The 54,569-nt window shown below is 70.8% G+C and carries 58 protein-coding genes and 1 pseudogene (2 of these 59 cut by a window edge); 35 read left to right on the top strand and 24 right to left on the bottom strand.

Annotated features, from left to right (window positions below):
- Window positions 1–1,063 carry the 5' portion of a sensor histidine kinase gene (locus tag ACZ418_RS19480; protein WP_468364130.1) on the bottom strand. The gene continues 167 nt to the left of window position 1, outside the view, so the window shows 1,063 of its 1,230 coding nt (coding positions 1–1,063); it begins with the start codon at window positions 1,061–1,063; its stop codon lies off the left edge, out of view.
- A gap of 87 nt (window positions 1,064–1,150) precedes the next feature.
- Window positions 1,151–1,285, bottom strand: a complete 135-nt coding sequence (locus ACZ418_RS19475) for a hypothetical protein (RefSeq protein ID WP_468364127.1) — start codon at window positions 1,283–1,285, stop codon at window positions 1,151–1,153.
- 39 nt (window positions 1,286–1,324) lie between these two features.
- Here ACZ418_RS19475 and ACZ418_RS19470 point away from each other — a divergent pair, with 39 nt between their 5' ends.
- From ACZ418_RS19470 to ACZ418_RS19455, 4 genes are all read left to right on the top strand, one after another.
- Window positions 1,325–2,080, top strand: a complete 756-nt coding sequence (locus ACZ418_RS19470) for an ABC transporter ATP-binding protein (RefSeq protein ID WP_468364125.1) — start codon at window positions 1,325–1,327, stop codon at window positions 2,078–2,080.
- Between the two features lie 18 nt (window positions 2,081–2,098).
- Complete coding sequence (locus tag ACZ418_RS19465; protein ID WP_468364122.1) at window positions 2,099–2,839, top strand: ABC transporter permease; 741 nt, start codon at window positions 2,099–2,101, stop codon at window positions 2,837–2,839.
- A gap of 263 nt (window positions 2,840–3,102) precedes the next feature.
- A complete protein-coding gene (tsaA, locus tag ACZ418_RS19460) occupies window positions 3,103–3,507 on the top strand; it encodes a tRNA (N6-threonylcarbamoyladenosine(37)-N6)-methyltransferase TrmO (protein ID WP_468364119.1) in 405 nt (134 codons plus the stop codon).
- 53 nt (window positions 3,508–3,560) lie between these two features.
- Window positions 3,561–3,881, top strand: coding sequence for a hypothetical protein (locus tag ACZ418_RS19455; protein ID WP_468364117.1), 321 nt, complete (start codon window positions 3,561–3,563; stop codon window positions 3,879–3,881).
- Between the two features lie 13 nt (window positions 3,882–3,894).
- On the opposite strand, the gene ACZ418_RS19450 is transcribed toward ACZ418_RS19455, so the two are convergent.
- Entirely contained in the window at window positions 3,895–4,140 is a 246-nt protein-coding gene (locus ACZ418_RS19450; protein ID WP_468364115.1) for a hypothetical protein, read from the bottom strand.
- 996 nt (window positions 4,141–5,136) lie between these two features.
- On the opposite strand from ACZ418_RS19450, the gene ACZ418_RS19445 reads away from it, so the two are divergent.
- Together ACZ418_RS19445 and ACZ418_RS19440 are read left to right on the top strand one after the other, a co-directional pair.
- On the top strand, window positions 5,137–5,553 hold the full coding sequence (locus ACZ418_RS19445; RefSeq protein WP_468364112.1) for a hypothetical protein: 417 nt from the start codon (window positions 5,137–5,139) through the stop codon (window positions 5,551–5,553).
- Window positions 5,554–5,633: 80 nt separating this feature from the next.
- Window positions 5,634–7,538 carry a sialidase family protein gene (locus ACZ418_RS19440; RefSeq protein ID WP_468364109.1) on the top strand — a complete coding sequence of 635 codons (1,905 nt, stop codon included), beginning with the start codon at window positions 5,634–5,636 and terminating at the stop codon, window positions 7,536–7,538.
- A 237-nt stretch (window positions 7,539–7,775) separates the two neighbouring features.
- On the opposite strand, the gene ACZ418_RS19435 is transcribed toward ACZ418_RS19440, so the two are convergent.
- The 5 genes from ACZ418_RS19435 to ACZ418_RS19415 all read right to left on the bottom strand — a co-directional run bounded on the left by ACZ418_RS19435 (window position 7,776) and on the right by ACZ418_RS19415 (window position 10,860).
- Window positions 7,776–8,204, bottom strand: a complete 429-nt coding sequence (locus tag ACZ418_RS19435) for a hypothetical protein (RefSeq protein ID WP_468364106.1) — start codon at window positions 8,202–8,204, stop codon at window positions 7,776–7,778.
- 52 nt (window positions 8,205–8,256) lie between these two features.
- Window positions 8,257–8,799 carry a DUF2231 domain-containing protein gene (locus tag ACZ418_RS19430; RefSeq protein ID WP_468364104.1) on the bottom strand — a complete coding sequence of 181 codons (543 nt, stop codon included), beginning with the start codon at window positions 8,797–8,799 and terminating at the stop codon, window positions 8,257–8,259.
- A gap of 40 nt (window positions 8,800–8,839) precedes the next feature.
- Complete coding sequence (locus ACZ418_RS19425) at window positions 8,840–9,340, bottom strand: hypothetical protein (RefSeq protein ID WP_468364102.1); 501 nt, start codon at window positions 9,338–9,340, stop codon at window positions 8,840–8,842.
- A gap of 78 nt (window positions 9,341–9,418) precedes the next feature.
- On the bottom strand, window positions 9,419–9,886 hold the full coding sequence (locus ACZ418_RS19420; protein WP_468364099.1) for a helix-turn-helix domain-containing protein: 468 nt from the start codon (window positions 9,884–9,886) through the stop codon (window positions 9,419–9,421).
- Between the two features lie 254 nt (window positions 9,887–10,140).
- Window positions 10,141–10,860 carry an FAD binding domain-containing protein gene (locus tag ACZ418_RS19415; protein WP_468364097.1) on the bottom strand — a complete coding sequence of 240 codons (720 nt, stop codon included), beginning with the start codon at window positions 10,858–10,860 and terminating at the stop codon, window positions 10,141–10,143.
- Window positions 10,861–11,071: 211 nt separating this feature from the next.
- Here ACZ418_RS19415 and ACZ418_RS19410 point away from each other — a divergent pair, with 211 nt between their 5' ends.
- From ACZ418_RS19410 to ACZ418_RS19350, 13 genes are all read left to right on the top strand, one after another.
- Window positions 11,072–12,019, top strand: coding sequence for a DMT family transporter (locus ACZ418_RS19410; RefSeq protein ID WP_468364095.1), 948 nt, complete (start codon window positions 11,072–11,074; stop codon window positions 12,017–12,019).
- An 87-nt stretch (window positions 12,020–12,106) separates the two neighbouring features.
- Window positions 12,107–13,174 carry a glucose-1-phosphate thymidylyltransferase gene (locus ACZ418_RS19405; protein WP_468364092.1) on the top strand — a complete coding sequence of 356 codons (1,068 nt, stop codon included), beginning with the start codon at window positions 12,107–12,109 and terminating at the stop codon, window positions 13,172–13,174.
- Window positions 13,171–14,205 (top strand): dTDP-glucose 4,6-dehydratase, encoded by a 1,035-nt coding sequence (gene rfbB, locus ACZ418_RS19400; RefSeq protein ID WP_468364089.1) that lies wholly within the window; start codon window positions 13,171–13,173, stop codon window positions 14,203–14,205. Before ACZ418_RS19405 ends, rfbB begins: the two co-directional genes overlap by 4 nt.
- A gap of 16 nt (window positions 14,206–14,221) precedes the next feature.
- Entirely contained in the window at window positions 14,222–15,115 is an 894-nt protein-coding gene (gene rfbD, locus ACZ418_RS19395) for a dTDP-4-dehydrorhamnose reductase (protein WP_468364086.1), read from the top strand.
- Window positions 15,112–15,711 carry an acyltransferase gene (locus tag ACZ418_RS19390; protein WP_468364084.1) on the top strand — a complete coding sequence of 200 codons (600 nt, stop codon included), beginning with the start codon at window positions 15,112–15,114 and terminating at the stop codon, window positions 15,709–15,711. The genes rfbD and ACZ418_RS19390 overlap by 4 nt, the downstream gene beginning before the upstream one ends.
- 284 nt (window positions 15,712–15,995) lie before the next feature.
- Complete coding sequence (locus ACZ418_RS19385; RefSeq protein ID WP_468364081.1) at window positions 15,996–17,162, top strand: hypothetical protein; 1,167 nt, start codon at window positions 15,996–15,998, stop codon at window positions 17,160–17,162.
- Window positions 17,159–17,929: a WecB/TagA/CpsF family glycosyltransferase gene (locus tag ACZ418_RS19380; RefSeq protein ID WP_468364078.1), complete on the top strand. Its 771-nt coding sequence runs from the start codon at window positions 17,159–17,161 to the stop codon at window positions 17,927–17,929. Before ACZ418_RS19385 ends, ACZ418_RS19380 begins: the two co-directional genes overlap by 4 nt.
- The gene (locus ACZ418_RS19375; RefSeq protein WP_468364076.1) at window positions 17,929–19,188 is read left to right on the top strand and encodes a nucleotide sugar dehydrogenase; all 1,260 of its coding nucleotides are present in this window, start codon (window positions 17,929–17,931) and stop codon (window positions 19,186–19,188) included. Before ACZ418_RS19380 ends, ACZ418_RS19375 begins: the two co-directional genes overlap by 1 nt.
- 3 nt (window positions 19,189–19,191) lie before the next feature.
- The gene (gene wecB, locus ACZ418_RS19370) at window positions 19,192–20,307 is read left to right on the top strand and encodes a non-hydrolyzing UDP-N-acetylglucosamine 2-epimerase (protein WP_468364074.1); all 1,116 of its coding nucleotides are present in this window, start codon (window positions 19,192–19,194) and stop codon (window positions 20,305–20,307) included.
- A 51-nt stretch (window positions 20,308–20,358) separates the two neighbouring features.
- Window positions 20,359–21,186 carry a YveK family protein gene (locus ACZ418_RS19365; protein ID WP_468364072.1) on the top strand — a complete coding sequence of 276 codons (828 nt, stop codon included), beginning with the start codon at window positions 20,359–20,361 and terminating at the stop codon, window positions 21,184–21,186.
- On the top strand, window positions 21,149–22,636 hold the full coding sequence (locus ACZ418_RS19360; RefSeq protein WP_468364069.1) for an oligosaccharide flippase family protein: 1,488 nt from the start codon (window positions 21,149–21,151) through the stop codon (window positions 22,634–22,636). The genes ACZ418_RS19365 and ACZ418_RS19360 overlap by 38 nt, the downstream gene beginning before the upstream one ends.
- Window positions 22,633–23,580: a hypothetical protein gene (locus tag ACZ418_RS19355; protein ID WP_468364066.1), complete on the top strand. Its 948-nt coding sequence runs from the start codon at window positions 22,633–22,635 to the stop codon at window positions 23,578–23,580. Before ACZ418_RS19360 ends, ACZ418_RS19355 begins: the two co-directional genes overlap by 4 nt.
- Before the next feature lie 11 nt (window positions 23,581–23,591).
- Window positions 23,592–24,383, top strand: a complete 792-nt coding sequence (locus ACZ418_RS19350) for a glycosyltransferase family 2 protein (RefSeq protein WP_468364063.1) — start codon at window positions 23,592–23,594, stop codon at window positions 24,381–24,383.
- 18 nt (window positions 24,384–24,401) lie between these two features.
- Here ACZ418_RS19350 and ACZ418_RS19345 read toward each other — a convergent pair whose 3' ends face one another.
- Entirely contained in the window at window positions 24,402–25,301 is a 900-nt protein-coding gene (locus ACZ418_RS19345) for a glycosyltransferase family 2 protein (protein WP_468364061.1), read from the bottom strand.
- Entirely contained in the window at window positions 25,298–27,265 is a 1,968-nt protein-coding gene (locus ACZ418_RS19340) for an O-antigen ligase family protein (protein WP_468364059.1), read from the bottom strand. The genes ACZ418_RS19345 and ACZ418_RS19340 overlap by 4 nt, the downstream gene beginning before the upstream one ends.
- A gap of 119 nt (window positions 27,266–27,384) precedes the next feature.
- On the opposite strand from ACZ418_RS19340, the gene ACZ418_RS19335 reads away from it, so the two are divergent.
- Window positions 27,385–28,041, top strand: a complete 657-nt coding sequence (locus tag ACZ418_RS19335) for a hypothetical protein (protein ID WP_468364056.1) — start codon at window positions 27,385–27,387, stop codon at window positions 28,039–28,041.
- A 17-nt stretch (window positions 28,042–28,058) separates the two neighbouring features.
- On the opposite strand, the gene ACZ418_RS19330 is transcribed toward ACZ418_RS19335, so the two are convergent.
- The 8 genes from ACZ418_RS19330 to ACZ418_RS19295 all read right to left on the bottom strand — a co-directional run bounded on the left by ACZ418_RS19330 (window position 28,059) and on the right by ACZ418_RS19295 (window position 39,359).
- Window positions 28,059–29,105, bottom strand: a complete 1,047-nt coding sequence (locus tag ACZ418_RS19330; protein ID WP_468364053.1) for a glycosyltransferase family 2 protein — start codon at window positions 29,103–29,105, stop codon at window positions 28,059–28,061.
- Between the two features lie 70 nt (window positions 29,106–29,175).
- Window positions 29,176–32,778, bottom strand: a complete 3,603-nt coding sequence (locus ACZ418_RS19325) for a DUF4082 domain-containing protein (RefSeq protein ID WP_468364050.1) — start codon at window positions 32,776–32,778, stop codon at window positions 29,176–29,178.
- A gap of 71 nt (window positions 32,779–32,849) precedes the next feature.
- Window positions 32,850–33,968, bottom strand: a complete 1,119-nt coding sequence (locus ACZ418_RS19320; RefSeq protein WP_468364047.1) for a DegT/DnrJ/EryC1/StrS family aminotransferase — start codon at window positions 33,966–33,968, stop codon at window positions 32,850–32,852.
- The gene (locus tag ACZ418_RS19315) at window positions 33,965–34,672 is read right to left on the bottom strand and encodes an acetyltransferase (protein WP_468364045.1); all 708 of its coding nucleotides are present in this window, start codon (window positions 34,670–34,672) and stop codon (window positions 33,965–33,967) included. The genes ACZ418_RS19320 and ACZ418_RS19315 overlap by 4 nt, the downstream gene beginning before the upstream one ends.
- On the bottom strand, window positions 34,669–35,808 hold the full coding sequence (locus ACZ418_RS19310) for a DegT/DnrJ/EryC1/StrS family aminotransferase (protein ID WP_468364042.1): 1,140 nt from the start codon (window positions 35,806–35,808) through the stop codon (window positions 34,669–34,671). The genes ACZ418_RS19315 and ACZ418_RS19310 overlap by 4 nt, the downstream gene beginning before the upstream one ends.
- Window positions 35,805–36,779 (bottom strand): SDR family NAD(P)-dependent oxidoreductase, encoded by a 975-nt coding sequence (locus ACZ418_RS19305; protein ID WP_468364040.1) that lies wholly within the window; start codon window positions 36,777–36,779, stop codon window positions 35,805–35,807. Before ACZ418_RS19305 ends, ACZ418_RS19310 begins: the two co-directional genes overlap by 4 nt.
- A 31-nt stretch (window positions 36,780–36,810) precedes the next feature.
- Window positions 36,811–37,866 carry a Gfo/Idh/MocA family protein gene (locus ACZ418_RS19300; RefSeq protein WP_468364038.1) on the bottom strand — a complete coding sequence of 352 codons (1,056 nt, stop codon included), beginning with the start codon at window positions 37,864–37,866 and terminating at the stop codon, window positions 36,811–36,813.
- A 53-nt stretch (window positions 37,867–37,919) separates the two neighbouring features.
- Window positions 37,920–39,359: an exopolysaccharide biosynthesis polyprenyl glycosylphosphotransferase gene (locus ACZ418_RS19295; protein ID WP_468364036.1), complete on the bottom strand. Its 1,440-nt coding sequence runs from the start codon at window positions 39,357–39,359 to the stop codon at window positions 37,920–37,922.
- 360 nt (window positions 39,360–39,719) lie between these two features.
- Here ACZ418_RS19295 and ACZ418_RS19290 point away from each other — a divergent pair, with 360 nt between their 5' ends.
- From ACZ418_RS19290 to ACZ418_RS19280, 3 genes are read left to right on the top strand one after another with little or no spacing between them, the layout of a single operon-like run.
- Window positions 39,720–40,568, top strand: a complete 849-nt coding sequence (locus ACZ418_RS19290) for a glycosyltransferase family 2 protein (protein ID WP_468364033.1) — start codon at window positions 39,720–39,722, stop codon at window positions 40,566–40,568.
- A 24-nt stretch (window positions 40,569–40,592) separates the two neighbouring features.
- Window positions 40,593–41,852, top strand: coding sequence for an MFS transporter (locus tag ACZ418_RS19285; RefSeq protein ID WP_468364030.1), 1,260 nt, complete (start codon window positions 40,593–40,595; stop codon window positions 41,850–41,852).
- Window positions 41,853–41,875: 23 nt separating this feature from the next.
- Window positions 41,876–42,898 carry a TolB-like translocation protein gene (locus tag ACZ418_RS19280; RefSeq protein WP_468364028.1) on the top strand — a complete coding sequence of 341 codons (1,023 nt, stop codon included), beginning with the start codon at window positions 41,876–41,878 and terminating at the stop codon, window positions 42,896–42,898.
- Between the two features lie 12 nt (window positions 42,899–42,910).
- Here ACZ418_RS19280 and ACZ418_RS19275 read toward each other — a convergent pair whose 3' ends face one another.
- Complete coding sequence (locus tag ACZ418_RS19275) at window positions 42,911–43,156, bottom strand: Smr/MutS family protein (protein ID WP_468364026.1); 246 nt, start codon at window positions 43,154–43,156, stop codon at window positions 42,911–42,913.
- A gap of 49 nt (window positions 43,157–43,205) precedes the next feature.
- On the opposite strand from ACZ418_RS19275, the gene ACZ418_RS19270 reads away from it, so the two are divergent.
- The 3 genes and pseudogenes from ACZ418_RS19270 (at window position 43,206) to ACZ418_RS19260 (ending at window position 43,839) form a co-directional block, all read left to right on the top strand.
- Window positions 43,206–43,382 (top strand): hypothetical protein, encoded by a 177-nt coding sequence (locus tag ACZ418_RS19270; RefSeq protein ID WP_468364023.1) that lies wholly within the window; start codon window positions 43,206–43,208, stop codon window positions 43,380–43,382.
- 69 nt (window positions 43,383–43,451) lie between these two features.
- Window positions 43,452–43,658: pseudogene (locus ACZ418_RS19265) on the top strand (MFS transporter); the annotation flags it as partial.
- A gap of 28 nt (window positions 43,659–43,686) precedes the next feature.
- Window positions 43,687–43,839, top strand: coding sequence for a hypothetical protein (locus tag ACZ418_RS19260; protein WP_468364412.1), 153 nt, complete (start codon window positions 43,687–43,689; stop codon window positions 43,837–43,839).
- 155 nt (window positions 43,840–43,994) lie between these two features.
- Here ACZ418_RS19260 and ACZ418_RS19255 read toward each other — a convergent pair whose 3' ends face one another.
- Complete coding sequence (locus ACZ418_RS19255; protein WP_468364020.1) at window positions 43,995–44,741, bottom strand: hypothetical protein; 747 nt, start codon at window positions 44,739–44,741, stop codon at window positions 43,995–43,997.
- Window positions 44,742–44,808: 67 nt separating this feature from the next.
- Between ACZ418_RS19255 and ACZ418_RS19250 the strand changes: the two genes are divergently transcribed.
- On the top strand, window positions 44,809–45,951 hold the full coding sequence (locus tag ACZ418_RS19250; RefSeq protein ID WP_468364017.1) for a baeRF2 domain-containing protein: 1,143 nt from the start codon (window positions 44,809–44,811) through the stop codon (window positions 45,949–45,951).
- Between the two features lie 225 nt (window positions 45,952–46,176).
- Window positions 46,177–46,563: a DUF2267 domain-containing protein gene (locus tag ACZ418_RS19245; RefSeq protein WP_468364014.1), complete on the top strand. Its 387-nt coding sequence runs from the start codon at window positions 46,177–46,179 to the stop codon at window positions 46,561–46,563.
- A 292-nt stretch (window positions 46,564–46,855) separates the two neighbouring features.
- Here the strand turns inward: ACZ418_RS19245 and ACZ418_RS19240 are convergent, their stop codons facing one another.
- Window positions 46,856–48,187, bottom strand: a complete 1,332-nt coding sequence (locus ACZ418_RS19240) for an erythromycin esterase family protein (protein ID WP_468364011.1) — start codon at window positions 48,185–48,187, stop codon at window positions 46,856–46,858.
- Between the two features lie 200 nt (window positions 48,188–48,387).
- Between ACZ418_RS19240 and ACZ418_RS19235 the strand changes: the two genes are divergently transcribed.
- A complete protein-coding gene (locus ACZ418_RS19235) occupies window positions 48,388–49,407 on the top strand; it encodes a sigma-70 family RNA polymerase sigma factor (protein WP_468364009.1) in 1,020 nt (339 codons plus the stop codon).
- Window positions 49,408–49,423: 16 nt separating this feature from the next.
- Here ACZ418_RS19235 and ACZ418_RS19230 read toward each other — a convergent pair whose 3' ends face one another.
- Complete coding sequence (locus tag ACZ418_RS19230; protein WP_468364006.1) at window positions 49,424–49,720, bottom strand: hypothetical protein; 297 nt, start codon at window positions 49,718–49,720, stop codon at window positions 49,424–49,426.
- A 113-nt stretch (window positions 49,721–49,833) separates the two neighbouring features.
- Between ACZ418_RS19230 and ACZ418_RS19225 the strand changes: the two genes are divergently transcribed.
- The 3 genes from ACZ418_RS19225 to ACZ418_RS19215 all read left to right on the top strand — a co-directional run bounded on the left by ACZ418_RS19225 (window position 49,834) and on the right by ACZ418_RS19215 (window position 51,138).
- On the top strand, window positions 49,834–50,286 hold the full coding sequence (locus ACZ418_RS19225) for a YbhB/YbcL family Raf kinase inhibitor-like protein (protein ID WP_468364004.1): 453 nt from the start codon (window positions 49,834–49,836) through the stop codon (window positions 50,284–50,286).
- 187 nt (window positions 50,287–50,473) lie between these two features.
- Complete coding sequence (locus ACZ418_RS19220; RefSeq protein WP_468364001.1) at window positions 50,474–50,971, top strand: alpha/beta fold hydrolase; 498 nt, start codon at window positions 50,474–50,476, stop codon at window positions 50,969–50,971.
- Complete coding sequence (locus tag ACZ418_RS19215; protein WP_468363999.1) at window positions 50,911–51,138, top strand: alpha/beta fold hydrolase; 228 nt, start codon at window positions 50,911–50,913, stop codon at window positions 51,136–51,138. The genes ACZ418_RS19220 and ACZ418_RS19215 overlap by 61 nt, the downstream gene beginning before the upstream one ends.
- A gap of 30 nt (window positions 51,139–51,168) precedes the next feature.
- Here ACZ418_RS19215 and ACZ418_RS19210 read toward each other — a convergent pair whose 3' ends face one another.
- Together ACZ418_RS19210 and ACZ418_RS19205 are read right to left on the bottom strand one after the other, a co-directional pair.
- Complete coding sequence (locus ACZ418_RS19210; RefSeq protein ID WP_468363996.1) at window positions 51,169–51,435, bottom strand: 4a-hydroxytetrahydrobiopterin dehydratase; 267 nt, start codon at window positions 51,433–51,435, stop codon at window positions 51,169–51,171.
- Between the two features lie 14 nt (window positions 51,436–51,449).
- Window positions 51,450–51,890 carry a DUF2267 domain-containing protein gene (locus ACZ418_RS19205; RefSeq protein WP_468363994.1) on the bottom strand — a complete coding sequence of 147 codons (441 nt, stop codon included), beginning with the start codon at window positions 51,888–51,890 and terminating at the stop codon, window positions 51,450–51,452.
- Window positions 51,891–52,078: 188 nt separating this feature from the next.
- On the opposite strand from ACZ418_RS19205, the gene ACZ418_RS19200 reads away from it, so the two are divergent.
- From ACZ418_RS19200 to ACZ418_RS19190, 3 genes are all read left to right on the top strand, one after another.
- Window positions 52,079–52,870, top strand: a complete 792-nt coding sequence (locus ACZ418_RS19200; RefSeq protein WP_468363991.1) for an alpha/beta fold hydrolase — start codon at window positions 52,079–52,081, stop codon at window positions 52,868–52,870.
- Window positions 52,867–54,261 (top strand): hypothetical protein, encoded by a 1,395-nt coding sequence (locus ACZ418_RS19195; RefSeq protein WP_468363988.1) that lies wholly within the window; start codon window positions 52,867–52,869, stop codon window positions 54,259–54,261. The genes ACZ418_RS19200 and ACZ418_RS19195 overlap by 4 nt, the downstream gene beginning before the upstream one ends.
- Window positions 54,262–54,378: 117 nt before the next feature.
- Window positions 54,379–54,569 carry the 5' portion of a hypothetical protein gene (locus ACZ418_RS19190; RefSeq protein ID WP_468363986.1) on the top strand. The gene runs 37 nt beyond the window's last position, so only the first 191 of its 228 coding nucleotides appear in the window; the start codon lies at window positions 54,379–54,381; the stop codon falls past the right edge of the window.

Here is a 54,569-nt window from a genome sequence, read left to right as displayed (position 1 = left end):
CGGCTCCGTGCGCGTCGGTCCCCGTGCTCCCGCCCGCGAGGTCCTCGACGGTGATGCGCAGTTCATGGGCGTCGTAGCTCAGTGTCAGGCGTGCCTGCCGCCGGCTGGAGTGCTTGTATACGTTGGTCAGCGACTCCTGGATCACGCGGTATGCGGTGAGGTCGGCCGCGGGGGCCAGGGGAACGACACTTCCGGCGACTCGGCAGTCGATGTCCAGGCCGGAAGCGCGCAGCGAGGCGAGCAGCTCATCGAGTCCGTCGAGGCCGGGCGCAGGGATCGCGGTGGGGGCGACGGGGTCTCCGGGCTGTCGGAGCAGACTGACGGTGTCACGCAGTTCCCCGAGGGCCTTGCGGCTGGCGGACTTCACATGGGCGATGGCCTCACGGGCTCCCGCGACATCGCGGTCGAGGGCCTGCCCGGCGACGTTGGACTGCACGCTGATGAGCGCGAGTTGGTGTCCCACGCAGTCGTGCAGATCGCGGGCGATGCGCAGTCGCTCCTCGGCGATCCGGCGCCGCGTGTCCTGCTCGCGTTCGCGTTCGGCCCGTTCGGCACGCTGCTCGACCTCGGCGAGGTAGGCGCGGCGGTTGCGCGAGGAGTCCCCGGCGGCGATCGCCAGACCGCCCAGCGCGATGAACGCCAGGTTCTGCGGGCCGAGCAGCGCCGGTTTGTGCACCGCGTGGATGAGGGCGAGCGCGGCCACCGCCGCAGCGCCGAGGACCAGGCCGCGTCGGCGTTCGACCAGGTCGGCAACCGTGTAGAGGGCGATCAACGGGGCGAGCAGGACCAGTACCCCGCCGGTGCCGCCGGTTTCGGCGAGGAACACCTCCGCGGCCGCGGCGCTGACCGCCAGGGTCGCCAACGGCCGACGACGCCGTCCGGCCAGCACCCCACAGGCGAGCACGGCGGCCACGAGCGCCCCGGTGCTGTTACGGCCGGCGGTTCCGCTGTGTCCGGCGAACGCGGTCAGCAGAGTGGCGGCGAAAACGGCCGCGGCGATCGTCGCGTCCGCCAGATGCGCATGGCGGCGAGCGGCGCGACGCAAGTGGCCGAACATGTCCATCCCTCAACGATAGGCAGGCAGGTCAGCGGTGCCGTCGGCCCCGCGCGGTAACCCGGCCTACCGCGGGCGCGGTAGGCGGCCGTGCGGTCACCGTGCGCGCGGTAGCCGGGGTTGCCGCGCCAGGGCGACGACACCCCGTGGCCGGACCAGGAGGGTGATGACAGCGCCCGCGGGCCGGGCGTCGGCACATCCCTCGACCACACGGAAACGGAGAGTCTCCATGCACCCCACCTTTCGGCCGGTCCTCAGCCGGAGGACGCGATGAACGGCGGCATCACGATCGACGGCCTCACCAAGCGGTACGGCGGCATGACCGCGGTCGACGACCTGACGTTCACCGTGGAGCCCGGAGTGGTGACCGGGTTCCTCGGCCCGAACGGCGCCGGCAAGACCACCACGCTGCGCATGCTGCTGGGCCTGATCACGCCCACCGCGGGCCGCGCGCTGATCGACGGCCGCCGCTACGCCGATCTGCAGGAACCGAGGCGGCTCGTCGGCGCCGTGCTGGAGGCGACCGGCTTCCATCCCGGCCGGCGCGGCCGCGACCACCTGCGGATCCTCGCCCAGGCCGGTGGCCTTCCGGCCGCGCGCGTCGACGAGGTGCTGGACCGGGTCGGCCTGGCCGACGCGGCGCAGCGGCGGGTGGGCGGCTACTCGCTCGGCATGCGCCAGCGGCTGGGCCTCGCCTCCGCCCTGCTCGGTGACCCGGAGGTGCTCGTCCTGGACGAACCCGCCAACGGACTCGACCCGGCCGGCATGGCGGACCTGCGGGACCTGCTGCGCGGACTGGCCGACGAAGGCCGTACGGTCCTGATGTCCAGCCATGTGCTGAGCGAGGTGGCGCAGACCGTGGACCGCGTGGTCATCGTCGCCGGTGGGGCGCTGCGCCACGCGGGCCCGCTGGCCGAGCTGACCGCCGCCAAGGGAGAGACGCTCGAAGCCGCGGTCCTCCGGCTCACCTCCGTCCCCGGCACCGACCCGGCGGCCGGCGCCACGACAGCGCCGGCCCGCGGCTGAACGCAAGGAGCCAACGCCATGCACACCCTCCTCCGTACCGAGGTGCTGAAACTGCGCACCGTCCGCAGCCCGTGGCTGCTCCTGGCCGCGTCCCCCGTGCTGGTGACCGCCGGCGTCAGCGGTCTGGTGGTCTCGGGCGACAAGCCGCTCGACACGGCCGCGCAGAGCGGCGCGCTCGCGCATGTGGGCCTGACCTCGATCCTCACACTGGTCTTCGGGATCCTCGCGGTCGCCGGGGAGTACCGGCACAAGACGATCACCGACACCTACCTCAGCACTCCCGCCCGCGGCCGTGTCATCGGCGCGAAGCTTGTGGTCCACGCGGTCTTCGGCGCGCTGTCCGGCGTGGTGAGCAGCCTCGTCGGCCTCGGCGTCGCCGCTGCCTGGTGGGCCGACAAGGGCGTTTCCTTCGCGTGGTCGGACTCGTCGATGTGGGCGACGATCGGCGGCGGCATCGCCTGGAACGCCGCCTTCGCCGCCATCGGCGTGGGGGTCGGCGCGCTCATCCGCAGCCTCGTCGGCGCGATCGCCGTCGCCCTGGCATGGGTCGCCCTCATCGAGGGCATCGTCGGCCAGTTGGTCGGCGACCTCGCCCGCTGGCTGCCGTTCAACGCCGGCCAGGCCCTCGGCGCCGGCGCCAAGGCCATGACGACCGGAGACCTGCTGCCCCGCTGGGGCGGGGGCGCCGTCCTCGCCGTGTACACGCTCATCTTCGCGGCGCTCGCCGTCACCACCTCCGTGCGGCGCGACGTGTCCTGACACCGCGCCGGGCCCAGTGGGGAGCGCTTGCCCGACGCCAAGGCGGCTATCTCGCCGTCGGCCCGGACAGCTCGCTGAACAGCTCAGCGACGGTATGGGGGCCGACGGCGGGGTAGCCCGGCGTGGGTTCGCTGCGCATAGGATCGCTCGGTTGATCAGAGACGCCATGAACTCACGACCCCGCAGACCCCGTCGGTATGTCAAGTGACGGGCACATGGCGGCCGTTCCCTGCATCTGCGCGGCCAGGAAAGGACTGAGACCGTTGACGGCATACACACTGCGCCCGATCGGGCACGTCGAATCACCGTTGACCGATCGGGCGGCGGCTCCCCGACAGCCCGACGAGGGAGCCCCCGACGCCTGGCTCGTCTTCGAGGACCGGTACGCCCGCGCCCTGGACGGACTGACCCCGGGCACCGACGTGCTGCTGCTCACCTGGCTCGACCGCGCCGACCGCGACACGCTCAGCGTCCGCCCGCGCGGCGACACCAGCCGCCCGCTCACCGGCGTCTTCTCGACCCGCGCGCCCGACCGCCCCAACCCGATCGGCCTGCACACCGTCCGCATCCTCGCCGTCGCCGGAACGCGCGTCCACGTCCGCAGCCTCGAAGCGCTCGACTCGACCCCGATCCTGGACGTCAAACCCCTCCTGACTCCGGATCGTTGACGGCCGGGCCCTGGCCTTCGTGGAACGGAGGTCCACCGGCTAGCGTTCGTGACGTGGCTGACCACGAGGCAAGGCAGGTGTACGTAGTCCACCGTCCCGGGGATCCGCCGGGGCCGCCGCTGCATGTGCGGGTGGGCGACGAGGTCGTCGTGACTTTGCACGGATCAGCCGCCTATGGGTGGACGCCGGTCGCCGGGGTCACCGGACCCCTGAGGGTGATCACGGCGGAAACGGCCGACGGCACTGTGCGGGCCACCGTCCGGGCGGTCGGGGCCGGTACGGCGGAGTTGCGGTCGACGTCGTCGTTCCGCGGGGATCGGTTCGGGCCGCAGACGCGGCTGTGGCGACTGCTGGTGGATGTCGAACCGGCGTAGGCGTACGGACTTTTCACGGGATCACGGTGAGGGTCGGTCGCCAGGCGCGCGAGCTCGGGCCGTGCGGATCGGGGGTGTAGGTGTCGGCCGAGTTGAGCGTGGCGGTACCGGCAGAGGCGGCGCGCGCGGTGGCGGAACGGGTCCCGTCCGGTGCGACATGGTCGTCCAGCAGTGGCACCGTCTGCGGGTCCGAGCTCGTGACTGGCGCCCAGCCGTAGTGGGGCGGCGGCTTCAGGGTGATGTGGATCGTCGTACCCACGTGGACGCAGGCGGTGCGCAGGGGGTTGTCGGCAGGCGGGCAGCGGACCGTGACGGTGCCGCTGAGGCACCGGCGGGTCGTGGCGGACGCAGACGAGCCGACGGGGGTCGGGCTTCCTCGAGACGATCGGGTCGAAGAGGAGGCGGAGGAGCGCGTCTTGGCAGGCCGCGTGCCCCCGGCACCGGAGCCGCAGGCAGCGGCTGAAACCATGACGGCGACAACAGCCAGTGATCGGGCGCCCGAGTGGCGGTGTCTCACGATGCCCCCAGGAGAAATCCCTTCGGCGGTACAGAGGAAACCCTCTGCTTTCGCTGTGAGTTGACTGTACTCCGTAAATTCTCGGTTGCTTCGCGCCACCCTGGCGCCTTCCCTCTTGTTGCCTGACATGTCCAGTGCAACCATGCCGGATTGCGAACACGCGCTCCATCGGCGTGAACGTCCTTCTCTCCCCACATGCCGGACGATCTCCGGCTGCCCGAAAGGATGTTCCGTGTCCCGATCCAGACGCAGACGCAGACGCGGCCGCACAGCCGCGCTCACCGCGATCCTGACCGCAGTTCCCGCTCTCTGGCTCTGCGCTCCGGCCGCGCAGGCCGACCCCGCATCCCCCCACCCCGACGGCCCACCGCTCGGCCGACACCGGCCCCGCCGTCCGGCACGACACCTCCCCCACTCTGCGCTCCATGGCCGCCCACCCGCACCACGGCCACCACGGCAAGAAGGAGCAGGACGACGACCCCGGCGAGGAGCGGCCGCCGCATCCGCCCGCCTCCCCGGTCCCCGATCCGGTCGTGCAGTCCAGCCCCGCGGACCCTCCGCCCCCTCGACCGGCACGAACTTCGAGGGCGTCGGCGCCGGCAACTACTCGATCACCGGTGTCCCGCCGGACCCGAACGCCGCCGTCGGCTCCAGCCAGATCGTCGAGACCGTGAACACCGCCTACGCGGTGTACTCCAAGTCGGGGGCCACCGAAGCGGCGGGATCACCAACGGCGGCTTGGAGGCGGGCAGTCTGACCGGCTGGACTCCCGCGGGTACCACGGCCGTCGTGAACTCGGGGGCGCACAGCGGTACGTACGCGGCCCGGGCCGGCAGCACGTCACCGACCAACGGTGACTCCTCGATCGCCCAGACGTTCACCGCGCCGTCCGGGACCAGCACGCTCGGCTTCTACTACAACGTCACCTGCCCGGACACGCACACCTACGACTGGGCCACGGCCACGCTCAAGGACAACACCACCGGCACGACCACCACCGTGCTGGCCAAGACCTGCGTGTCGTCCTCCGGCTGGCTCCAGAAGACCGCCCCGGTCACGGCCGGGCACAGCTACACGCTCACCCTGATCAGCCATGACGACAACTGGACGGGTGACGCCACGTACACCCGCTACGACGACGTGACCCTGTCCTGATCCACCGCGTCGTCCCAGGGGCCGCCGGCCTCACGTCGGCGACCCCGTCCGACACTCCCTCCACGACAAGGGGTCTCCTCATGTCGCGCACTGCTGTCCGCAGATCCGTGGCGACCGCCACCACCGCTCTGCTCTCGTTAGGCGGTCTGCTCCTCGTCTCGCACCCGGCGCTGGCCGACGTCTCCAACGGCGGCTTCGAATCCGGCAGTCTGACCGGCTGGACCGCCACGGGTACCACGGCCGTCGTCAACTCCGGCGCCCACGCCGGTACGTACGCCGCCCGGGTCGGCGGCACCTCGCCCACCAACGGCGACTCCTCCATCACCCAGACCTTCACGGCGCCGGCCGGCGCCGATCAGCTGTCGTTCTGGTACAGCGTGACCTGCCCCGACACGCTCACCTACGACTGGGCCACGGCCACCCTGACCGACACCACGACCGGCACCACGACGACCGCACTGGCCAAGACCTGCACCAGCGGTCAGGGCTGGAAGCAGGTCACGTCGTCCGTGACCGCCGGGCACAGCTACACCCTCAAACTCGTCAGTCACGACGACAACTACGCGGGCGACGCCACCTACACCCTCTACGACGACGTCGCCTTCAGCACTGCGGCCCCGCCGCCCGGACTGACCCAGGTCAGTACCGACCCGTTCACCAACTCCTCCAGCCAGCACGCCACCGAGCTCGAACCGGACACCTTCGCTCACGGCAACACGATCGTCGCCTCCTCCCAGGTCGGCCGGTTCACCGACGGCGGCGCCTCCGACATCGGCTGGAACACCTCCACCGACGGCGGCACCACCTGGCAGCACGGCATGCTGCCCGGCATCACCACCTACCAGGGCGGCACCTGGGCCCGCGTCTCCGACCCGGCCGTGGCCTACGACGCCAAGCACGGCACCTGGATGGTCGCCGGACTGGTCATCGACTCGAACGTCAACGGCGCCGGCGTCAGCGTGAGCCGCTCCACGAACGGCACGAGCTGGCAGAACCCGGTGATCGCGGTCGGCAACGACGGCCAGGGCTACGACAAGGAGTGGATCGTCTGCGACAACTACGGCACCAGCCCCTACTACGGCACCTGCTACGTCGAGGTCGACATCACGTCCTCGGGCAACGCGGTGGTGATGAGCCGCTCCACCGACGGCGGAGCCACCTGGTCGACGCCAGTGGCCCCGTCCGGAGGCCCGAGCGGCCTGGGCGGCCAGCCCCTGGTCCAGCCGGGCGGCACGGTCGTGGTCCCCTACTCGGCCAACGGCAGCGCCGTGCGTGCCTTCAACTCGACCAACGGCGGCGCCAGCTGGTCCTCCAGCACGCTGATCGCCAACGTCTCCAGCCACGGCGTCGCCGGCAATCTCCGCGACGGTGAGGGTCTGCCGTCCGCCGAGATCGACGGCTCCGGCAAGATCTACGTCGCCTGGCAGGACTGCCGCTTCCGCTCCGGCTGCCCGGCCAACGACATCGTCTACGCCACCTCCGCCAACGGCACCACCTGGTCACCCGTGACCCGGGTTCCCATCGACGCCACCACCAGCGGCGTCGACCACTTCATCCCGGGCATCGGCATCGACCCCGCCACCTCCGGCACGACGGCGAAGATCGGCCTCTACTACTACTTCTACCCGAGCGCCAACTGCACCGCCTCCACCTGCCAGTTGGAGGTCGGCTACCTCTCCTCCGCCAACGGCGGCAGCACCTGGAGCAGCCCGACCACCATCGCCGGCCCCATGTCCCTGTCCCAGATAGCGAGCACCACCCAGGGCAGCATGGTCGGCGACTACCTCTCCACCTCCGTCATCGGTGGCAAGGCGGTCTCCGTCTTCGCCGTCGGCAAGGCCCCGGCCGGCGGCCAGGCCTTCGACGAGGCGCTCTACACCGCCGGCCCGCTCACCGTCACCGGCGGCAGCACAGCCTCCTCGACCCGAGGTGCCGCCACCGTCGCCGCATCGCACACCACCCGACCCCTCCCGACCCGGCACTGACCCAGGACGGCACGCGGGTGCGCTCCGGCAGGCAACACAGGGGCGCACCCGCCCGCCGCTCGGGCAGCATCGACCGCCGTTGTCCGTGAGGCGGAGGTTCGACGCGTGAGGCGGAGGTTCAACGCGCCTGCCGCCTCTTCGGCTTGGTGCCGCTTCGAGGCGCCGGGAATCGCCCCTGCGGGAGATCTTGCTGCGCGCGCTGCGACGGCGCCGACCTCGCCGCAGCCGCTGCCCTTGTCAGCTGCCGCCGACTCCCAGTGCCGCCAGCAGAACCAGGACCAGGGTCGCGGCACCGAGAAGGCCATGGGCCGCGACGACGGGGACGGGCAGATGCCGTTCCGCGGGCGTCGATTCCTCGCCTGCGGCGGCCGGGGCGGTGCGGTACACGGGGACCCAGCGGGCGAACATCGTGAAGCCGAGCAGTGCGACGGCGACGAGGATGCCGAAGGACGTCCAGGCCAGGGCCGACCGGTCGGCCGCGAGATAGACGATCCAGACGACCAGTCCGGCCGCCGCGAGCAGGAAGTGGCCGAAGACGACGGGGGCCGGGAAGCGGGTCGTCCCCGTCTGCTGCTGGCGCAGGCCGCCGCGGGCGATCCAGCGGGCCAGCAGGACGAATCCGCCGAGGGCGGTGACCACCCAGGCGACAAGCGCGGCGATGTCCATGTCGTACTCCCATGGTTCCGAGGTGCGGGTGTGGTGAGGACCGGACTGCCGGTCAGGGGCGGTGCCGGGTGCGGTAGCCCTCGGCCTGTACGGACTCCTCGGCGACGCGTACGCCGTAGCGGTAGGCGAGCTTGCCGCCGAGGTAGCCGGACATGCCGAGGGCGGCGAGCGAGACGGCGGAGAGCGCCAGTTGCCCGTATCCGACGCCCTGCCCTTCCGGGTGCCCGCCGCCCTGCCGCCAGGCGAAACCGGCCGCGTAGGCGGCGGTCACGGCCAGGTTCAGCCCCATGTGCACCAGGCCCGTGCGGAAGGCCGGCGTGCCGGTCGGAATGGCGAACAGGTCCAGGAACCCCAGGCAGGCCGCCGCCAGCGCACCCAGCACGCCGATGGCGATCAGCCAGGTCGAGCCGTGGACCAGAAAGGCCGGCCGGTGCACGATCCGCGAGGCGATGTCGAAGACCAGGCTGCACATCCAGGCCCCGATCGGCACGGTCACCAGGATCGGATGGAACGGATGCCCGTACGGCCCTGCCAGCGCGCCGCTGACCGGCTGCTTGGCCTGCCGCAGGCCCTTGAGATCACTGTCCACGGTCATATGGCAGGCACCTCGCCCTTGAGCCGGCCGTCGAGTTATTTCACCAACGATTGTTGGTCTTATTCGGGCCATGGGTCAAGTGGCCGTCATCCTCTCGGGCGAGATCCGACCACGCGGTCCGCACTCGGTCCGCCGCGTACGGCGGTCTCGGCGCGCCACCGGTCGTCGGACGTCCCAGCCAGGCGAGGAAAGCAAGGACGAACAGCCCTTCGACGACCAGGGACAGCGGGCCGTACGGCGGATCCCAGCCGGCTTCGTGGTAGCCGGCCGGCAGGCCGACGGTCCGCGACAGCAGAAATCCGACGATCATGCCGAGGCTGACGAGGGCCCCGGTCAGCCAGGCGACCATGGGGCGCGCCAAGGCCACCAGTGCCGCCGCCACGAAGAGCATGACGACACCGCCCACGGCGAACAGAACGCCGATGTAGAACTTCTCCTCGAGGTGATCAGGAATGAGGACGGCATGCAGCACCACGTTGCCGGTGGCGCAGCACACTCCCAGTCCTCTGAGGGCGACTTCGGTCGCGGAGGTGGAGTTCATCGGTGACTCCAGCTGTTGTCGTGCAGGGAGCACCCCAACCGCGGGACGGTGGCCGCAGGCGGTTGGCCACGCCTGTGTTCACCGCTCGCAGGCGGTGCCCGCCTCTGGACTGCCTCCCGGCGTGCGCTCACCGCGCAGTTCCACGCAGCATGCGCCGGGTCGCGGGGCGAGCACCGCTGTGGTCCTGTCGCTTCCCAGGCCGTGCAGATAGCCGGCCAGGAACGCCTGGTTGACGGCGCACACCAGTTCCGGGGCCTTGGCCGCCATGGGATGGAAGGGACAGTTGCGCAGCCGCAGCAGGGTGGGTGCGGTGCGCTCGGGCTCGAAGCCGAACTCCTCGAGCGCCTCGGCCGCCACGCCCAGTCCGCGCTCGGCACCGAGGCGTCCGGGACGCACCCGCTCGCGCTCGGCGCCGCCGAGGGCTTCCCCGCGCGCGTACGCGACGCGGAGCGCGGCGTCGCGGGCCGATTCGCCGTCGGTCTCGGTGAGCACGGCCTCGGTGAGGACGTCGGCCAGCATTCCGTAGCGACGCTCCGGGATGCTCACCGCGATGGCCTCGCCCGTCGGCTCATAGACCTTGGGCCTGCGTCCGACCTTGCGGATGCCCGTCGGAGATGCGTACCGGGCCTGGAGCAGACCGTGCGGCCAGGCTGGTCAGCGAGGCGTGGTCCAGTCCCACTCGCCCGTTATATCGCCCATAAGTATTGGCGAAACTCTTCGATTGTGCTGTTGTCCAGGAGGTTTCCCTCCCATGCACGTCATACGAAAACGACCTTGGACGAGATTGCCCCGGCCGCGGCTCAGTCCGTGCCACGCCCGCCCAGCAGGCCGGTGACCTGTGAGCGTACGACGTCCCACGCGGCGGCCGGCAGGTCGCCGAAGGCCGTCACACGCAGCGCGTGCAGGGCCTCCTCGGGGTCGGTGCCGCACGGGGCGCTGCCGCTGAGCACGTCATAACCGTCGCGTACGGCGATCCGCAGCCTGTCGCCACCGTCGTCGACGTGCACCGCCGAGGCGACGACGAGAGGCGGCGGTCCGCCTGCCTCGCCCGCCAGTTTCCGATACGCACAGGCGATCGGTTCACGCCAGCGCAGGCTGAGCAGGACGGGACGCTTGGCCACCAGCTCGGCCAGGTCCGTCTCATGGACGCCGTCGGATTCCAGCACCGTCGCCCGGGCGTCCAGGACGATCGCCGCGGGCAGCAGGCAGCGCAGCGCGCTGCCGACGAGGTTGCCGCCGACCGTCGCCGTCCGCCGTACGGCCCCGGTGCCCACTGCGGCGGCCGCGAGGCGCAGCACGTCCGGCACCCGGTCGTCCATGCGGTGCAGGACCACGGCGCCGCCCACGGTCTCCCGACCCAGCACGTTGGCCTCCGGCACATCCCGCAGGGACATGGCCAGCTCGGGGAAGCCGTCCCGCTGCCATGTGGCCCATACGAGCGTGGCCCCGCCGATCGGCACGGCCCCCTCGGCCAGGTACTCCTGCGCTTCGGACACCGACGCGGGGAAACGCAACAACACAGCGACCGGCCTGCCTTCCTCAGGAGTTGACCGAAGGCGGTGAGTATGCGTTGGCCAACCGCCCTCGCCAAGGCAGTCTTCTCGCCCGGGCGGGGGCGCATACAGGGCTCACACGAGCACGCCGTGCGCGATCTGGTCTCATTTTGGACCCCTGCACCGGTGGCAGTGTGGACCTGTCCATGACGTCCCCGGCGAGGGCAGCGTGGGCGTTATGGACACACCTTCCGCTTCGTTCGCCCAGCTCGTCCCCGGCATGGTCGGGATGGCGCTGGTCGGCAGCAGCGTCACCGTCTCACGCACGCTCGTCGACGCCCCGCTGTTCACCACCCAGGCGGTCCGCTACGCGGCCGCGACCGTGATCCTCCTGGTCATGGCGCGACTCGCCGGTGCTCGGCTGATGTGGCCACGGGGCCGGGAGTGGCTGTGGCTGGCCGGGATCGCAATCACCGGTCTGGTCCTGTTCAACGTGGCCGTGGTCCGGGGCGTCGATCATGCGGAGCCCGCGGTGGTCGCCGTCGCGGTCGCCTGTGTGCCGGTGGTTCTCGGGGTGGTGGGTCCGGTGCTGGAGCGGCGCAGGCCGAGCCGGCAGGTCCTGTGGGCCGCTCCGGTCGTCATGGCGGGTGCGGTGCTGGTGGAGGGAACGGGCCGCACCGATGCCGTCGGGGTGGCCTGGGCCGCGCTGGCCCTGGGCTGCGAGGCCGCGTTCACGCTGCTCGCGGTGCCGGTACTGCGGCGGCACTCGCCGTGGGGAGTGTCCGTGCACGCGATGTGGCTGGCCGCTGTGCTGCTGGGCGTCCTCGGCACGGCGACGGAAGGGCCGTCGGCCGTACGGGAGTTGTCCGGGTCGCAGTGGGCGGCCGCCGGATATCTGGCTTTGCTGGTGACGGCGGTCGCCTTCGTGCTGTGGTACTCGACGGTCCGCGCCGTAGGAGCCGGGCGAGCGGGGTTGCTCACGGGCATCGCGCCGCTTGCCGCGGCGGTCGTCGGCGCCGTCTCGGGCAGCGGCGCGCCGAGGCCGTCGGTGTGGCTGGGCATCACCGTGCTGATCCTCGGTCTGGTCGGTGGCCTGCGTCCACGCGGCGTTCCCGGCGCAAGGGCCGCGGATCCGGCACCCACGGCCACGGCGGACCCTTCGCCGGCACCGGCACGCTCCGGATAGCGGCCCGCCCGGATCGCGCCTGTTGCCGGAACCCCTCGCGTGCGGAATCCCCCCGTCAGCAAGTCCGGCGTAAGTAGGGTGATATGCATGAAGGCACTTTTGCTGTCTGGTGGCTCAGGTACCCGATTGCGCCCCATCACCCATACTTCGGCGAAGCAACTTGTACCGGTCGCGAACAAGCCGGTGCTGTTCTACGGTCTGGAGGCGATCGCCGAGGCTGGCATCAGCGAGGTCGGGATCATCGTCGGGGACACCGCGGAGGAGATCCGGGAGGCAGTCGGCGACGGTTCCGCGTTCGGCCTCGACGTCACCTACATCCCGCAGGCGGCGCCGCTGGGTCTGGCCCATGCCGTGCTGATCGCCCGTGAGTTCCTGGGCGACGACGACTTCGTGATGTACCTCGGTGACAACTTCGTCGTCGGAGGCATCACGGATCTGGTGGACGCCTTCCGCAGCGAGCGGCCCGAGGCGCAGATCCTGTTGACGAAGGTGCCGGACCCGACCGCGTTCGGAGTGGCCGAGCTGGACGCGGCGGGCCAGGTGATCGGCCTGGAGGAGAAGCCCCGGCATCCCAAGAGCGAGCTGGCTCTGGTGGGCGTGTATCTGTTCTCCCCGGCGATCCATGAGGCGGTGCGCTCCATCCAGCCGTCCTGGCGCGGCGAGTTGGAGATCACGCATGCCGTCCAGTGGCTGATCGACGCCGGACGTGATGTGCGTTCCACGATCATCTCCGGGTACTGGAAGGACACCGGGAACGTCACCGACATGCTCGAGGTCAACCGCTCGGTCCTGGAGACCCTGGAGCGCCGGATCGACGGCACGGTCGACGCCGACAGCGAGATCATCGGCCGGGTGCGGATCGAGGCCGGGGCGAAGGTCACCGGCAGCCGGATCGTGGGCCCGGTGGTCATCGGTGCGAACACCGTGATCACAGACTCGTACATCGGCCCCTTCACCTCGATCGCCGGCGACTGCCGGATCGACGACAGCGAGATCGAGTACTCGATCGTGCTGCGCGACTCCTCGATGAGCGGGGTCCGGCGGGTGGAGGCCTCCCTCATCGGACGCAACGTCGAGGTGACTCCCTCGCCCCGCAAGCCTGCCGCCCACCGTTTCGTCCTCGGCGACCACAGCAAGGTACAGATCTCTTCATGACGGCCACCTCCGCTCCCGCCCACCCGACCCGGATTCTGGTGACCGGCGGTGCCGGTTTCATCGGCTCGCACTACGTCCGCACGCTGCTCGGCCCGGCCGGCCCGGGTGATGTGGCGGTCACGGTGCTGGACAAGCTCACCTACGCGGGCAACCCGGCCAATCTCGACGAGGTGCGCGATCACCCGGGATTCACCTTCGTGCAGGGTGACATCTGTGACGCCGCGCTGGTCGACGAGCTCCTCGCCGAGCACGACCAGGTGGTCCACTTCGCCGCCGAGTCACATGTGGACCGCTCGATTCTGGCCGCCACCGAGTTCGTCCGGACCAACGTCCTGGGCACGCAGACACTGCTGGACGCGGCGCTGCGCCACGGAGGTTCGAAGACGTTCGTGCACATCTCCACGGACGAGGTGTACGGCTCCGTCGACTTCGGCTCCTGGCCGGAGACGGACCCGCTGCGCCCCAACTCCCCGTACGCCGCCTCCAAAGCGGCCGGCGATCTGATCGCCCTCGCCCACCACCGCACCCACGGCCTCGACGTGCGGGTGACCCGCTGCTCCAACAACTACGGGCACCACCACTTCCCCGAGAAGGTCATCCCGCTGTTCATCACGAACCTGCTGGACGGCAGGAAGGTCCCGCTGTACGGCGACGGCGGCAACATCCGCGACTGGCTGCACATCGACGACCACGTCCAGGGCATCGAGCTGGTGCGCACCAAGGGCCGCGCCGGTGAGGTCTACAACATCGGCGGCGGCACCGAGTTGACCAACAAGGAGCTGACCGCGCTGCTGCTGGAGGCCTGCGGCGCCGACTGGGACACCAGCGTCGAGTACGTCGCCGACCGCAAGGGCCACGACCGCCGTTACTCCGTGGACTGCACGAAGATCCGCGAAGAGCTCGGCTACCGGCCCCGCAAGGACTTCGCCACCGGCCTTGCGGAGACGGTCACTTGGTACCGCGAGAACCGCGCCTGGTGGGAGCCGCTGAAGGAGCGCGCGGCGCTGAAATGCCGTATCGACAGCCTTTGACGACGAACAGGGAACCATGACCACCACTTGGCTGATCACCGGCTGCACCGGAATGCTCGGGCAGGATGTCCTCGCGCGGCTTCGCCGGGACGGGGAGAACACCGTCGGCCTCGCCCGTGGCAGTCTCGACATCACGGACGCCGACGCGGTGGCCGATGCCGTCGCCGCGCACCGGCCCCGGATCGTGGTCAACTGCGCCGCCTGGACGGCCGTTGACGACGCCGAGGCGCACGAGGCGGACGCCCTGCGGGTCAACGGCGACGGGCCCCGACACCTCGCCGAGGCATGCGCGAAGACGGGCGCCCGGCTGATCCAGATCTCGACCGACTATGTGTTCGCGGGCGACGGCACCGGCCCCTGTCCCGAGGACGCCCCGACGGCACCGCGCAGCGCGTACGGACGTACCAAGCTGGCGGGGGAACAGGTAGTCCTGGCGGCGCTCCCGGACGCGGGATACGTCGTGCGTACGGCGTGGCTGTACGGCGCTGGAGGCCGGAACTTCGTCGACACGATGATCGGACTGGAGTCGGTCAAGGACACCGTCGACGTGGTCGACGACCAGCGCGGGCAGCCCACCTGGACGGTGGACCTGGCGGACCGGCTGGTACAGCTGGGGCGTGCCGCCCTCACTGGTGCCGCGCCCGCCGGGGTCTACCACGGCACCAGCGGTGGGGAGACGACCTGGTTCGGTCTGGCCCGGGAGGTCTTCCGACTGCTCGGCGCGGACCCCGGACGGGTCCGGCCGACCACCAGCACGGCCTTCACACGGCCCGCTCCCCGCCCCGCGTACAGCGTCCTGGGGCACGACCGCTGGCGCCGGACGGGCATCGCACCGATCCGTGACTGGCGCGAGGCGCTACAGGCGGCTTTTCCGGCTCTGCTCGACGAGAAGAAGGGCTCATCCCGGTGAACTTGAGGATCCAGCCGACCGCCCAGGTCGACGAGACGGCCACGATCGGTGACGGGACGACGGTCTGGGACCTGGCCCAGATCCGGGAGGACGCCCGGCTGGGCAGCGGGTGCATCGTGGGCCGGGGCGCGTATGTCGGCCCGGGGGTGCGGATCGGCGACAACGTGAAGCTCCAGAACTACGCGTTGGTCTACGAACCCGCGGAACTCGGTGACGGGGCATTCGTCGGCCCGGCGGCGGTGCTCACCAACGACTACTTCCCCCGTTCGGTGGACCCGCAGGGCCGGCTCAAGCGCGGTGGCGACTGGGAGGCCGTGGCGGTCGTGGTGGGCGAGGGGGCGTCCCTGGGGGCCCGTTCGGTGTGCGTGGCGCCGGTGCGGGTCGGTCGTTGGGCGCTGGTCGCGGCGGGCGCCGTGGTGACAAGGGACGTGCCGGACTTCGCGCTCGTGGCGGGCGTTCCGGCGCGCCGGATCGGCTGGGTCGGCCGGGCCGGCGTGCGACTCGTCCAGCGGGAAAGCGAGCCGGGCGGATGGGAGTGCCCCGAGACGGGGGCGCTGTACGACGAGAAGGACGGCGAACTCGTCGAGCGCGCATGACTTCTGGTCGAGCGCGCATGACTTCTGATTCTCCCAAAACACCAGTCGTCGAACACGCGCAGGCATAACATGTGTGCGAACTGTGCAGACCGGGCACAGTCAGCGCACAAACCAGTGCCCAGGGGGGGTTACCGGGTGGGGACACCTGTGTCCGAAGCGAGGAGTGACTACCGCTCCGGCGCCTGACGTCCGACGTCTGCATTCCGCCGCGTGGCCATCTGCGACGCGGCGCTCACAAGCCTGCGCAAAAAGAGGACCCACAGGGGGGTTGGTGTGTCCAGAAGATGACCATCACACGTCTGGCGGCGCTCGGTCGTGAGGAGCCGCCGCTGCTCGCGCTCGCTCGGCGACTGCTGGCAGTCGCCGAGTCGGGACTACCGTCGATGCTGCTTCCCGGCGGTGAGGCCTTCGCCTTCACCATGGCCGGGCGGAAGGCACCCGATGGTTCCTGGACCCTGGAGCGGCGTGGGACCAGTACCCGGTACGCGGCCATCACCGCGCTGGGGGCGCGGTTCCTGCCCGAGGACCGCCAGTGCGCGGTGCTCGGCGGGCGCAGTGCCCAGGAGTTCACGGGTCTGCTGGTCGAATCCCTGCCCGCGGTCACCAACCTCGGTGACGCGGCGCTCATCGCCTGGGCCGCCGCCGAGACCGGACACCCCAAACTTTCCGACGCCCTCGCCCGGGTCGAAACCCTGGACGAGGAGGGCCGGCCGCAGTACACCGTCGAGGCCGCATGGGTGCTGTCCGCTCTCGCGGCGGCGCGTGGCACGGTCGATGTGGACAGGCAGGTCACCGCGGCCCGCGGCCGCCTGCTGCGGGCCCGGATCGGGGACAGCCCGCTGTTCCCGCACGCCACCGGACCCGGCCTGGTGCCCTGGTACCGGGCGCATGTGAGCTGCTTCGCCGACCAGACGTACCCGCTGCAGGCCCTGGCCCGCGCCCACGCCGGCGGCGACGGCGATCCTGAGGCGTTGGCGGCGGCCGAGGCGTGTGCGGCGCGCATCTGCGAGCTGCAGGGCGAGGGCGGGCAGTGGTGGTGGCACTACGACGCGCGCACCGGCGCTGTCGTGGAGGGGTACCCGGTCTACAGCGTCCACCAGCACGCGATGGCGCCGACCGCGCTGTTCGACCTCGCCGACGCCGGGGGCACCGACTTCGGCGCGTCCGTCCGCAAGGGCCTGCGCTGGATGACGGACGTGCCCGAACTGGCCGAACGTCCGGTGCACCGCGAGTCGTTGATCCTCGACGAGCTCGGCGTCACCTGGCGCAAGGTCTACCGGGGCGACCCGAAGAAGGCCGTGCGTGCCGCCCGGGGACTCGGCACCCGGGTCGCTCCCGACCTCCGGCTGAAGTCCCTGGACCGGATGTACCGGCCCCTCTCCGTGGACCGCGAGTGCCGGCCGTACGAATTCGGCTGGATGCTCCACGCCTGGCAGGGGGGCCGCATATGACGGAGCGTCAGTCCCTCTTCGGCGTCGAGCTGGACCCGCTGACCATGGACGAGACCGTACAGCGCTGCCTGGAAGCGGTCCGGGACGGCAGACAGCTGGAGATCGGGGTGGTCAACGCCGCGAAGCTGGTGAACATGCGCCGGGATCCCCGGCTCGCCCGGGCCGTGGCCGGCTGCGATCTCGTTCTCGCCGACGGACAGGCCGTGGTCTGGGCCGGCCGGGTGTTACGCGCCCGGCTGCCGGAACGGGTGGCCGGTATCGACCTGTTCCTGCGGCTGCTGGCGGAAGCGGAGGCGGCGGGCATGTCGGTGTACTTCCTCGGCGCCAGAAAGGACGTGCTGGAGCGGATGTTGCACCGGGTGGCCGACCGCTTCCCCCGCCTGACGGTGGCCGGCAGCCGGAACGGCTACTTCGGCGATTCCCAGCAAGAGGCCATAGCGGAGGAGATCGCCCGAAGCGGCGCCCAGATGCTGTTCCTCGGCATGACCTCGCCCAAGAAGGAGATCTTCACCGCCGCCTACGGCGCATCCACCGGCGCCCGCGTCGTCCACGGAGTCGGCGGCTCCTTCGACATCCTGGCCGGGGTCACCAAGCGGGCCCCCGAGTCCTGGCAGCGGTGGGGCCTGGAGTGGCTCTACCGCGCACTGCAGGAGCCGCGCCGCCTGGGCCGACGCTATCTCACCACCAATGCTGCCTTCCTCCTCATGACGGCGCGAGAGTTCATCCGGCTCAACCCGTCGACCGCTCCCGCGAACAGGAGTCACTGATGCGCGTCGTCGTGGTTGGACAGGGATACGTCGGCCTGCCACTGGCCATCCGTGCCGCCGAGGTCGGACACGAGGTGATCGGCTACGACGTCGACTCCCGGCGGGTCAAGAGCCTCTCCGCCGGTGAGTCCTTCGTCGAGGACGTCTCCTGCGAGCGGATCCGCGCGGCGTTGGACAACGGCACCTACCGTCCGAGCGAATCGGCCCGCGACTGCGGCGGTTTCGACATCGCCGTGGTGACCGTCCCGACCCCGCTGCACGAGGGCACTCCCGACCTGCGTTACATCAAGGAGTCCGCGGTCACCCTCGCCCGCTATCTGCGCCCCGGAGCCACCGTCGTCCTGGAGTCGACCACCTATCCCGGCACCACCCAGGAGCTGTTCGGCCCGATCCTGGAGGACGGCTCGGGCCTCACCGCCGGCAGCGACTTCCACCTCGGCTACAGCCCCGAGCGGATCGACCCGGGAAACGCCGTCTGGGGTTTCAAGGAGACCCCGAAAGTCGTCTCCGGCGTCGACGCCGCGTCACTGAAGGCCGTTCAGGACTTCTACGCAGGGCTGGTCGACACCACCGTGCCGGTGAGCTCGCCCAAGGAGGCCGAACTCGCCAAGCTGCTGGAGAACACCTTCCGCCATGTGAACATCGCGCTGGTCAACGAGATCGCGATGTTCGCCCATCACCTGGACATCGACGTCTGGCAGGCCATCGACGCCGCCTCCACCAAGCCCTTCGGCTTCATGAGGTTCACCCCCGGACCGGGCGTCGGCGGCCACTGCCTGCCGATCGACCCCTCGTACCTGTCCTGGCGGGTGCAGCGCGAACTCGGTCAGAGCTTCCGCTTCGTGGAACTGGCCAACGACATCAACAACCACATGCCCGAGTACGTGGCGCGCCGGATCAGCGACCTGTTCAACGAAAGACGCCGTTCCGTGAACGGCTCGCGGATCCTGCTGCTCGGTCTGGCGTACAAGAAGAACACCGGCGACGCCCGCGAGTCGCCCGCCCTGCGCGTGTCCCAACTGCTGCTCGACATGGGGGCGCAGGTCAAGGCGGCGGACCCGCACGTCGTCGAGAGCCTGCCGGTGGACACCCGGCTGGTGCGGGTCGACCTGACGGCGGAGGAGCTCGCGGCCGCCGATGTGGTGGTGCTGCTCGCCGACCATGACAGCTTCGACTACGAACTCGTCGCCGAGCACGCCCCCTTCGTCCTCGACTGCCGGCGACGGCTGCCGTCCGGACCCACGATCGAGGTGCTCTGAACCATGCCGCGCATCGTCTGCGTCGCCGGGGCGCGCCCCAATTACATGAAGATCAAGCCGGTGATGGACGCCCTGGAACGCCGGGGCGCCGAGGTGATCCTCGTCCACACCGGGCAGCACTACGACCCGGCCATGAACGACGTGTTCTTCGCCGACCTCGGCATCCGGCCGCCGGACCGCTTCCTCGGGGTCGGGTCCGGCACCCACGCCGAGCAGACCGGGCGCGTGATGACCGCCTTCGAGCCGCTCCTCGGCGAGGTGTCCCCGGACATCGTCGTCGTGGTCGGCGACATCAACTCCACCCTGGCCTGCGCCCTCGTCACCGCCAAGGCCGGGCCGCTGCTGGCCCATGTCGAGGCCGGGCTGCGCAGCCGCGACTGGAGCATGCCGGAGGAGGTCAACCGTGTCGTCACCGACCGCGTCAGCGACCATCTGCTGGCGCCTTCGCCCGACGCCGTCGACAACCTGCGCGCGGAAGGGTACCGGGACGACCAGGTACACCTCGTCGGCAACGTCATGATCGACACGCTGCTGGCCAACCTGGAGCGGGCCAGGGCCTCGGACGTCCTGAGCCGGTACGGCCTGGCAAGGGGCGAGTACGGCCTGGTCACGCTGCACCGCCCCGCCAACGTCGACGATCCCGAGGTGCTCGCCGCGCTCCTGAAGGCCCTCGGTGAGATCGCCGGCCGATGCCCGCTCCTGCTGCCCGTGCACCCCCGCGCGGCGCAGCGGCTGGCCGACATCGGCGTCCCCGGAGGCGTCCGGCTCGTGCCGCCCGCCGGATACCTGGACTTCATCGCCCTGCAGGACTCCGCCCGGCTCGTGCTGACCGACTCGGGCGGTGTACAGGAGGAGACCACCGCGCTGGGCGTGCCGTGCGTGACCCTGCGGGACAACACCGAGCGGCCCGTCACCGTCGAGCAGGGCACCAATGTGCTGGCCGGCCGGGATCCGGGACGGATCGTCGCCATCGTGAACCGGGTGCTGGACAATCCGCCCGCGTCACGCCGGCCCGAGCTGTGGGACGGCCGCGCGAGCGACCGCATCGCCGATGTGCTGCTGGAAGGAGGCACGGCGAGTACACGGCCGAGGCCCACCGACCGAACGTTCCCCATATGATCCGCTTGCAACATATGCTCGTCGAACGTCGGGTCGCGAGGGGGGACCACCATGGATCTGGCTGAGATATTCCGTGTCATGCGCAGGCGCTGGTACGTCCTGCTGCCCGGACTGCTGCTGACCGCCGCCCTGGTGGTCGCCGTGGGCCTGCTGGTTCCGGTCACCTACCAGTCGCAGAGCACGGTGGTTCTCCTGAACTCCCAGAAGGCCACGATGGCCTACGACGGCAACCCCTTCCTCAGCGCCCAGACCTCGCTCACCGGCATGGCCGACAGCCTGGCCCGCAACCTCGACTCCGACGGCTCGGTCCGGGAGCTGAAGTCCCTTGGTGCCAGTGGGACGTTCGAGGCCAAGCTCGCCGATAACGCGCAGGGGCCGCTGATGTGGCTCACCGTCACCGGCACCGACAAGGCCGCCGTCCTGGCCTCGGACAAGATCCTCACCGCCTATGCCAAGGACCGGCTGGATCAGTTCCAGAAACAGCAGTCGGTCGCCCCGAAGGCCATGATCCGCATGACGACCATCGTGCCCCCGCAGAACCCGGTGGCGCAGACCAAAACCCGGCTCGAGTACATGGTCATGGGCGGATGCCTGGGACTGGTGCTGAGCCTGGTCGCCGTCTTCTACGTGGAGGCGCGCCGCCGGTCGCAGACGTCTGCCCGGCCGGAGGAACCCGCGCGGCCGGCGGCCGGGGAACCGGTCGCGGAACAGACCATCGCCCTCCGGCAGACGCCCAGCTGGTCACGGTCCGCCGAGAACAGGTCCGCCGCGGAGCCGAGGGCCGGGCGGCCCGTCGTGGCCGTGGCGCCCGCCGCCGAGCCGCTCGACGAGGAGTCGACTCATGGACAGCGTTCGCACACCGGACAGCGAGACCGCTGAGCCGAGCGACACCTCCGCTCCCGAATCCCTCGGCCGGAAGGTCCGTTCGGCGGCTCGCTGGAGCCTGATCAACACCGTGGTGATGCGCCTCGGCAACTTCGCCACCGGCATCCTGCTGGCGCGCTTCGCCCTCGGACCGGCCCAGTGGGGCGTCTACGGCATCGCCCAGACCGTACTCCTGGTCCTGCTCTCCGCGAACGAACTGGGCGTCAGCCTGGCCATCGTCCGCTGGGACGGCGACCCCCGCCGCTTCGCGCCGACGGTACTGACCCTGGCCACCGCGTCCAGCGGCCTGCTGTACGCCGCCCTCTTCGTCTCGGCGCCGACCGTGGCGGGGCTGCTCGACTCGCCCGACGCCTCGGCCGTACTGCGGGTGATGTGCCTGTGCCTGGTGATCGACGGGGTGGCCCAGGTCCCCGCCGGCTTCCTGACCCGGGAGTTCGCCCAGGGCAGGCGGATGCTCATCGACGCGCTCAACTTCGTCCTCAGCACCGCCGTGACGCTCGTGCTGGCCTTCGCCGGCCGGGGCGCGATGAGCTTCGCCTGGGGCGCGGTCGCGGGCAACATCGCCGCCCTCGTCGGCTGCGCCCTGGCCGCCCCCGGCACCCTGCGGTTCGGCTGGGATCCCCAACAGGCCCGCGCACTGCTCAAGTTCGGACTTCCCCTGGCCGGCGCGAGCCTCCTCGCCCTCGCCGTCGTCAACGTGGACACCATGGTCGTCGGCTCCACCCTCGGCGGAGTCTCCCTCGGTTTCTACGTCCTGGCGTTCAACATGTCCGGCTGGCCGGTACGCGTCATCTCCGAGGCCGCCCGCCGCGTCTCCTTCGCCGGCTTCTCCCGCCTCGCCGCCTCCCCGCAGGCCCTCGCCCAGGGCTTCAGCCGCGCCCTGGGGGTGCTGGTCACCGGCACCGTGCCCCTGTGCGTCCTGCTCGGCGGCCTCGCCGCCCCGGTCGTCCACCTGGTGTACGGAAGCAAGTGGCTGCCCGCCGCCGATGCGCTGCCCTGGCTGATGGCTCTGGGCCTGGTCCGCATCGGCTGTGAACTCGCCTACGACTGCCTCGTCGCCACCGGGCAGCGCCGCTCCCTGATCCTCACCCAGGCTCTCTGGGTCGTCGCCCTCGTCCCCGTCCTCGTTGTCGGCGCACGCCTGGGCGGCATCGTCGGTGTCTCCCAGGGCCATGTGCTGGTCGCCGCCGGGCTCGTCGTACCCGCCTTCCTGTACGCACTCGGCCGGGCCGGGATCGGCCTCGCCCCCATCGCCAGGGCCTGCGCCTGGCCCTTCTTCGGAGGAGCCGTGATGACGCTGGTCGTCGTCGCGGCGAAGCGGCTCCTCGGCGACGACACCCCCGCCCTGTTCGGCATCGGCGCAGCCGCCCTGGCCTGCTACGTTGTGTGCGTGCTGCCCAGCCGCCGGGTACTGCTCGGCTCCCGGATGCCGGAGACCGTATGACGAGGCTCCGCCGCCTGCTCGCCGGCCTGGCCCTCCTGCTGTCCGCCGCCTGTTCTTCGGGCTCCTCGGGCACCGACTCCGCACCGCCCGCCCGCAGCCACTCCCCCGGCATGTCTCACGCCACCACCGCGGCACCGGGCGAGGCCGGTTTCCCCGACGCCCGCACCACCGGCCCCCGCGTCCCCCTGACACCGCACTCCACGGGAAACATGAGTGTCAAGGCCGACGGGACCGTCATCAACGGCTGGGACATCACCGGCTCGCTCGACATCTACGCCGACGACGTGACCGTCATCGACAGCAGGATCACCTCCGCCAACTGGTGGGGGGTCAACCTGCGCCCCGGCCACCACGGCCTGCGGATCCTGCACACCACCATCACCGCCGTCCCCGGTCAAGGCCCCGACAACGGCGGAGTGGACTACGCCGTCTCCAACATGGGCACCAGCTCCGTCGAGGTCGGCTGGTGCGACGTCTCCGTCTTCGGCAACGCCCTCTCCATGGGCCAGGGTCACCTCCACGACAACTACGTCCACGACCTCGTCCCCTTCCGCAACAACGGCGGCGAGTGGCAGCACACCGATGCGGTGATCAGTGGCGGCGGCGCCAAGGGCGGACTCACCGTCCGTCACAACACGCTGCTCAACCCCGTCGCCGTCGACCGGGGAGCGTCCGCCGCCCTGGGTCTGTTCGCCGACGCCGGCCACGTCTCCAACACGGTCATCGACGGCAATCTGCTGGCCGGCGGCGCGTACGCCCTCTACGGGGGTGGTCCGGGCGCCACCGGGATCAGGGTCACGAACAACGTCTTCTCGCCCCGCTACCACCGCAACAGCGGCGTCTACGGGGCCGTCACCGCCTGGAACGCGGGCGGTTCCGGCAACGTCTGGCGCGACAACCGCTTCTCCGACGGCACCCCGATCAGCCCCGAGCCGGCCGGCTGAGAAGGAGGATCATGCGACGCATCACCCGCGCCCCCTGGGAGCTGCTCAAGCGCGCCTTCGGCTGGCTCGTCCTCTTCGAGCTTCGCAACAAGGTCCTGCTCCTGCCCTCCGCACTGCGGCTGCGCCGCTTCGAAACCACCGAAACCCGCCGCCTCGCCGCTGCCGCCGCTCCCCTGCCCGCCGCCCTCGTCGCGACGGTCATCGCCACCCACCGCCGCCCGGACGAGCTGCGGGCGGCGGTCCGGTCGGCCCTGGCCCAGACCGTACGTGATCAGGTCGTGGTCGTCGTCGACGACGGCGCCGGCCTTCCCGAACTACCCGACGATCCACGGCTGTTCGCCGTTTCGCTGGCGCGCAACACCGGCGTCGCCGGCGTCGTGCGCAATGTCGGCATCCGCCTCACCCGCTCGCGGTACGTGGCGTTCCTGGACGACGACAACCTGTGGGAACCCGACCATCTGCAACGGGCGCTCGCGGTCCTGGAGTCCCCCGGCGGGCCGGACGGCGTCTACACGGCGCTGCGCCGCGTTCTGCCGGACGGGACCGAGCGCGACATCCTGTCCGTGCCGTTCGACCGCCGCCGGGCGGCACGGGAGTCCTTTCTGGACACCAACGCGTTTGTCGCGCGGCGCAACCGGGCCTTGCACTTCAGCCGTCTGCGGCGTACGCCGGACGTGCTCCCACGTGAGGACTGGGAGCTGATCCACCGGTACGGCCGCAGCCACCGCGTGCGCCATGTGCCGTACGCCACCGTGCGGTATCTGGTGAACCCCGGTAGCTTCTACACGACCTGGTCGGGCTGAACGTCCGTCAACCGGTCGTCAGGGTCCCGGAGTGACCTGCAGCGCGCCCGGCCTGAGCAGTGCGGTCGCCGCGGCGCGGCTGGCCTTCCGGCCGAGAAGAGCCCGCGATGTCTCGCGCAGGAACACGGCGCCTCTGAAGCACGCGGTTGCGACAGCCCCGTGCCGCCGTCCGTACAACCGCACCCGGTTGAGCGTGAGCAGGGTCCACAGCCGGGGCGAGACCTGGGAGTCGCCCCCCAGATGCACGGCCTCGGCCTGCGGCTCCAGTTGCGTGACGTATCCCAGGTCGCGTGCACGCAGGCAGAACTCGGTCTCCTCCGAATAGAGGAAGAAGGACTCGTCCCACGGGCCACAGGCGGCCAGGCAGTCCGCCGAGACGGCCATGAGCGCACCGGTCGCCCAGTCGGCGCGCGTGGGCCGTCGATACGCGGCGGGGTCGGTGACGAGTTCGCTGAGGCGCGGGAAACGCCCGGCCCGGCGGTTGCCGATGACGGCCTCGCCGAGGGCCCTCAGCACGCTCGACTCGCGGCGCAGCGAGTAGTGGGGCGTGTCGCGGCCTTCTTCGTACAGCAGAGGTACGGCGATGCCCACTCCGTCGCCGAGGCTGTCGACGAGCCGTGCCGCACAGCCCTGCCGCATACGGATGTCGGGGTTGCAGATGAGAGCGGCCCGGTAGTCACCGGCGGCCTCGAGCGCCGCGTTGACACCGGCGGCGTACCCGGCGTTGCGGCCGGTCCGGACGACGGTGGCGTCGGGGGCCAGCGCCTGGAGAACCTCGACGGTGTCGTCGGCCGAGTCGTTGTCGGCGACGACCAGCCGCCAGTCGAGTCCGGCCATGCCTGCGGGAAGCGCGGCGAGGAACCCGGGGAGCACCGAGGCACTGTTCCAGGTGACGACGATGACGGCGACGGTGCTCATCGGGACTCCACGAGTTGGGGCAGCTGGACTTCTGGGATCGCGCCGGGGCCCTGGGCGGCGGCGGCAGCCCCGCGCCGTACGAAGCCCAGATAGCTGCCCCCCGCCCCCAGGATCAGGAAGAACATGCCGGCGAACATGGGGAAGCTGAGCGAGTCGAACGTGGCGCTGATGACCAGGGCGACCAGCGACGAGGCGAAGAAGGCCTGGCCCAGCTCGCGTTCGAACTCGGTGCGGGCCAGGCGCCGGATGGCGCCGCCGTGATGGATTCCGGTGATGAACAGGACGAGCAGGGCGACGAGCCCGAGCACGCCCATCTCGGCCAGGCCCAGCATGTACTGGTTGTCCGTGAAGAAGTACAGGTCCGGAGTGAAGGTGCCGAAGCCCCGCCCGAACAGCGGATGCTCCTTCAGATAGGGCATGATCGCGCTGTACTTGACCGTACGGGCCTGGGTGCTGCTGTCGGAGTTGGACAGGAACGAGGCGAACAGGCCCGTGATCGTGCCGATCAGCCCCGGCACGAGGACCTTGAAGACGGCCACGGAGGCGGTCATGACGCCGATGGCGGTCCAGCGGCGGGCCGGCTTCCAGCGGGGCACCATCACCAGGGCCACCAGCAGCAGGCCGATGATCGAGGTCCGTGACACCGACAGGGGCAGCGCTCCGGCCATCAGCAGCACCGGACCCCAGCGGCGCAGCGCTGGGGCGTGGCGTCGTACCGGATCCAGGGCCTGCTGGATCGCGAAGGGCAGGAGGATCGCCAGCATGCCGGCGAACTCCAGCGGCTGGGCCGTGGTGGCCCGGGGCCGGGTGAAGGCGCCGCGGTCCATGACGCTCACCTGGGCCACGCTGGTCTGGAGCCCGGGGATGTGGATGGAGTCGGCGATGTTGGTGGCGGCGAAGAAGTCGTAGAAGCCGATCGCGGCCACGACGGACCCCATGACGACCATCCGGCGCATCAGGACGTCCAGCCGTCCGCGCTCCTGCACGGCCGCCGAGGTCAGAACGACGAGCGACACCCACACCAGGAATCCGATGAGCCCACGGTCGGCCCCGAGGACCTCCTCGTGCGAGCTCTCGCGCATCGCGTCCGCGACGTAGGCCGCCAGCACGGCCAGCCCGAGCACGCACAGCGCGACCCGGGGGGTCCTGGTGCCCGGCGCGGGAAGGATACGGCCGCCGAGCCAGGTCGCGAGGTACCACAACAGTCCCAGCAGGGCGAAGACGTTGGCCGGGGTGCCGACGCCGCCGAGCGCGGGCAGGGCCAGGTTCGACGGGATGAAGAAGGCCAGCACCAGGTAGACGGTGAGGATCGCCACGGCGTCGACCTGTCGGCCGAGCATTCCCCGCTTGGTGGTGCGGCCATTCGGTGGTCGCGGGCCGCTGCTGTTCCCGACGCGCCGCCTGCGGCGGACCACCGCGACGCCCTCCAGCAGGATCGACAGCAGGAACGCGCTGACGACACCCAGGATGACGACCGCCGCGATGTCCTGGTAGCGGCTCTTGGACTTCGACACCGGGGTCTGCGGCAGGACGACCGGCGCCGTCTGCACGAAGTAGGTGGGCGGGACCTTGGCGGCGGCCTGCAAGGCCTTCAGTTGCTCGCCGGCGAAGGCCGTCAGGACGTTGGTCTCCTTGAGTACCTTCGCCCGGTCGGTTCCGGTGACGCTGAGCGAGAGGAGCGGGCTCTCGCTTTCCGGCGCAAAGCCGGCCGTGTAGGGGTCCGTGACGCCGCGGCTGTGCAACTCCTTGGCCGCGTCGGCGGATTCAAGCGTTCGGATCAGCACGTCGGCCGTGACGATGAGCGAACCGCCCGCATTGGCGATGGGGTTGCCGAAGGTGGGGGCCAGCCGGGCGACGGCCGAGGAGTCCAGCAGCGCGACCGAGCTCTGCGACTGATAGGAGACGGGCACGGTCACGTACAGATACGCGCCGCCGAGCAGACTGAGCAGGGTGAAGGGCACCATGAAGTACCAACGTCTGCGCAGAATGGCCCATATCTCACCAAGGCTCACGAACCAACCCCCCATTCGGTGGCATCCAGCCCCGCGTCCTGCCAGTATCGGGGGTGACGGAAGGAACTCCTATGTCGCCCGGGAACGTCGCCGATGCGCTGCTCCGCCGCTGGTACGTCGCGGTGGTCGCGCTGCTGCTGACGGCCGCCGGGGCGTACCACGTGGTGCGCCCCACCCCCCAGTACGTCGGCTCCGCGGTGGTCGTCCTCAAACCGCCGGTGACGCAGAACCAGCCCAACCAGCTCACCAATCTGCAGCCACCGCTCGCCGTGGTCTCCTACGCGGTCGTCCAGCAGCTGCAATCCCCCGCCGGGGCACGCGAGTTGAACGCGGCAGGCGTCCACGGCACCTACCACCTCGTGCCCCGCAACAGCGGCACCAGCGCGACACCGCGCTATCTGATCCCTTCCCTGCAGGTGCAGTCGCAGGCGTCCGACCCCGATGCGGCCGTCACGGCGGTGCGCCACATCATCGGCGTCTACACCAAGCATGTCGAGGCCATGCAGACGACTCAGGGAGTTCCCTCCGGAGCGCGGATCACCGCCTCCGTGCTGACCTCCCCGAGCGCCGCCGAGGTGCAGGGCAACAAGAGCCGGGGCCTGGCCGGCACGGCCCTGCTGGGCCTCGCCGGCGGCATCCTCGCCGCGTTGTGGCTCGACCGGTACATGATGAGGCGCCGTCAGGCCCTGCCTGGCCGGCACGCCGGTCCGGTTCCCGTGGCCAACTGAGCCGTACTGGTCGTTCATCAGATTCCGCGGCGCTTCCACGACTCCCACCACAGCCACTCCCGGCCGCGCTCGGCCACGGCCGACCACACCAGCGGCTGCAGATAGGGCATCACCTTGGGACCGATGCGCCGCCTGAGCCGCAGCGCGCGGTACTCCGGCAGCGCCGCGTATCCCGGCAGGCACTCCTCGGCGAACGCCACGCACTCATCGACCGGTACGACCCCCGTGCGTGCCCGGTCGTAGGCACGGTACGCACGGCGCAGCGCGAAGCGGGCGAGCCGGGTGTGCACCTGGTCGGCCAGGCGGTCGGCCTGGGGCAGCCGGTCGGCGCATTTTTCGAGCACCGAGTCGAAGGCCACGAGACGCTGGCGCAGGTCGTCGAGCTGGCCGCCGAAGTCGACGGTGGACATGTTGTTGCCGTGGACGCGGTAGTAGGCCTGGTCGGCGCCGCGTATGTAGCCGACGTCGGCGTGTGCGGCGAGCCGCATCCACATCTCGATGTCGCCGGCGTGCGGAAGCGCGGGGTCGTAGCCGCCGACCTTCCGCTGGAGGCTGGTGCGGACGACAACCTCCGGCGAGGTGACGCAGCCCGTGCCCTCGCGGAAGCGCCGCTCCAGCCACCACTGCCCGGGATAGACGACCGAGCCGGTGCTCTGCGTACGGGCCCGTGGCAGCGGGCCGCCGTGCTGGAAGCGCAGGGGACGCCCGTAGGCGAACCCCGCCTCGGGATGGGCGTCCAGGAGTGCGGCGGCCCGGACCAGCGCGCCCGGGACCAGCCGGTCGTCGGCGGAGAGGAGAGCGACGTAGTCCCCGTCGGCCCATTCCAGGAGGCCCTCGTTGTAGGTGGCGATGTGGCCCTTGTTGGTTTCGTGTACCCGAACCTCGACACGCGGGTCGGCGGCGGCCAGTTTCTGCGCGATCTCCGCCGAGTCGTCGGGCGAGGCGTCGTCGATGATGAGCACCCGGACGTCGACGCCGTTCTGCTCGTCCAGGACACTGCTGACGCAGTCGGCGAGGAAATGGCCGTACTTGTAGCAGGGGATGACAACACTGACGGTGCTCATCGGAGGCAAGCCAATCCCCGGTGGCGGCCGCCGCGTCGGGCGGAGACCACCACCGGTGCGTTCGGGTCGGTCAGTTCTTCTTCTTGCGGACGGTCTTGCTGGTCAGGGTCCAGCTGCGGGACTTCACCGGGTGGCCGTGCTTGTCCCGGGCCGTGACCGTGACGGTGAACCGGGTGCCGTCCGGCAGCGGGACCGACAGATGGACGGAGACCTTGTGGGTGGCACGGTCGTAGAAGGTGACGGCCGTGACGTGGAGCTTCTTTGCTGCCTTGGAACCGCGCAGGATGGTCACGGTCGCCTTCACGGACGACACCGCGGCCTTGTCCGGCACCGACATGACGAGGGCGCTCGCCGCGTCGGCGGTGTGCGCCACCGAGGACGCGGTCACCTCGGAGGCGGTGGCCGTCGTCAGAGAGGCGCTGGGGTTGTCGGCGCTGAAGACCGGGCCGACCCAGTAGTTCGCGGATCCGTAGGAGCTGTTGGGGAAGGCCGAGTCGGCGCCGTACCGGTAGAGCCCGTTGTGGTGCGCGGTGGTGTCGGCGGTGGCGGTCAGCGGATACGACTGGTGGGCTGCCGCGAAGTAGCCGCCGTCCACCGCGTAGTTGCCGTTCGGGGCGTGGTAGGAGACGACGTACGGCGTGCCGGCGGTGACGGCCACCGGGGTGGCGAAGGTCAGCGTCTGCCAGCCGGAGGCCGTCTCGTTGATGAAGGTGCCGGTGGCGAGCAGCGTGCCGGTGTCGGACCAGAGGCTGCCGGTGTGCGTGCCCGTGTTGCCGGTGCCCTTGTAGAAGGTCACACCGGTGACCCAGCCGTCCGTCGAGGACGTGAACCGGGTGCCGAGCTCGACGGAGTTGGCGTCACCGGTCATGTCGGTCGTGGCCGGCGTGGCGGAGGAACTCCACAGCGTGCAGGGGCAGGTGACTGCGGGTGGCGTGGAGCTGGTGGTGAAGGACCAGGTCACCGGGTCCGCCATGGCATTGCCCCACACGTCGGAGGCCTGGACGGAGGCGGTGTACGTGGTGTGCAGCTCCAGCTGCGTCGACGGGGTGAAGGTGGCCTTGTTCGACGCGGGGTAGGTGACGGCCCCGGGCACCGTGTTGCCGTTCGGGTCCTTCACGGTGAATGTCATGCTGTCGGGGTCGACGGCCGCGCTGAACGTGGCCGACACCGGTGCCGTGATCGACGCGTCGGTCGCCCCGGAGGTCGGGGAGGTGGAGCTGACGGTGGGCGGGGTCGTGCTGGCTGTCGAGGTGTCCAGCACCACGTCGACCCAGTAGTTGCTGCCGGAGGACTGAGAGGAGGGGAAGGCGCTGGTCGAGCCGTAGTGGTAGACGCCGTTGCCGCCGTCGGTGCCGGACTTCAGGGCCGTGAGCGGGGCGAGGCCCGCGTCGCTGCCGGAGAAGTAGCCGCCGTCGTAGGAGTATCCGCCGTTGGGGGCGAAGTAGGAGGCGACATAGGTGGTGTTGGCCTTGACGGTCACCGGGGTGGCGAAGTTCAGCTGCTGCCATCCGGAGGCCGTCTCATTGGTGAAGGTGCCGGTGGCCAGGCGGGTGCCGGAGGAGCTCCACAGGCTGCCGGTGTGGGTTCCGGTGTTGGCGGGTGACTTGTAGAAGCGGACGGCCGTGATGGAACCGGCCACCGTGGTACGGAACTTGACGCCGAGCTCCACCGAGCTGCCGTCGCCCGCGTTGACGGTGCCGGGCACGGCCGAGGCCGCGAAGACGCTGCACGGGCAGGTCTGGGGGCCGACGGTCAACGGGACGGTGGTGACGGCTCCCACGTTGACGCTGTCGTCGACCGCACGGACCTTGATGGACGCCGAACCCGGGGTCGTCGGGGTCCAGCTGTAGCTCCAGGACGCGAGGCCCTTGGCGGCCTTCCAGGTCGTTCCGCCGTCCGTGGAGACCTCCACGCGTGCCACCACGCCCCCGCCGGAGTCGGCGGCGGTGCCGGTGATGGTGACCGGCTTCAGCGCCGGGACGGTGATTCCGGAGGCGGGGCTCGACACGGTGACCGTCGGGCCGGTGGTGTCGGTGGAGGCCCCGGCCGCGACGAGGTTGCTCTGCCGGGTCAGCGGCTGGACGCCCATGTCGGCGAGGATGTTCACCGTCGCCTGCTGCATCCGGGCGTCCTCGGTGACCACCGTGTCGGCGGGGTTGTACGTCGGGACGTTGGTCAGGCCCCAGGACCACTGCACGGTCCCCGACCCGAACACCAGGGCTCCGGAGTCCTGGTCGCGGAACTCGACGAGATTGTGGGTCGCCGTGCCGTTGCCGTACACATTGCCCCAGTCCATGCGGAGCTTGCCGTCGTTGACGTCCACCGTCGTGGAGGACACGTCGATGGCTCCGGCGGGTCTGGTGCTGTTGTCGATGTCGCTGTCCCACTCGTAGCCGAGGGTGCCCGTCGGGAAGGTGGCGGTCTGACCGGCGGTGAGGTTCGCGATGGAGGTGTTGCGCCAGATCCGGTTCCTGCCGTACGAGCCGGGGACCGTGATCGCGTCGCTGCGGTAGCCGTTCACCTGGAACATGGAACCGGTGAGGATGTTCGGCGGCTGATAGGTCTGGCCGTAGTTGGTGCTGGTCGGGTCCATCCAGGTGCCGGTCCAGATGCCGCTGGGGTCGGCGATGCCGTTGTTCTGCGCCATCTTGGTCATCTTGTAGCAGACCAGGGTCCGGTCCGCCGTGTTCGTGCCGTCGATGCTCGGCGCGAGCCGGGTCTTCCAGAAGACCTCGTTGCCGCTGAAGAAGGCCTGCCGGACGCCGGCCTTCCTGGCCGCCAGGACGTTGGAGTACTGGCTCTGCGTCCAGTACTCGTCATGGCCGGAGGACATGTACACGTTGTGCTGCTTCAGCAAGGTGGCACCGTTGGTCGACGACACGTCCACGCCCGACAGATAGCTGACGTCGTAGCCGTTGCGCTCCAGCCAGGCCAGCATCATGTACTCGGATCCGTAGATGCCGTTGTCGCCGCCGATGTCCAGCGGCCGGTTGTAGCTGACCTCGTAGGCGCGGCCGTCCGGCGCGGGCCCGGTGCCGCCGTAGAGGTCCTGGCCGCCGTAGTCGTTGTAGGCCTGCCAGGTCTGGTCGCTGGTCTGCACGACGAGGTCGGAGGTGCTGGAGTCCTTGCGGACGACGAACGGGTACGGCATCAGGCCGTTGCCGTCCGTCTGCGTCAGGTTCGCGATGTACAGCCCGGACACGGCGTCGCTGGGCACGGTCCAGCTCGCGGTCACCGGCCAGTTGCCGCAGTCGACCAGGCCGGTGCTGCTCTTGGTGGTGCAACTTGCTGGCTTTGTGGCGTAGTTGGCCGGATACGCCACGGCCGCCTGGGTCGCCGTGGACATCTCGCGCGCGCCGTCTCCGCCGTACCAGCCCAGCCGGTAGATCTCGATGTGGTAGGGGACTTTCGACTGGACCTTGAACTGGACGGTGTCGCCGGCCTGGACGCTCTCCTTGGTGGAGAAGCCCTGGATGTCGCCGTACGCGTTGGGCGAGAACCAGTCGGACTTGGGGCTGCCCGGCTTGGAGTTCTCGCAGACGATCGGGTTCGAGCCCGTGCCGCACGGATCGGATGCCGCCTGGGCGGTCGCGGCCTGCGGCAGCACCGCCCATACCAGTGCTGCTACGACGGCGAGGCGGCCGCCCCGGAGCCGTCTGCTCCATCTGTTCATGTGTACCTCTCAGCGGTGCTGTGCAGGACCGACCCGTGCGGCCGGGGTGGAGCGTGAAAACCGGGGAGCGATCAGCTTCCGAGCGCGTCGGCGAGTGTGTCCACGACGCGCTGCTGCTGGTCGGGGGTGATCTGCGGGTAGAGCGGCAGCGACAGGATCCGGTCCGCCGCCTTCTCGGCGTTCGGGAAGTCGCCACGGGTGTGGCCGAGATGGCGGTACGCCGGCGTGAGGTGGACCGGGGCGGGATAGTGCACCCCCGCGCCGATGCCCTCCGCGTTGAGCTTGCCGACGACGGCGTCCCGGTCCGCGCCGATGACCTGGATGACGTACAGGTGCCATACGTGGACGTTGCCGGGGGCTGTCGTCGGCAGTACGACCCGGCCGGCGGCCGTCAGGTCGGCGAGCAGCGCGTGGTAGCGGGCCGCGGCCGCGCGCCGGGCCGCGTTGCCGTCCGCCAGCCGTGCCAGCTTGGCGCGCAGGACGACGGCCTGGAGTCCGTCCAGACGGCTGTTGAACCCGGGTACGTCGTGGCGGTACTTGGCGACGCCGCCGTGGTTGGCGATCGCGCGTACCTGGCCTGCGAGTTCCTCGTCGTCGGTCAGGACCGCGCCCGCGTCGCCGTACGCGCCGAGGTTCTTGCCCGGGTAGAAGCTGGTGGCGGCGATCCCGCCGCTGCCGGGCCCGCGTCCGTCGCGGGTGGCGCCCTGGCACTGGGCGGCGTCCTCGACCACCCGTATCCGGTCGGGCAGTCCGCCGGACAGTGCCGTCACGTCGGTCATCTGCCCATAGAGGTGCACGGGTACGACCGCGCGGGTGGCCGGGCCGACCCTGTCCACCGCGGCCTGGGGGTCGAGCAGGTAGGTGTCGGGCAGGCAGTCCGCGAGTACCGGTCGAGCCCCGGTTCTGGCCACGGCGCCCGCGGTGGCGATGAAGGTGTTGGCGGGTATCACGACCTCGTCGCCGGGTCCCACCCCGCTCGCGCGGAGGGCCAGTTCGACGGCATCGGTGCCGTTGGCGACGCCGACGCAGTGGGCGACACCGCCGAAGTCGGCGTATTCACGCTCGAATTGGCGGACCTCGTCGCCTCCGATGAACGCGGTGCCGGCCAGGATCCGTTCGAACCCGGCCCGCACCTCGTCGGCGACTTCCTCGTGGGCCGCCTTGAGGTCCACGAGCGGAATCTGGTTCATGTCAGCGGTCCCCCCACTGTTCGCGGCGCGAGTCCTGTTCGCGGCGCAAGTTCGTCAAGCGCGGGCGCTTCCGCCGCGCGCAGCCGCCGGGCCGGGCTCCCCACCCAGACCTCGCCCGGCGGAACATCGCCGAGCACGCTGCTCCCCATCCCGATCAACGACCAGGCGCCGACCGTCGTGCCCTCCCGGACCAGCGCCCCGGAGCCCACATAGGCGCCCCGCTCCAGTCGCGCGCCCCCGCCCAGGCGGACCCCGGAGGCCAGCGTGGCGAAGTCCTCGACCACGTCGTCGTGGGTGAGGACGACCTGCGGCATCACCGCGACATGCGCGCCCACCCGTACGGCGGCGGTCAGGACGCAGTGTGCGAGCAGGACCGAGCCGGGGCCGATCCCGGAGGTCGCCGACACCGCCGCGGTCGGGTGGATCACGGTGGCGTAGCGGTCCGCGGGCAGGCCGAGCCTGCGGACCAGCCGGGCGCGGGCCGCGTAGTCCCGGGGATTGCCCACGCAGATCACCACCCGGGCCTCGGGCAGGTCGTGGACCAGGTCGCAGCCGCCGAGGACGGACACGCCGTCGACCTCGCTGCCGTGCAGGGCGGGGTTGTCGTCCAGGTGCCCGAGCAGCTCGAACTCGCCCGTGTCCCGTACGGTCTGCGCGGTCTCCCGGGCGAAGCCGCCCGCGCCGACGATCAGCAGCCCGCTCATCCTCGGGCCTGTTCGTGCAGCGCTGCCACGACGCGGTCCTGCTGGGCCTCGGTCATCGTGTGGAACAGCGGCAGGATCAGCGTGTCGTGGGTGATCCGCTCGGTGACCGGCAGGGGCGCGTGGGGATGGCCGGTGTAGGCGGGTTCGAGGTGGGCGGCCATGATCCCGCGCCGGGCGGAGATGCCAGCCTCGGCGAGAGCTGCGAGCAGGTCGTCCCGGCCGACGGGGAAGTCCTCGTCCAGGAGCACCCAGTAGGACTGGAAGTTGCTCTGCCCGAGCGCGGGGTCGCGTACGGGGGTGAGGCCGGGGATGTCATGCAGCAACGTGTCGTAGCGGGCGGCCAGTTCGCGGCGGCGGGCGATCAACGTGTCGAGTCTGCCGAGCTGGACCAGGCCGATCGCGGCCTGGACGTCCGTCATCCGGTAGTTGTAGCCGACCTCCAGGTAGCTCTCCAGGACGGGCTGCTTGCTCGCATGGCGCTGGGCCGCCGAGGCGTTCATCCCGTGCTCGCGCAGCCGGCGCAGGCGTGCCGCCCACTCGGCGTCGTCGGTGGTGATCATGCCGCCCTCGCCCGTGGTGACGAGCTTGCGGGGGTGGAAGGACCAGGCGGCGATCAGCGCCCCGTGCCCGACGGGCTTGCCCCCGACGGACGAGCCGATGGCGCAGGCCGCGTCCTCGACCAGGGGCAGGTCCCAGTCGGCGCACGCGGCGCGCAGGGCGTGCACATCGGCCGGTACGCCGCCCTGGTGGACGGCGAGAACGGCCCTGGTGCGGGGGGTGCGGACCGCGTCCACGGTGGCCACGGTCAGGTTGCCGGTGGCGAGGTCGACGTCGGCGAACACCGGCTCGGCGCCGACGTACCGCACGGCGTTGGCGGTGGCGATGAACGACAGGGAGGGCACCACGACCTGGTCGCCGGGGCCGAGGCCGAGCGTGACCAGCGACAGGTGCAGGGCGGTGGTGCAGGAGCTGACGGCGACGCCGTGCTCGGCGCCCACCCGCTCGGCGAAGGCCTTCTCGAAGGCGGCGACCCTCGGGCCCTGGGCGACCCAGCCGGACAGGACGGCCTCGGAGGCGGCCTTGGCCTCCTCCGAGCCGAGCCAGGGGATCATCACCGGGATGCGGTCGGTGCTCACTTGGCGGCCTCCCGCTCCGCGCGCCACCAGTCGACCAGGTCCCGCAGTCCCGTACGCAGGTCGATCTGCGCGGTGAACCCGAGCCGCTCGGCGGCCTGTGAGGTGTCCGCGAGCCGCCGTACCACCGAGTTCACGCTGCGGGCGGGCCCGTGCACCGGCTCCAGACCGGACGCCCCCATCGCTTCCAACAGCCCCTCGGCGAGTTCCTTCAGCGAGGTCTCCGTACCGCTGGCGATGTTGAACACCTCGTCGGTGAGATCCGACTCGGCGGCCAGCACATTGGCCCGGGCGATGTCGCGGACGTCGACGAAGTCCATGGTCTGCGTGCCGTCGCCGAGGATCAGCGGCGGCTCGCCCGCCTCGATGCGCTCCATCCAGCGGATGAGCACCTCCGTGTAGAGGCCGTGGATGTCCATCCGGGGGCCGTAGACGTTGAAGTAGCGCAGCGCCACGTAGTCCAGTCCGTACATGGCGTGGAAGCTGCGCAGCATGCCCTCGTTGAAGGCCTTCGCCGCGCCGTAGAAGGTGTCGTTGTTGTACGGGTGGTGGCGCTCGGTCGTCGGGAAGGTCTCGGCCATGCCGTAGACGGACGCCGAGGAGGAGGCGATCACCTTGGCGACTCCGGCCTCGGCCGCCGCCTCCAGGACGTTGAAGGTGCCGTCGACCAGGACCTCGTTGGCGAGCCGGGGTTCCTCCGCGCACTGGGTGATGCGGATTGCGGCCAGGTGGAACACCAGGTCGGCGCCCTCGGTGACCTTCCGTACGGTGGCGGCGTCCCGGACGTCGCCCTCTACGATCTCCACAACGCCGCTGGGCAGGGCCTGGGCGAGGTTGGCCCGCCGCCCGCGCACGAAGTTGTCCAACACCACGATCTCGCGGGCGCCGCCCTCGGCCAGGAGGTCGACGAGGTTGGAGCCGATGGTGCCCGCTCCCCCGGTGACCAGGATCTTCTTGCCTCGTACCCTGTTCAACTGCCTTGCCCTCTCGGTGAGTTCGATCTGCTCAACGCCCGGCACGCAGGCCGACGACCGCGCCCTTGAATTCGAGGCTCCGGGACGCGGCCTCGAGAATGTCCAGCACGCGCAGGCCCGCCCGGCCGTCGGTCAGCGGAGCCCGCTCGTTCCTGATCGCGTCGGCGAACTCGTCGACCATGCTGCGCAGCGCCTCCTTCTCACCGATGGCGGGCGCGACCATGTCTCCGGAGCGGTACGAGATGAGCATGTCCCGGCGCTCGTCGTCGCCGATCTCCTGGGGCGAGGCCAGGTCCACGCCCCGGTCGTAGACGGCCACCCGCTGCAGGGGGTTGAGGTCGTCCCAGACCAGGGTGCGTTTGGCGCCGCCCACCATGGTGGTCCGTACCTTCGTCGGGGACAGCCAGTTGACGTGCACGTGGGCGATGGCCCCGGTGCTGAGCGTGAGTGTCAGATAGGCCACGCAGGCCTGTCCGGCGCCGAGCGGATCGGCCCCGTGGGCGGCGACGGCGACCGGCTCCACGTTGTCGGGGAGGATGAAGTCCAGGATCGACAGGTCATGGGGGGCGAGGTCCCACAGGACGTCGATGTCCTTCTGGACGAGCCCGAGGTTGATCCGGACCGAGTCGACGAAGTGGATCTCGCCGAGTTCGCCGGAGCGGACCAGTTCCCGGATGCGGCCCACGGCGGGCGTGTAGCAGTAGGTGTGGTCGCACATCAGGGTGAGCCCGCGTTCTTCCGCCTCGGTCACCAGGCGCATTCCGTCGGCGTAGGTCGCCGCGAGCGGCTTCTCCACGAGGACGTGCTTGCCTGCGCGCAGGGCGGCCAGGGCGATGTCGAGGTGGGTTCCGGCGGGCGTGGCCACGGCGACGGCGTCCACGGAGGGGTCGGCGAGGACGGCCGCGTAGTCCGCGGTGGCCTCGACCGTCGAGTAGCCGCCGAGGACCCGTCGGGCCCGGTCCACGTCGAGGTCGCACAGCAAGCGCAGCCGGAACCGCTCGCTGGCCTGGAAGTTGCGGACGAGGTTGGGGCCCCAGTAGCCGGCCCCGACGACCGCGACCCCCAACGGCTCCGTGGTCTGCGTCACTTGGTTCCTCTCTCCTTGGTCCATCGGTAGGCGGTCCGTCTGCAGGCGCTCCATCAGTAGGCCCCCGTTCCCCGCACCACCGCGGACCCGGTGCGCAGCAGGATCGACAGGTCCAGGCCCATCGACCAGTTGTCCACGTATCCGAGATCGAGCCGGACCGCCTCCTCCCAGGGCAGGTCGGAGCGGCCGCTGACCTGCCAGAGTCCGGTGAGGCCGGGCTTGACGAGCAGCCGGCGCTTGATGTCCGGCGTGTACTCCTCCACCTCTTCGGGCAGCGGCGGGCGGGGGCCGACGAGCGACATGTGGCCCTTGACGACGTTGAGCAGTTGCGGCAGTTCGTCGAGCGAACTGCGGCGCAGGAACGAGCCGACGCGGGTGATCCGCGGGTCTTCCTTCACCTTGAACAGCAGGCCGTCGCTGTTCTGGTTGAGGTGCTCCAGTTCCGCCCGCAACGCCTCCGAGTCAGGCCGCATCGTGCGGAACTTCAGCATGGTGAAGTGGTCGCCGTACCGGCCCACCCGCTGCTGTCTGAACAGGGCGGGTCCGGAGCTGTCCAGCCGGACGATCAGGGCGATCAGCAGCATGGGCAGCGCGAGGAAGAGCAGGAGTGCCGCCGCGAGCGTCCGGTCCAGCAGGTCCTTGGGCAGCCGGGAGGTCCGGGAGAGGTTCGGCGCCTGGATCCGCAGCAGCGGCACCCCGTTGGTGGGCCGTACCGCCAGCCGGGAGGCGGAGACATCGGCCAGCACGGGGGCCAGCAGGAAGTCGACGCCCTGGGCGGCCGCCGTCCAGGCCATCCGACGCAGGACGGAGGCGTCGGTCCCGGGTACCGGCAGTGCCACCACGGTGCTGATGCCCAGGCCCCGGACGACGTCGTCCATGTCACCGACGCCGCCGAGGACAGGGAGCCCCAACTTGCGGATCTCCGCGGCGTTCTGTGGGTCGCTCAGGCACACTCCGGCGGCCTGCAGTTCCTGTACGCCGCCGCGCCGCAGCACGGCGAGCAGCTCGATGATGCCGCCTGACGGACCGACCAGCAGTGTCGTGCTCCGGTCCTGGCCCCGTGCCCACCGCCTGTGCAGCCGGCGGCGCAGCGTGTACCGGACCGGCAGGGCGATCGCCGCGGCCGGTGCCGCGGCCACGGCCATGTCATGAGGGAGGTTTGAATCGCGCGTGAACAACCAATACGCGAGGGCGGCGAGCGCCGGGAGCGCGACGGCCCCGCGCAGCACCCGACGATATTCCTCGGACCCCAGGCCGAAGGCACTGCGATCGTAGGAGCGGTGGGCCAGCATCGCCATGATCCATGTCGGGGGCAGCGCCAGGGCAACTGCCCAGCGGCCGTACGCCCCGTGGATCACTAAGGCCGCGGCAACGGCTGCGAGGCCGTCCGCGAGCAACAGGACCGTCCGGTACTTCCGTTCCCAGCGTCTTCGACGAGCCTCCGGACGTATGTGTTCCACGACCAGTTGCTCATGCGTGACCTCAATGGTCATGTCCCCCCACCACAGGCGCGGCTCCCCCTGCCCAAACGCAACCGGACCTACGGTCGCAGGTACGCGGCCAGGGCTGGATCAGTACCGCATGTGTCTCCTCCACACAGCGGCACCGAATAACAGCGGCACTGCAAAGACGAGGAAGCCCTCAGCGGTTCCCCAACCGCCTCATGCTCCCCGCATGTTGGTTACTGCCTTGTTTCACATCCGTCCCGGATACGGCACTTGACGTGCCGTCAAGAAACAAGTACCCCTCCCAAACCGGACCGGCGGACCTCAATCTAGACCACTGAACGCAGTCCCGTGAACAGTTGGACGAAACACGCAGCACAATGGCGACTTCGAGGCCATACTGCCCGGGTGACGAGCATCGTGATCCCGGCCCACAACGAGGCACGCGTCATCGGCCGGCTCCTCGATTCGCTGCTGGCCGACTCCTCCGCGGACGACACCGACATCGTGGTCGTGTGCAACGGCTGCACGGATGACACCGCGCGGATCGCCGCCGCTCGCGGGCCGCGCGTCCGGGTGGTCGAGATCCCCGTCCCTTCCAAGCACGCCGCCCTGCGGACGGGTGACGATCACGCGCGCGGCTTCCCCCGCCTCTACGTGGACGCCGACGTCGTGATCACGGGCGCCGACGTACGGGCACTGACCGAGCCCCTGACCGACGACACCTCGGGCATCCTCGCCACGGCCCCCGAACGGCGGATCCCGCTGGCCGACTGCGCATGGCGGGTACGGGCCTACTACCAGGTGTGGCAGCGGCTCCCTGCCGTACGCGAGGGGCTGTTCGGCCGGGGCGTGATCGCGGTGTCCAAGGCCGGGCAGGCCCGGATCGCCGAGCTGCCGCCGCTGATGGCGGACGACCTGGCCGCGTCCCTGGCGTTCGCCCCCGAGGAGCGGCTCGTGGTCGGCGCGGCCAGTGTCGTGATCCAACCGCCGCGCACCTGGCCGGACTTGATCAAGCGGCGGATCCGGGCCGCGGTGTCCACCGCCCAGGTCGAACAGCATCAGGGACCGGAACAGGCCTCGGCGCGCACCAGCAAGGCGGATCTGAAGGCCCTGCTGCGCAGGGAGCCGAGGCTCTTCGCGGGTGTCGTGGTCTTCGTGGCGGCGGCCGTCGTCGCCCGTCGTGGTGCCCGAAAGGCCATCAGGGCAGAGGACTTCGGTACCTGGCTGCGGGACGAGAGCAGCCGGCAGAACTGATCACATCGCACCTGGAGCCTTGTCTTGTATCTCACCGACCGCTCCGCACCTGCCAGGGCGGAGACCGACCGGGGCCGAAGACGCGGTCCGGGGCCCAGGGTCGCCCCGGTCGTGCTCGTGCTGGGCGCGGTCAGCCTGATCACGGACATCTCCTCGGAGATGGTCACCGCCGTCCTGCCGCTCTACCTCGTCACCACGCTCGGCTTCAGCCCGCTGGGATTCGGCACCCTCGACGGCGTCTACAACGGCGTCAGCGCGCTGGTCCAGCTCACCGGCGGCCACCTCGCCGACCGGGTACGGGGCCACAAGCTGCTGGCCGGGCTCGGCTACGGCCTGTCCGCGCTGTGCAAGCCGCTGCTCCTGATCGCCGGCAGCCTCGGCACGCTCGGCACGGTCCTGGCTCTGGAACGGACCGGCAAGGGCCTGCGCACCGCCCCGCGCGACGCGATGATCTCCCTGGCCACGCCGGCCGAGAACCAGGGCCGGGCCTTCGGTGTGCACCGGGCGATGGACACCACCGGCGCGATGCTCGGCCCGCTGACAGCCTTCCTCATCCTGCGCGCGGCGGCCGACGGTTACGACGCCGTGTTCGGCGTGAGCGCGTGCGTCGCCGCCCTCGGCGTGGTCGTGCTGGTGCTGTTCGTGCCGGGCAGGCGTCAGAACGAGCAGGGTGTGGTCAAAGGCAGGCCGCCCGTCCGCGTACGCGAGGCGCTGGACCTGCTGCGCCTGCCGCGGCTGCGGGCGCTCGCCGGCTGTGCCGCGCTGCTCGGCCTGACCACCGTCAGCGACGCCTTCGTGTATCTGCTCCTCCAGCGGCGCGCGGGTGTCGGCGAGGTGTGGTTCACGCTGCTGCCGCTGGGCACGGCCGCCGTGTTCCTGCTGCTGGCCGTGCCCGTCGGGGCGCTGGCCGACCGGGTCGGGCGGCGCCCCGTGTTCCTCGCCGGGCACGTGGGGCTGCTCACCGCCTACGCCCTCCTGTTGTGGGCCCCGGACACACCGCTCCTCGCCCCTGGCGTGCTCGCCCTGCACGGCACGTTCTACGCGGCCACCGACGGGGTGCTCCCGGCCGCCCTCGCCGGCCTCGTGCCCGAGAATCTGCGCGCCAGCGGTCTGGCCATCGTCGGCACCAGCCAGGCACTGGCCCGGTTCTGCTGCTCCCTGGCCTTCGGTGCCGCCTGGACGGCGTGGGGAGACGGCCCGGCGCTGGCCGGCTCGGCGGTCGGTCTGCTGTGCTGCGCGGCCGTCGCGGGCGTGGTGCTGCGGCCGACCGGCGAAACCCCATGACCACTACAGCCACAAGGATCCGGATGACATCGCTGCGCCGCCGTCTGCTGATACTCGTCGCGGCGGCCCTGCTGCTCGGGGGCCTGGGCACCGGCGTGGTCCTGCACGCCGCCGCCCGCGCGGACCGGGCGAACCAGCCGCAGTCCGGCGATCCCGCTGTCCGCTCGGGCAAGCTGACTCTCCATCAGAAGGGCCGCCTGGCCTTCCTCAACGCGGCCCCTGGTCCGCACCGCACCGCGGTCGCCTCGGTACCGGCCACGGACCCGAAGGGCGATCGCACCGCCTCGGTACTGAAGTGCGCGCGCTTCTACGCGGCCGCCGGCACGGGCATCTGTCTGCAGTCCAACCCCGGTGTCCTCAAGCAGAGCAACCGCGCGCTGCTCCTGGACGCCGACCTGCGCACCAAGCGCACCTTCCCGCTCGCGGGCACCCCCAGCCGGGCCCGGGTCTCGCCCAGCGGCCGCTTCGTCGCCTGGACCGTCTTCGTCTCCGGCGAGTCCTATTCGTCCGCCTTCTTCTCCACCCGGACCTCGATCCTGGACACCCGGAACATGCGGCTGACTCCCAGTCTGGAGACGTTCTCCATCATCAGGGACGGCAAGCCCTACCACGCCTCGGACATCAACTTCTGGGGCGTCACCTTCGCCTCCGACGACGACACCTTCTACGCCACCCTCAACACCGCCGACAAGACCTACCTGATCCGGGGTTCGATCTCCCGGCGCACGGTCACCACCCTGGTCGAGAACGTGGAGTGCCCGTCCCTCTCCCCCGACGGCACCCGCGTCGCCTTCAAGAAGCGGGTGTTGTCCCGTACCGACCTCTGGCACGAGTACGTCCTCGACCTGCGCACCCTGCACGAGACGGCGCTGGCCGAGCGCCACAGCGTCGACGACCAGGCCACCTGGGTCGACGACCACACCGTCGCCTATGCCCTCCCCACGAACGGCAAGGTGGGCAGCAGTGACCTGTGGAGCGTGCCCGCGGACGGCTCGGGAACCCCGCACCTGCTGATCCCGGGGGCTTCTTCCCCTGCGCCGCTGTAGAGCCGCGCCCGGTCACTGGAAGTAGACGAGAATGCGTCCGCTGTTGCCCGTGTCGACCTCGCGCCGGACGTACAGCCTCCTGATGTGCTTCTGGTCCAGGAACGCGAGCACGCGAGCCCTGAGCCGCCCGGAACCCTTGCCCGGAATGATCTCCACAACGGGCTCGCCCGAATGGTTCGCTCTGAAGAGGAACTGACGCAGCGCCAGTTCGATGTCGCGGTTGTTGCGGAAGATCGGGTGGAGATCGAGCGACAGCATACGGAACCTCCCGGTGATGCGGAGTGGAAAAAGTGGGGTGGGATTGAGTATGCGGCGCCATGTGACGATGCAGGCGCTCGGCCGCAGTCCGAGGTTCGCGGTCCGCGTGCTGCGCGGCCTCGCGCAGGTCATGTTCCTGGACAGCGCTCGGGCAGGCGCTGTCTCCACCCTCGCACGGTTGCCGGCGGACTGGCGGTTCGGCGCCTACGGGAGCCGCCGGCCCTGACCATGCCCTACTGCCTGCCGGCCGGCGCGGTCACCCTGGCCGCGCCCGCCTTCCGGCACATTCGGCCCGATGGCCGGAGCATCGCCGCGCTGGGGCTGCTCGGCGATCTGGGGCGCGATCGCCGACCGCTTCGGCCGCAAACCCGCGATGATGGCCTCCATTCTGATGTACGCGATCTTCACCGCGCTGGCCGGCGTCGCTACCAACCTCTGGGAATGGAACACCTACCGCTTCCTCGCCGCGGTCGGCGTCGGCGGTGAATGGGCGATGGCCGGCACCCTGCTGTCGGCCCTTCTCCCGCTGAGTGGCCGCCGCCGGCACCTTCCTCATCGGCTACGGCATCCACGCCACCGGCTCGCTCACCGTCCCCCTCACCCTCACCGCCGTCGTCTTCGTCATCGGCATGGGCCTGGTCCGGCTGGCCCCCGAGACCCGGGACCAGGCACTGCCCGCCTGACGACCGAGTCGGCACGACCGAGACCGCACCTCCGGCTCCAGCCGACCCGGTCAGCGGGCCGGCTGGAGCCGGGGGCGGCACCATTCCTTCTCCGTGAAAGTCCTTCTCCGTGAAAGGCCGCACGGCACAGCGCTGCGGGTGGCCGATCGAGAGCGCTAACGCCACTCCCCCTCGGTGAGCGGTTCCGTGGGGTGCTTCTCGCGCGGCAGACGAAGGCGGCGGAAGATCTCAGCCGACTCGGGGTTCTCGGCCTCCGTGTCGAGTTGGACGTCCAGCTCTTCCTCGACGTCGTGGGCGGCGCCGATCAGTACGAACTCGGTGCCCTCCTGGTCGAGCAACTCGGGCTCGGCGCTGGTGAACCGCCGCCCCTCGAATCGTTCCTGATCGCGTCTCGGCAGATCGGCCCGCTGCCGCGGAGACAGACCGGCCCCGGCCGGCGCGCCCGCCCCGGGATTCTTCACCGCGAGGATGTAGCTCGCCTCGGGCTCGATGGTCAGCTCCTTCTGCACGGCGCCCGGCTGGGCGGGCATTTCGAGCTCGTACGTCAGATGCGTGTGACCGCCGTGCCGGACGATCGCGTAGCGGCCTTCCCCCGCCGGCCTCGCCTCGGGTTGTGTCCGCCTGCCCCGCGTCCGTGTCTCGTACGTCCGCCGCTCCAGGTCCTGCGCGACGGGTTCCGGCCGAGTGGCCACCTCGTCGACGAAGCCCCAGAACCGCTCGTGTTCCTCCGGCCGGGGCAAGTGCTTGCGCCCGATGACGAGGCGCCGGCTGCGGTCGCTGTCGGAGGGCTGCAGGATCACGAAGAGGCGCTGGACGTCCTCGATGTCATGAGCCTGCTCCCGTTCGACTCTGGGCCGGTACACGAAATAGATGTCGCCTCGTTCGAGGATGTCGTTCGCCATGGCCACTCACCGCCCCGGGCACGCTATGACCAGCGAGTACCCCGTGTACCGGGGGTACCCGGGGCCCGTGAAGCTCGCGTTTCTCGAACCGCTCTTCGGCGAATCCGGCCCTTGGGCCAGCGTCTACCTCGACACCTCACGGGACATCGACGATCCCGACAGGGCGATCGACCTCCGCTGGCGGCATCAGCGGGATGCCCTGCTGGCCCAGGGAGCGGACCATGCCACCGTTTCCGCTCTCGCGGTGGCCGTGGGCACGGATCGGGTGCTGCCGGGACGGCACGGTCAGGCGTTGTTCGCGACGCGCGGGCACCTCGCCCTGGTGGAGGAGCTGCCCGACCCGCCCGTACGGGACACGGCCCGGCTCGACGCACTCCCCGACGCGGCGCCGCTGGCCGTTCAGCATGCACCGGACATTCCGTACCTGGCCGTGGCCCTCACCTGCGGCGACGAGTGGGCCCCGGACGAGAGCACCGGCGACCACGTCCCGGGCCACTACGTGCTGGTCGTCTCCGAAGCAGGGCGGTGGCCCACCGGCAGGGTCAGGCCGGAACACCGGCTGAGTCATCAGATTCCTACCGACGGATGGCGGCGCGCAGCCCCTGAGGTCGCCCGGGAACTGGGCGACCTCGCGCAGCGGCACCGCGCCGAGTCGATCGTGGTGTGCCGGGCCCGGGAGGACGCCTGGGCATCGGGCGTGCTCGTGAACCGCTGGCCCGACACTCTGCGGAACCGGGTGGCGGTCGTGGAGGACGACTGCATCACCGGTCCGGAGGCCGCCGCCGGCCCGACGCTGCTGGAGGAACACACGGCTCGGGTGCTGGAAGGGCGCCTGAACGCGGCGGACCAGAGGCAGCTGGACATGTTTCTGGCGCAACGCGCCCGCCACCCCCGGCAATCGGAGGGCGTCGCCGTGGCCGTCCGCGCTCTGCAGCAGGGGCAGGCCCGAGCCCTCCTGCTCGACCCCCGCGCCCAGCTCTCCGAGGGGTTGTGGCTGGGCAGGGAGCCGCCGCAGATCGCGCTGTCCGCTGCGGACCTGGAGACCTTCGGAGCGACGGCCGTCGAGGAGGAACCGGCCCTTGCGGCCTTGCTGTACGCCGCCGTCCGCACCGGGGCCGAACTGATCGTGCTGCCGCCGGATCGCATCGACATGGCCGAAGGAGTGGGTGTCCTGCTGCGCTATCGGGCTGTGCCGGGCGAGGATCCGTAGTAGGCCGTATCGCTCCACGAGGCCGGCAGAGGAGCGCTGCGCGTCCCGTCGGCGTGGCCGCTGCCGGACGGCGGTTGGTGCCATACGGCGCGGGTACCCGGGCGCGCATGGAGTGGCAGCAGGTGCAGGAGTCGCCGGCCGCGGTGTTCGTCGTGGTCCTCGCCCGGGACCTCTCGGCCTGGCGCTGATCAACCTGCCACAGGGAGCACCACTGGGGAGCGAATCATGACGTCCACCGAATTCCTCGCCACCGTGCGGGAGCACGGAGAGTACACCGACCTCGACGAGGCGAGCCGCGTCACCGAAGCCGTCCTCAGCACGCTCGGTGACCGGCTGCAGCCCACCGCGGCGGATCATCTCGCGGATCAGCTGCCGCTGGAGATCGGCCATTTCGTCACCGGCGTGGGCAACACCGGACGGACCTGGGGGGTGGAGGAGTTCGTCCGCCAGGTGGCCAGGGCCGCCGCCGAGGACGAGACGACCGCGCGGAGGGACGCGGAAGTGGTCCTCACCGCCGTGGGCGACACCGTGTCGGGCGGTGAGTTGCACAAACTGCTCAGCCTGTTGCCGAGCGGATACGCCGCGCTGTTCGGCCATCCCGAGCTGACCTGACGCTTGGCGATCACGACCCGTCGAGCAGGACATGGCCCAGCTCGTCGAGGTACTGCCGCGTAGGGCGTACGAGCAGGTCCACCTGCCCGGTGCCCCGCACACCTCTTGCGCGATCTGGACCACGAGGCGCCCGGACAGCTGGATGCGGAGCGACCCGGAGGTGACACGCCGGTTCGTCCCCCCCTGGCTTACTGGTCTGCGTGCACCGGCCAGACACTTCATGGCCGTGGGCCAGTGGTACAAGGACTTCGCCCGGCTCACGGACGAGGACCGGCCGCCGTGCACCGCGGGCTCACACGCCCACAGGCCAGGTCTGCTCCTCCCGGCTCACCTCGGCCAAGGGGTGCAGCGGGGTGAGCGCGTGCGTGCGGTCGAAGTAGCAGAACGCGTCGTAGCGCTGGGCGAGAACCGTGGGGACGTAGTTGCCGACGGGGTCGTACTGCGGCCGGTACACCACGCCGATCGCGCGGTGGCCGTGCTCCTCGTGGAACCACTCGCCCCGGCCGGAGGACGGCGGACGCTGGAGCTGCACATGCGGGAAGACGAACAGCGCCCGCTTGCCGGGCAGCGCCCGGTGCAGAAGATCCTCCACGCTGCCCGTGCGCGCGGGCGGCACGCCCATGATCCTGGGAACGTCGCCCCACGCGTCCGCGGCGATCACGGTGCCGGAGTGCGAGCCGAACCCGACCAGCACCACTCCCCTGCCCATATGTCGCTCGCGCACCAGTTGGCCGACGTTGACCTCGCCGACGTCGACCATGTCCGTGGCACGCGCATCACCGATGTGGGTGTTGTGCTCCCACACCACCGCCTTGGCGTCGGGGCCATGATGCTCCATCAGCCGGTCCAGGGTGTCGGCCATATGACGGTCCCGGATGTTCCACGACTCGGGCCCGCTGTCGAGCATGACCCGGTAATAGGCCTCGGCCCCGGCCAGCACCTCGGCGTTCTGCCTGGCTGCGAACTCCGCGAGCGAGCCGTCCATGGCCGCCGCCTGCGCGGCCCGCCGCCGCAGCTCGGTGAGCAGAGCCACCACCTGGGGTTCGCAGCCCTCCGGCACGCAACGGGTGGCCAGCGCGTACGCCTGCGGATTCTCCGCATAGGGCTCGAAGCAGCGGAACGTCTCCAGGGCGTGCTCCACCCGGTCGGGGTCGTGCTCGCGCAGATGGGTCAGCACCGCGTGCAGCGACTCCCACAGGCTGTAGACGTCCAGCCCGAAAAAGCCTACGCGCCGCTCGGGCGGCAGAGCCTCATTGTGCCGGCGCAACCACCGGGTGAAGACGGCCACATCGGTGTTTCCCCACATCCATGTCGGCCACCGCCTGAAGCCCTCCAGTACCTCGCCGGGATCCTCGGGCGCATCCCGCGCGGCCACGACGGAGCAGTGCACGGCCTGGCAGTCCGGCCAGTCGCCCTCCACCGCGACGAAGGAGAAGCCCTTCTCCTCGATCAGCCGGCGCGTCAGCACGTCTCGCAGCCGGTAGTACTCCGCGGTGCCGTGGGAGGCCTCGCCGAGCAGCACGTAGCGGGCGTCGCCAATGCGCTCCATCAGCGGGTCAAGCGACGCCGGATCGGTCAGCGGCAGAGCCTGGCTCTGGATGCGGTCCAGGTCGGTGTCGGGCACGGATGCTCCCCTTTCCGCGGATGCCGCACCGGGTTCCCGCGCAGCCGCGCCCGAAACGCCGTGCGCACAGCCTCGCCCCGCACCAGCAAGCGGCCGCGCGCGGGGAGCGAGCGTGTCCTGACGCTCCGGCCGGGTACCCGCACTCGGGAAGCGCTTCTGGAAGCACAGAGTCGAAGCGACAGAAGTCGGAGGCCGGAACGATGCCTGCCCCGGCACGGTCCGCTGTGGCGGACCCCCGAGAACGCCGCCGTGCCGCCGCTCGGTCCGCACGCCCGCGCAGCCGGGTCCCGGAGACCGGCGACGAGCCGGACCTGCTCGGCCAGTACCTGGCCCAGATCGCCGCGACCCCGCTGCTCGACGCCGCGGACGAGGTACGGCTGGCCCAGCGCATGGAGGCCGGCCTGCACGCCGCCGAGGAGCTGGAGCGGGCGGAGAGCGGCGAGCGAGCCCTCTCACCGGTGCGGCGCCGTGAACTGGAGGCAGCCGTCCGGGACGGCACGCGGGCGAAGGACCACATGATCCGGGCCAATCTGCGGCTCGTGGTGTCGATCGCCAAGCGGCACGCCCACCGGGGCGCACCCCTGCTCGACCTCATCCAGGAGGGCAACCTCGGACTGATGCGGGCGGTGGAGAAGTTCGACCACACCAAGGGTTTCAAGTTCTCGACCTACGCCACCTGGTGGATCCGGCAGGCGATCGAAAGAGGCCTGGCCCAGCACGCCCGTACCGTACGGCTGCCGATGCACGTCGTGGAGCAACTGCAGAAGCTCGCGAAGGTCGAACGGCAGCTCCAGCTGCGCCACGACCACGAGCCGACGGACGGCGAGGTGGCCCGGGAGAGCGGGTTGGACGAGGAACGGGTCGCCTGGCTGCGCCGGGTCGGGCGGCAGACGCTGAGTCTGGACACCCCGGTCGACGAGACCGGCGAGACCGTGGTCGGCGACCTCATCCCGACCACCGACGTACTCCAGGCTCCGCAGGTCGCCGAGTACCGGGCGCTCGCCGAGGAACTCAGGGACGCCCTGGGTGTGCTGGAACCCCGGGAAGCCATGATCCTCAGCCTGCGCTACGGACTGCACGACGGGCATCCCCGCACGCTGCAACAGGTGGCCGATCAGGTGGGGCTGACCCGGGAACGCGTGCGCCAGCTGGAGAAGCAGTCGCTCACCCGGCTGCGGGCACCCGAGACGGGCGAGCGCCTGCTGGACTGGGCGGGCTGAGCCCTCCGGGCGCTGTTCAGGCCCGGGTGTCGGGGCCCGCCGTCCCGCCGAACGTCGTATGCCGCGTCCGGCGCGACCGGGGTCCCCGGTGCCGGCCGGCGTGTGTCGCACCGCCCACCATGATCGCCAGCCCCACGCAGAAGATGAGCGCCAGTGCGAGTCCGGAGCTGAACAGGGCGAGGCTGTTCATGGTGGCGACGTCGTGATCGAGGACGGACACCGTGTACTCGGGCCCGCCGGACAGGTTGCCCGCGATCGCGAGAGCCGTGAAGGCGCCCGCGCCCGCGAGAAGGAGCAGTCCGATGAACCGCATACCAGTCATCTCCTCGCACGTGGATGTGTCAGTCGGGCGGGTACCCCGCGCCTCTCCGGTCATCCCGTGCGGTCCGGCCGTATGTCCCTGCCCGCGCCGGGTACTCCGGTCGCATGGCCGGTATCGAACTCAGAAGCGCAGCTTTCAGTGATCACACCATGATCCCGCGTCACCATGCCCATGACGCGGACAACGTCTCACCGCCGCTCGCCTGGTCCGGAGTGCCGGACGACGCGGCGGAGCTGGCCCTGTTGTGCGAAGACCCGGACGCACCGTCCGGAACCTTCGTGCACTGGCTCGTCACCGGCATCGACCCCCATGTCGGGGGCCTGGACGCCGGCGAGACACCACAGGGCAGCCAGGCGCATCGCAACGGCTTCGGGGAGCGGGGCTGGGGTGGCCCGCAGCCCCCGGTCGGCGACGACGCCCACCGTTACTTCTTCCGCATCTACGCCCTCCCCGCCCCGGTCTCGCTACCCGACCGGGCCAGCGCCGACGACGTACACGCCGTCCTCGACCGGGAGCAGCTGGCCAGCGGCACGATCGTCGGGCTCTACCAGCGCTGACGGCGGCGGCAGCATGCCCTCACCCACGTCGGCGCTCGGCCGTGCCCGGCGCCCCACGCCGTATCCTGACGTGCCGTGATGCCCCCGGACCCGACCGGTCCGCCCTTCCCCGAGGACGTCGACATCGCCTTCCACGACGGCGTGTTGGGTCGTATGCCCTCGTGCCGTCGGACGACCGCAGCCGCAGATGCCCGAGGTCCTCCTGGTGCAGGGCATGGGCGTGGCCGACTACCTGCTGCCCGGGCTGGCCACGCTCGGCCGGTGGACCCGCGCGCACCTGCTGGAGTTGCCGGGTTTCGCGGGCAGCGGGGATCCGCCGCACGAACTCGACGTGCCGGAGTTCGGCCGCTCGGTCGCGGACTGGCTCCGGGCGCGGGGCCCCGCCCGTACGGTACTCATGGGCCACTCCAGCGGTACCCAGGTCGCCGCACGCGCGGCATCGGCCGCGCCGAACGTCGTCGCGCTGGTGCTGGCGAGCCCCACGGTCGACCCGATGGCGCGCACCCTGCCGCGGCTGCTGCGCTGGCGGCTGGACTCCCGGCACGAGCCCTCCGGCCTGTCCGAGTCGCACCACCCGGAGTGGAAGCGGGCCGGACTGCGGCGCATGGTGCACATCGCGCGCGCGTGCATGTCGACGACGACCTGGAGGACGCCGTCGCCCGGCGGCGGGTGCCCCTGCTCGTGATCCGCGGCCGGGACGACCGGATCAGCACTCCCGAGTGGGGCCGGCGGCTCACCACGCTGGTCCCCGACGGCACGTATCTCGAAGTACCGCGGGCACACACGTTCCCCTGGCCGTTCCCCGATGCCTGGTCGCAGCCGGTACGGGAGCTCGCGGCAAGGGCACGGTGAGCCGGCTGGGCCCCTGGCGGCAAGCGCTGATCAGCCGATGAACCCGCCTCCGACCGCCTGCACCGCGTCGTCGATCCGGTCGGCGAGGTCGAGGTCCAGCGGGGTCACGGCCTGCACCGACCGGGACTGGACGGTGAAGCGCACCCCGTCCTGCATCCGCTCGGTACGGGGGCGGTGACCGAGGTCGTCGGCGGCGCGCTCGACCTGCGTCAGCAGCAGCTCAACGCGGTCGGCCGGCAGGGCCACCGTACGGGACAGCTCATGGGTGTCACCCGTCCAGCCGGGAGGCTGCCGCACGCCGTGGCGATCTCCTACTCGCCGAGCGGGGCCGGGGCGTCCGTGGCGCGGCTGGACCGCTCGGGCAGCGGGTCGGGCTCCACGAACAGCGTGCCGAACTCGTCCGGCAGGGCACCTTGCAGGTCCGCCCCCAGCTCCGTGTCCTCCGCCGAGAGCCGGGAGACCACCGTCTGGGCCAGGAACAGCGCCTGCTCCGGAGTGGCGCCCACCGGCCGGGCGACGTCGGCCAGCAGTTCGTCGAGCCGCATGGCGGAGACGTCCGCCTCGTCGCCGCCGTACGCCAGCGCCCCGCGTTCATGGGCCGGTACGGCCTGGCGCAGATGTTCACGGTGCGGGGCGTCCAGACGGCGGCTCAGCGCCGCGAGGACCAGGTGCACGGCCGCGTCGGCGGCCTCGGTGTCGTCGAGCCGGGCCCGCGACGCCACCTCTTCCACCAGATGCTGATGGGTGATCATGCTGCCTCCCACTGATACGGACGGAGTTTCATGCCCGAGGGGGCCGAGCGGCGCCCCTGAGGGCCGCGTTGCCACGGGTGCCCGTGAGACCGACACATACACGGGACGACGAGGTCGCGGCACGTTTCCGTACGCCCTCGGCACCGGTGCCGTGCTCGTCGTTCCGCATGACGGGGTAGGGATGGATCGTGCAACGGATCACGGCGGAGGTGAGTGGCCGGCCGATGGTGGCCTGGCGGATCGCCGGACGGCCACCGCCGGTGGTGTGCGTCCACGGTGCCGGGGTCTCCAGCCGCGAGTTCCAGCCGTTCCTCGAGGTCCTCGGCCTTCGCCACGACGCGTGGACCGTCGATCTTCCCGGTTTCGGCGCCAGCGCCGGCCCCCGGTACCCGCTGGGGTTGCGGGCGCTGGCCGACGCGGTCGTGGAGTGGCTGACCGCCGTCGGCCTCGAGCAGGCGGTGCTGCTCGGCGGGTCCTTCGGCTGCCAGGTGGCCGTCGATGCCGCCGTCCGGCATCCGGACCGCGTCGCCGGCCTGGTCCTCGTGGGACCGACCGTCGACCCGGTCGCCCGCGGCTTCGTGCGTCAGCTGCTGCGCTGGATGCGCAACGCGCCCCACGAGCGCGTCTCGATGGCACCGCTCAACCTCGCCGACTACCGTGACGCGGGCGGACGCCGGATCGTCGGCGCGTTCACCGAGTCGCTGCGTGACCGCATCGAGGACAAGCTCCCCCACGTGGTCATGCCGACGCTGGTGGTGCGCGGGGCGCAGGATCGGATGGTTCCCCAGGAGTGGGCGGAGGAGGTGACCCGGCTGCTGCCCGCGGGACGGCTGGCCGTGGTGGAGAAGTCCGGCCACATGGTCCCCTACCGGCAGGCACACTCGCTGGCCGGGCTCGTCACCGATTTCCTCGCTCACACATGCGCGGCCGCCGGTGCGGACGGTCGCACGGGGCCGCAGGAGCAGAGGCCTGCGACATGAAGGCGGCCAAGGCGGTCGCCTCGTTCGACTCGGCCACCGGCATGCTGCGTGCGCTGTCGCGTTTCCTCGCGGGCCGGGACACCCCGGCCCTCGGCAAGTTGCCCGCCGCCTTCGAGTTGCCGCTGTCCGGCCTGCTCGGTGGGCTGAACCGGCTGCCGATCGCGGCCCGGGAACGGGTGTACGCGGCGAGTGGCTGGGCGGAGGCCGTCCCGCGGCACCGCGTCGGCGATGTGCGTGCGGAGGCACTCGCCGAGTGGATCACCGGTCACTACCCCCGGCGTCGCTACCCGGTGATCTTCGTCGGATCCGCCAATGGCGCCCTGGTGCACCTGGCCGCCGCTCTCGACGCGGCCTGGCTGCCGCAGACGCTGCTGCTGCCGGTGCGCCGCCGCGGTGTCGCTCCGGACGATCCACGTGGCGACCTGGCCGCCGTCCGTGCGTCCGGCCGGGCGCTGCTCGCGGCCAACCCGGATCTTGTCCTGCACCATATGCACGATCCCAACCAGGACCGCCTCATGATCGCCGGAATGACGTACTTCCGGGTCAAGTGGCGCCGTCTGCCCGCCGCCTACCGCCGGTTCATCCGCGACCATCTGGCCCCCGGCGGCTTGCTCGTCATCGTCGACTGCACGCTGCGCTGGCCCACGACCAGGATCGACGACCGGTACCTGTTCCAGTTCGGCGCCCTCGGCGACGCCACGCCCGAGGAATATCGCCAGGGCGGTCCCCGCGTCGCCGACCTGCTCGCCCGCTACGGCGCCCCGGTGCGCCGCTGGGATCCGCCTGCCGCCGACGGCGAGAGCCCGGAGGCGGAATGGGGCCTGGATCCCAGGCTGCTCGACGACATCCGCACCTACGCCGGACAGCACCGGCTCGACGCCCATCTGCTGCGCTTCGACACGCCGCAACGGCTCAGCCCCGCCGTGGCCGACCTCTACCGGTCCTGGTACGCCGACCGTGGCTTGCCCACCGGGCGACTCCTCGTCGAGTCGTTCCTCCTGCTCGAACCCTGGTGGACCCTGCGCACCGGATCGGTACCGTACTGGACCGTCTTCGGCACGGAGGCGTCCCGCGCGAAACTGGAGTCCTACCTGGACGTCTCTGCCCCGTACGACGAGATCCGGATCCTGCTGTTCAACCACGGCACCGACTCCATCGGGCTGGCCGATGCACAGGCCTGGCAGCGTACGGCCGCCCGCGCACGCAAGATCGGACTTCTGACGGGCGTGGATGCCGCCGCATACCCACGCGACTTCGCCGGCTTCGTCCGCTCGCACCGGGAACTCAGCAAGATCCGCAGGCGCTGTCCGATGCCGCTGTCGCTCGACGCCGCCGACGCAGTCGCAGCACTCTCCGCCCGAGACGACATCGTGTGGCGTCCGGTGGAATGAATCGCCCAGGGACGGTCCACCGACGGTTCAGTGTCGCTCGAGGCCTGACTGGAACGCTGCCGGTGACCGGCCGGGAACGGACCGGCGTCCGGACCAGCAGGATGGTGGTGCGTCAGCATGCAGGACAAAGCCGCTCTCTCGACAACCGCGTTCGACCTCGGTGTCGTCCGTCGACGTCCCGACGCGCCTCGCGCTCCTCGGGAGCCGAGGTCGGACCCGCTCGCCTTCACGACCCAGGCCGTGCTCTTCGGCCACATCCTGGATCTGTCGCTCACGGGTGCGCGTTCCCGGCGGGAGGCGGAGGCAAA

The sequence above is a fragment of the Streptomyces sp. NPDC030820 genome (assembly GCF_055572075.1).
The sequence above is the reverse complement of the archived record's forward strand: the minus strand, read 5'-3'. Positions and strand labels throughout refer to the sequence as shown.

What these genes read in the sequence shown, in the direction of transcription:
- ACZ418_RS19475 (WP_468364127.1), bottom strand. Translation starts at nt 1,285, where the DNA reads ATGGAGACTCTCCGTTTCCGTGTGGTCGAGGGATGTGCCGACGCCCGG.
- ACZ418_RS19470 (WP_468364125.1), top strand. Translation starts at nt 1,325, where the DNA reads ATGAACGGCGGCATCACGATCGACGGCCTCACCAAGCGGTACGGCGGC.
- ACZ418_RS19465 (WP_468364122.1), top strand. Translation starts at nt 2,099, where the DNA reads ATGCACACCCTCCTCCGTACCGAGGTGCTGAAACTGCGCACCGTCCGC.
- ACZ418_RS19440 (WP_468364109.1), top strand. Translation starts at nt 5,634, where the DNA reads ATGTCGCGCACTGCTGTCCGCAGATCCGTGGCGACCGCCACCACCGCT.
- ACZ418_RS19435 (WP_468364106.1), bottom strand. Translation starts at nt 8,204, where the DNA reads ATGGACATCGCCGCGCTTGTCGCCTGGGTGGTCACCGCCCTCGGCGGA.
- ACZ418_RS19430 (WP_468364104.1), bottom strand. Translation starts at nt 8,799, where the DNA reads ATGACCGTGGACAGTGATCTCAAGGGCCTGCGGCAGGCCAAGCAGCCG.
- ACZ418_RS19425 (WP_468364102.1), bottom strand. Translation starts at nt 9,340, where the DNA reads ATGAACTCCACCTCCGCGACCGAAGTCGCCCTCAGAGGACTGGGAGTG.
- ACZ418_RS19410 (WP_468364095.1), top strand. Translation starts at nt 11,072, where the DNA reads ATGGACACACCTTCCGCTTCGTTCGCCCAGCTCGTCCCCGGCATGGTC.
- ACZ418_RS19405 (WP_468364092.1), top strand. Translation starts at nt 12,107, where the DNA reads ATGAAGGCACTTTTGCTGTCTGGTGGCTCAGGTACCCGATTGCGCCCC.
- rfbB (WP_468364089.1), top strand. Translation starts at nt 13,171, where the DNA reads ATGACGGCCACCTCCGCTCCCGCCCACCCGACCCGGATTCTGGTGACC.
- rfbD (WP_468364086.1), top strand. Translation starts at nt 14,222, where the DNA reads ATGACCACCACTTGGCTGATCACCGGCTGCACCGGAATGCTCGGGCAG.
- ACZ418_RS19385 (WP_468364081.1), top strand. Translation starts at nt 15,996, where the DNA reads ATGACCATCACACGTCTGGCGGCGCTCGGTCGTGAGGAGCCGCCGCTG.
- ACZ418_RS19380 (WP_468364078.1), top strand. Translation starts at nt 17,159, where the DNA reads ATGACGGAGCGTCAGTCCCTCTTCGGCGTCGAGCTGGACCCGCTGACC.
- ACZ418_RS19375 (WP_468364076.1), top strand. Translation starts at nt 17,929, where the DNA reads ATGCGCGTCGTCGTGGTTGGACAGGGATACGTCGGCCTGCCACTGGCC.
- wecB (WP_468364074.1), top strand. Translation starts at nt 19,192, where the DNA reads ATGCCGCGCATCGTCTGCGTCGCCGGGGCGCGCCCCAATTACATGAAG.
- ACZ418_RS19365 (WP_468364072.1), top strand. Translation starts at nt 20,359, where the DNA reads ATGGATCTGGCTGAGATATTCCGTGTCATGCGCAGGCGCTGGTACGTC.
- ACZ418_RS19360 (WP_468364069.1), top strand. Translation starts at nt 21,149, where the DNA reads ATGGACAGCGTTCGCACACCGGACAGCGAGACCGCTGAGCCGAGCGAC.
- ACZ418_RS19355 (WP_468364066.1), top strand. Translation starts at nt 22,633, where the DNA reads ATGACGAGGCTCCGCCGCCTGCTCGCCGGCCTGGCCCTCCTGCTGTCC.
- ACZ418_RS19350 (WP_468364063.1), top strand. Translation starts at nt 23,592, where the DNA reads ATGCGACGCATCACCCGCGCCCCCTGGGAGCTGCTCAAGCGCGCCTTC.
- ACZ418_RS19345 (WP_468364061.1), bottom strand. Translation starts at nt 25,301, where the DNA reads ATGAGCACCGTCGCCGTCATCGTCGTCACCTGGAACAGTGCCTCGGTG.
- ACZ418_RS19340 (WP_468364059.1), bottom strand. Translation starts at nt 27,265, where the DNA reads ATGGTGCCCTTCACCCTGCTCAGTCTGCTCGGCGGCGCGTATCTGTAC.
- ACZ418_RS19335 (WP_468364056.1), top strand. Translation starts at nt 27,385, where the DNA reads ATGTCGCCCGGGAACGTCGCCGATGCGCTGCTCCGCCGCTGGTACGTC.
- ACZ418_RS19330 (WP_468364053.1), bottom strand. Translation starts at nt 29,105, where the DNA reads ATGAGCACCGTCAGTGTTGTCATCCCCTGCTACAAGTACGGCCATTTC.
- ACZ418_RS19325 (WP_468364050.1), bottom strand. Translation starts at nt 32,778, where the DNA reads ATGAACAGATGGAGCAGACGGCTCCGGGGCGGCCGCCTCGCCGTCGTA.
- ACZ418_RS19320 (WP_468364047.1), bottom strand. Translation starts at nt 33,968, where the DNA reads ATGAACCAGATTCCGCTCGTGGACCTCAAGGCGGCCCACGAGGAAGTC.
- ACZ418_RS19315 (WP_468364045.1), bottom strand. Translation starts at nt 34,672, where the DNA reads ATGAGCGGGCTGCTGATCGTCGGCGCGGGCGGCTTCGCCCGGGAGACC.
- ACZ418_RS19295 (WP_468364036.1), bottom strand. Translation starts at nt 39,359, where the DNA reads ATGACCATTGAGGTCACGCATGAGCAACTGGTCGTGGAACACATACGT.
- ACZ418_RS19280 (WP_468364028.1), top strand. Translation starts at nt 41,876, where the DNA reads ATGACATCGCTGCGCCGCCGTCTGCTGATACTCGTCGCGGCGGCCCTG.
- ACZ418_RS19275 (WP_468364026.1), bottom strand. Translation starts at nt 43,156, where the DNA reads ATGCTGTCGCTCGATCTCCACCCGATCTTCCGCAACAACCGCGACATC.
- ACZ418_RS19270 (WP_468364023.1), top strand. Translation starts at nt 43,206, where the DNA reads ATGCGGCGCCATGTGACGATGCAGGCGCTCGGCCGCAGTCCGAGGTTC.
- ACZ418_RS19255 (WP_468364020.1), bottom strand. Translation starts at nt 44,741, where the DNA reads ATGGCGAACGACATCCTCGAACGAGGCGACATCTATTTCGTGTACCGG.
- ACZ418_RS19245 (WP_468364014.1), top strand. Translation starts at nt 46,177, where the DNA reads ATGACGTCCACCGAATTCCTCGCCACCGTGCGGGAGCACGGAGAGTAC.
- ACZ418_RS19235 (WP_468364009.1), top strand. Translation starts at nt 48,388, where the DNA reads ATGCCTGCCCCGGCACGGTCCGCTGTGGCGGACCCCCGAGAACGCCGC.
- ACZ418_RS19230 (WP_468364006.1), bottom strand. Translation starts at nt 49,720, where the DNA reads ATGCGGTTCATCGGACTGCTCCTTCTCGCGGGCGCGGGCGCCTTCACG.
- ACZ418_RS19225 (WP_468364004.1), top strand. Translation starts at nt 49,834, where the DNA reads ATGGCCGGTATCGAACTCAGAAGCGCAGCTTTCAGTGATCACACCATG.
- ACZ418_RS19220 (WP_468364001.1), top strand. Translation starts at nt 50,474, where the DNA reads ATGCCCGAGGTCCTCCTGGTGCAGGGCATGGGCGTGGCCGACTACCTG.
- ACZ418_RS19205 (WP_468363994.1), bottom strand. Translation starts at nt 51,890, where the DNA reads ATGATCACCCATCAGCATCTGGTGGAAGAGGTGGCGTCGCGGGCCCGG.
- ACZ418_RS19195 (WP_468363988.1), top strand. Translation starts at nt 52,867, where the DNA reads ATGAAGGCGGCCAAGGCGGTCGCCTCGTTCGACTCGGCCACCGGCATG.